We start from the raw sequence: 55,577 nt of genomic DNA, 5'->3' as shown, positions 1-55,577 counted from the left end.
GTACGGGCGCGTCCACCCCCGAGGTGAGGAACACCTCCGCGGCTGCCGTGAGCAGGGCGTCGGTGTTGCGCCGGACGTCGGCGCGCACCCGCTTGGGCGGGGGCTCTCCGGCGCCGGCGGCGGCTTCGGCTCCCCGGGTCGTGTCCTCGCGCACGGTGCTCCCCTTGCTATACGGAACACTGTTCCGTATTGTCGTTGCTGAACGCTGTTCCGTTTACGCAGCCTAATGCCCGCGCCGCCGTGGGCCAAGGGACGAGGAGTTCCTCATGCACTACCGCACACTGGGCCGGACCGGGATCAAGGTCAGTCCGTACTGCCTGGGCGCGATGATGTTCGGCGCCGCGGGGAATCCCGATCACGGCGAGTCCGTCAGGATCATCCACAAGGCCCTCGACGCCGGCGTCAACTTCGTCGACACCGCCGACTTCTACTCGCACGGCGAGTCCGAGGAGATCGTCGGGAAGGCGCTCAAGGGCCGCCGGGACGACGTCGTGCTGGCGACCAAGGCCCATCTGCCGATGGGGGAGGACCCCAACCGGCGCGGCAACTCGCGGCGTTGGCTGGTCCGCGCGCTGGAGGACTCGCTGCGCCGCCTGGGCACCGACCACGTCGATCTGTTCCAGGTCCACCGGCCCGATCCGGACACCGACGTGGAGGAGACGCTCTCCGCGCTCACCGACCTCGTGCGCGCCGGGAAGGTCCGGAACATCGGCGGCTCCACCTTCCCCGCCTCGGACATCGTCGAGGCGCAGTGGGTGTCCGAACGGCGGGGCCTGGAGCGGTTCCGCACCGAGCAGCCGCCGTACTCGATCCTGAACCGGGGCATCGAGCGCGAGGTGCTGCCCGCCTGCGAGCGGCATGGCATGGGCGCCCTGGTCTGGAGCCCGCTCGCGGGCGGCCTGCTCACCGGGCGCTACCGGAAGGGCGAGGCGGCGGTCACCCACCGGGCAGGCTTCGGCCACCAGCACCTCAGCGACGAGCGCCGGCTCGACGTGGTCGAGCGGCTGATCCCCGTCGCCCAGGACGCCAAGATGTCGCTGACGCACATGGCGACCGCCTTCGCGATCGCCCACCCCGCGGTCACCTCCGCGATCATCGGCCCGCGCACCATGGACCACCTCGACGACCTGCTGGCGGGCGCGGAGGCCACGCTGGACGACGAGACCCTCGACCGGATCGACGCCATCGTGCCCCCCGGCACCGACATCGGGAGGCTCGACATGGATTACGACCCTCCGGCCGTCCAGCAGGCCCGGCTGCGCCGCCGGCTGCCCGGCGAGCGCTCCGCCGCCTGACCCCTCAGCGGGGGAGGGGCTGTTTCCGTCCGGCCGCGGCCGTACTCCGCGAGTGCGTCGAAGGCCGCCTTCGGCTCCGAACAAGAACGCGATCCACCGCCGCCGGCCCGACCGTCCCCGCGGCGAGGCCACGCACCGGGCGCTGCGCCCCGGATCGCGTCCGCACCCGTGGCGCCGCTGCGCGACGAGTACCCGACGCGGGGGGTCCCGGCCGTGCCGGACACCGTCCTCGTCGAGATCGTCGACGAGGTGTTCCCGCCGCTGGTCCACGGCCGGGGTGCGGGCGGCGGCACCGGCTGACCCCGTGAGCCGGTCACCTACGCGGGTGCGCCTGGCAGAATCCGGCGTATGGCGGACATCATCTCGCGCGACGGCACGTGGAGTTTCGACGGGGACACGGTGCGCGTCGTCCCGGGCGGCAAGGTGCACCCGGTGCGGCAGGAACTCGGCGAGCTCGCCGTCCCGTTGCACGCGGTCGCGGGGGTCTCCTTCGAGCCGGACCGCAAGGGCGGCCGGCTGCGGCTGCGCCTGCGCACCGGCGCCTGCCCCGTCCTGCGGGCGGCGGACGGCCGGCTGAAGGACGCCGCCGACCCGTACCAGCTCGTGGTGGAGAAGGACCGTACGGGCGTGGCGGAGTACCTCGTCGACGAGATACGCAACGCCCTGCTCATCGAGCAGGTGCCCGACGGGCCGGTGGACCGCTTCCTGCTGCCGGGGCCGTCGGTGCCGGTGTCGGGTGGCGGCGGGGACGGCACGGCGTCCTTCGACGGGGAGACGGTCCGCCTCACCTGGAACTGGAAGGCCGAGGAGTCGAAGACCGCGGGCGGCGCGGTCACCCTTCCGCTGGCGGAGGTGACGGGGGTGCGCTGGATGCCCGCCATCGGTCTGGAGAACGGCTCCCTGCGCTTCGACCGGGGCGCCGTCTCGTCCTCGCCCGCCAAGTTCGACCCGTACTCCTTGGATCTGTGGGGGCTGTCCAAGCGGGAGTACACCGCGGTCCTGGTCGCCGCCGCCGTGCTCGTACGGATGCCGGTGCCCGCCGGGCCCGCCCTCCCGCTCGAAGCCGCACCGGCCCCCGGGCCCGCCCCGTCCGCCGACGACCACGACGTCCTGCTGCGGCGGCTCCGCGAGCTCGGTGAGCTGCACGGGGCGGGCATCCTGACCGACGACGAGTTCGCCGCTGCGAAACAGGCCGTGCTGAAGCGGCTCTGACACCCGGGCGGCCCCCGTTGCACATCCGTGCGAGCGCTCACCGGTCCTGGGGGACTGTGGGCGTGGCGGCGCGGCGCGGGACGCGTCGGGCGGGTCGTACCAGGACAATGGCGCACGCGCCATCCAGTGGCGCCCGCGCCCTCTCCGGCCCGCGCGACCGCTCGACGGCGGTCGTGGGCACCGGATGTGCGGCAGACCAAGGAGGACCCGTGGTGGATGTCCCGGTGGACCAAGTGACCGGTGCGGTCGACGGTGTGCGTACGCGGGCCCGTGGGCAGCTCCTCGACGCCGGCCTGGAGCTGTTCGGGGTGTACGGCTACGCGCAGACGTCGGAGTACGCCCTGTGCGCGACGGCCGGGGTGTCGGAGGAGGTTTTCCGGGAGGAGTTCGGCTCCCGGGAGGGCTTGTTGATGGCGCTGCACAACCAGATCACGACGGCCGGACTACGGGCGTCCGAAGTGGCCCTGCTCTCCGAGGGGATGGACGACTGCCCCCTGGAGCAGCGCTTCCGGCTGCTCTTCGACGCGTACGTGTCGGCGGTGACCCGGGACCTGCGTGAGGCGCGGGTGACGTTCGTCGAGGTGCTGGGCGTGAGCCCGGCCGTGGACGCGCACTGCAAGCGGTGGCGTGACCTGTGGACCGACTTCCTCACCGGTGAGGCCGAACGCGCCGCTGTGCGCGGTGAGGTGGAGGAGCGGGACCACCGGGTGGTGGTGATGGTGATGGTCGGCACGGTCCACGAGCTCATGGCGCACCACGCCCGCCGCCCGCGCAGGGCACGGCCCGACGAGGTGTCGGAGGAGCTGACCAAGCTGGGGCTCGCGATGCTCGGGATCGAGATGGCGAGCTGAGCCCGGACCGTCCCGGGGCACCTCTCAGAGCCGGATGTCCGCCGCTATGGGCAGGTGATCGCTGCCGGTGGCGGGCAGCGACCGGACGCGGGTGACCGTCGCGGACCGGGTGAGGACCTGGTCGATCCGGGCCACCGGGAGCGTCGCGGGCCAGCTGAACGCGAAGCCCGGTCCCGGAGTGCCCATCAGCGAGGTGACCGGCTCCAGACCCCGGTCGTCCAGCGTGCTGTTGAGGTCGCCGAGGAGGATCACCCGGTCCAGGGGCTCGGCGGCGATGGCCTCGCCCAGGAGAGCGGCGCTCTCGTCCCGCCGCCCGGAGGTGAGCCCGGTCGCGCCGATCCGGACGGAGGGCAGGTGTGCGACGTACACGGCGACCTCTCCCCGCGGTGTACGGGCGGTCGCGCGCAGGCCGCGGTCCCAGCCCGCGCCGACGTCCTTCGGCCTGATGTCCACCAGCCGTACGCCGGTGAGGGGGTGTTTCGACCAGAGGCCGACCGTGCCCTTCGTCGCACGGTGGGGGTAGTCCGCGGCCAGGGCCGCCTCGAACGCGGGCAGGGCCGGGGCCGTCAGCTCCTCCAGGGCGACGATGTCGGCGCCCGTCCCGGCCAACGCCCGCGCGGTGGCAGCCGGGTCGGGGTTCGCGTCGCTGACGTTGTGCTGGACCACGGTGAACGTGCCGTCCGGTGCCGGCCCCCCGGAGAACAGCAGCCCCCCGAAGAGCGCGGCCCAGGCGGCCGCGGGCAGCAGCAGCGCCGCCGACGCCAGGAGGGAGCGGCGCAGGAGCGCCGGGACCAGGAGGACGGGGACGGCCAGACCGAGCCAGGGGAGGAAGGTCTCCGTCAGGCTCCCTACGCGGCCCGGGGTGTTGGGGACCAGGCCGGGGAAGACCAGAAGGCCCGCCGTCAGAAGGCAGAGCAGGGCGGTCACGCGGCCCCGCTGCCAACTCCAGCCGGGCGCTCGCCCGTCCCGCTTCTTCTTCGTCACGCGTTCGTGCTCCGTGGTGGTCAGGGGGATCAGGCCGCCGCCAGCGCTCCCGCGTACGGGGCGCCCACGCCCCAGGCCTGGTGCATCGCGTCGGCGAAGGCTCCGGCGAGTTTGTGCTCGCCGGTGGGGCCGGGGTGGGTGCCGTCGTAGGTGTCCGTGTGGATGTCGTAGCCCGCGGGGTGCGAGGCCAGCAGGACCGGGGACGACGGGGTGTCCAGGTCGGCGACCGCCTTCGCGAGCAGGGTGTTGAAGCGGTCGCACTCGGCGGCGAAGGGGGCGTCGGACTCCGCCCGGATGTTCGGTATGACGGGGAGCAGAACCAGCCTGATCCGCGGGTTGGCGGTGCGGGCCGCGGCGATGAACTCCCGGGCGTTCGCGGCGGTCTGCGTGCTGTCCGTGTAGAAGCCGAGGTCTATCAGGCCGAGCGAGACCAGCAGGACGTCGGCGCGGGCCGCCGTGACCGTGTCCGCGATGGCCGGGGCCATGTGGAGCCAGCCCTCGCCCCAGCCGGCCAGGTGCCGGCGGGCGGGCGCGGGGAAGTCCGGGTCGGCATAGGCGTGGGACAGCGGGGCGTTCGCCCCGGGGTCGTACAGCTCCGTACGCGGGCCGGTGATCGCGTACCCGCCGTCGCCGAGGGTCGCCCGGAGGTGCTGCCACATGCGGTAGCGCCAGGTGAAGTCGCCGGCCTTGCCCACGGTCATGCTGTCGCCGACGAAGAGAAAACGCATGGCGACATCATGGCCGATCACCGCTCCGGCCTGCGACGTGACAGTGGACACTTGTGCCATGAGATCGCTGCTGACCGCCTCCGCCGCCGCCACCCTCCTGTTCCTGACGGGGACGGTGCCCGCCGTCGCGGACGACGGGGACGGGGCGGACCGCACCTTCACGATCGAGGACCCCCGCATCACCGAGTCCAGCGGTCTCGCCGCCAGCCGCGCCCACCCGGGGATCTACTGGACTCACAACGACAGCGATGACGGGCCCTACGTCTACGCCGTCGACTCCCGGACCGGGAAGACCGTGGCGACGATCACCATGAAGGGCGTGGGGGAGCCACGGGACGTGGAGGCGATCTCCGTCGGGCCCGACGGGAATCTTTACGTCGGTGACATCGGCGACAACCTCGACGGCTCCTGGGACCACGTCTGGATCTACCGCTTCCCGGAACCGAAGCGGCTCGCGGACGCCACGGTTCGGGCGACGCAGTTCGACGTGACGTACGCGGACGGGGCGCGCAACGCCGAGGCGATGATGGTCCACCCCACGACCGGGCGGGTCTACATCGCCTCCAAGAGAGAGGGCGGCGGCGGGCTCTACGAGGGCCCCGAGAAGCTGACCACCGGCGGGGGCAACGTCTTCCGGCGCGTCGGCGAGGTGCCGTGGGTGACGGACGGGGCGTTCTCGCCGGACGGCAAGGAGCTGGTGCTGCGCTCCTACTTCAGCGCCCGCCGCTACGCCTTCGCCGACGGCCGGCTCGGCGCCGACCACGCGGTGAGCGTGCCGCTCCAGGGACAGTCCGAGTCGGTGACGTACACGGCGGACGGCTCGGCGATGATGTTCGGCACCGAGGGCGGGCAGAGCGAGGTGATCCGCGTCGGTGTGGAGGGCGGGGGCGGCGACAAGGCCTCCCCGAACGGAGGGGGCGGCGGGACGTCATCCGACGACGGTGGCGAGGACGGCGTCTCCGGGAAGGGCACCGCGACGGGCGGCGCCGTGGCCGTCGTCGTCATCGTGCTGGCCCTGCTCGCGGCCAAGCGCCGCCGGGGGTAGGACTGTCCTCGGTGCGGCCCGTTCAGGCGTCGTCGGTGATGGGCCGCAGCTCGTAGTGGAGCGTGCGGTCGCGCTTCAGCCGGTGGGTCAGTGGGACGGCCACGCCCTGGAGCGCCGGGTACTTCCGGGAGAGCGTCCGGGCGGCGTGGGTGTTCTCCTTCGAGTCCTGCGGCAGGAGCCGGGCCCATGCCTTCACCGGCGGCCCTGTCGGCGCGCCCCGCACGGTGCACGGGGCGATCTCCACCACCGGATGGTTACGCATCCGGTCGACCTTCCAGGCCGAGGAGAACGTGCGGATGTAGGCGTGGTCCCCCTCGACGGCGATGCTGACGGGGGTCCTGGCCGCTGATCCGTCCGGCCGGCGGCTGCTGAGCAGGACGGTGTACTGCTTCACGAACGGCTCTAGCTCGCGGATCGTCTCCATATACCTATGGTGCATGAAAACGGGAGGATCCGGGCTTTCCGGTCACTGCTCCTCGCGCTGCCGGACCAGGGTCTCGAGGCCGTCGACGATGCGCCCGAGGCCGAAGGCGAAGTGGTCGAAGTCCGACCCGAAGGCGTCCGCCGACAGGGCGGCCATGCGCGGGTAGTCGCCACTCAGCATCGCCCGCTCCAGATAGGGGCGCTGGCCCTCCCAGAAGGCGGCGTCGTCCAGGCCCGTCTCCCGGGCGGCTTCCATGGCGTGGTTCTCGGTGCGGGCGAGACCCTCGACGAAGCTGTTGACCGTGATGATCACCCCGATCAGTTCCGGGTCGGTGAGTCCCATGCCCCGGAGGCCGGTGAGGGCCAGTTCGAGGCCGCGCAGGGCGCTCGGTCCGAGCACCGTGCGGGCCTGGTTGATCTTGAGGAGCCAGGGGTGGGCCCGGAGGGTGTCCCGGTAGGTGCGGGCCATCGCGTCGACGGCCACCCGCCAGTCCTCGGGCACCTCCGAGGCGTCCATGGCGAGCGGCTCGCCCTGGACGCGGTCGAGCATCAGGTCGAGCAGTTCGGCCTTGCCGGGGACGTATCGGTAGAGCGTCATCGTGCCGGTGCCGAGCTCCGTGGCGAGGGAGCGCATCGAGAGGACGTCGAGGCCCTCCGCGTCGGCGATCCCGATGGCCGCGGTGACGATCCGGTCGAGCGTGAGGCCCGGCTTGGGGCCGCGGCTGGGGCGCTCCCCGGTGCCCCAGAGGAGCTCCAGGCTCCGCCCGATGTCGCCGCTGCCGGTGGTCGTGCCGTCTGCCCGTCCGATCTTCGCCATGGCCTCAGGGTAAGCCCGCGAGCGAAAAACTGGGTACGGTGTACTCGTAATCGGGTACGGTGTACTCGGTTTCCCGGGGCCGGTCCCGGGAGTCGGAGAGGGGAGTGAGCCATGTCCGCATCCGGATATGCCGTGCTGGCCGAGCGGGTGGTGAAGAGGTACGGGGCGAAGAAGGGGGCGGCGGAGAAACACGCGCTCGACGGGTTCGACCTGGCGGTCCGCCCAGGGACCGTGCACGGGCTGCTCGGGCCGAACGGTGCGGGGAAGACCACCGCCGTACGGGCCCTCGCGACCCTGCTGCGGTTCGACGGCGGCCGGGCCGAGGTCGCGGGTCTGGACGTGGCGCGCGAACCGCGCCGCGTTCGGAGCCGGATCGGGCTCGCCGGACAGTACGCCGCCGTGGACGAGGTGCTCACCGGCAGGCAGAACCTGGAGATGTTCGGCCGCCTCTTCCACCTGGGCGGCGGCGGGGCCCGGCGGCGCGCCGGCGAACTGCTGGAGCAGTTCGACCTGGCCGACGTCGCGGGCAAGGGCGTCAAGGAGTACAGCGGAGGGATGCGGCGGCGGCTCGACCTGGCCGCCTCGATGATCCTGGCACCCACCGTCCTGTTCCTCGACGAGCCGACGACCGGGCTCGACCCCCGCGGCCGCGGCGAGGTCTGGGACGCCGTGCGGGCACTCGTGGCCGACGGTACGACGGTGCTGCTGACCACGCAGTATCTCGACGAGGCCGACAAGCTCGCCTCGCACATCACCGTCATCGACCGGGGGCGGGCCATCGCCGACGACAGTCCTGACGGGCTGAAGGACCGGGTCGGCGGTGACCGGATCGAGGTCGTCGCCGCCGAACCGGCCGACCTGCCCGCAGTGGCGAAGGCCGTGGACCGGGTGGCGGGCGGCGGGCTGGTGGTGACGGACGCGCCGGACCGCCGTGTGCACGCCCAGGTCGCCGACCGGGTGGCCGCGCTGACCGAGGTCGCGCGCGCCCTCCAGGACGAGGGGATCGCGGTGGAGGACATCGGGCTGCGCAGGCCGAGCCTGGACGACGTGTTCCTGCGCCTGACGGGACGCGGGGCGGAAGCCGCCGCGGGAATCGAGGTCGCGGCATGACCACCCTGGAACCGCACGCCATCACCGGCCGCGAGCGGAGCCGCGCGTACTGGGCGCTCGCCGACTGCTGGAACGTCACCCGCCGCAGCCTCACCCACTACCAGCGCCAGCCCCTCGCGATCGTCTGGCAGCTCGGCTTCCCGATCATCTCCGTGCTGCTGTACGGCTATGTCTTCGGCAGCGCGATGAAGGTCCCCGGGGGCGGCGACTACCGGGAGTTCTTGATGCCCGGCATGTTCGCCATGACGATGACCATGGGCTTCATGAACACCGCCATGGCTGTGGTCACCGATGCGGGCAAGGGGGTGATCGACCGCTTCCGGTCGATGCCGATGGCCCCGTCGGCCGTAGCCACCGGGCGCGGGACCGCGGACCTCGTGGTGGCCGGCGCCGAGCTGACGATCCTGGCGCTCACGGCACTCGCGATCGGCTGGCGGGCGGGCGGCAGCCCGCTGGAGGCCGTAGGGGCGTTCGGGCTGCTTCTGCTGCTGCGGTTCAGCCTGATCTGGGTGGGGGTGTGGCTGGGCCTGCTCGTCCCGAATCCGGAATCGGCGGGCGGTCTGTACGCCGTGGCGTTCCCCGTCACGATGATCTCCAGCGCCATGGTGGCCCCCTCGCTGATGCCCGGCTGGCTGGGCACGCTCGCCGCCTGGAACCCGGTCTCCTCCACGGTCACCGCCGCACGGCAGCTGTTCGGCAATCCGGTGGCGAGCGGCGGCACCTGGGTCGAGGAACACGCCCTGCTGATGGCCCTGGTGTGGCCCTTGGCGATCACGCTGGTGTTCCTGCCGCTCGCCGTACTCAGATTTCAGCGACTCAGCCGCTGATCCTCGGCGGGGCGCCGCGTAGGCTCCGCCCATGCAGGTCAACGGGGCCCCCGAGCCCTTCTCCACCTCCCGTCTCGACGCGCTCCCGCTCGACGTCGCACACGCGCAGGAGATGGCCGCGGTCCTCTTCGATCCCGCGCTTCACACCTACACGGGAGGCGCGCCGGAGGACGCCGACACCCTGCGCGCCCGCTACGAGCGCCAGGGCGCAGGCTCGCCCGATCCCGCCGAACGCTGGTGGAACTGGGTGCTCCGGGTGCGTGCCGACGGATGCCTGGCGGGTTACGTCCAGGCCACCGTGCGCGGGACGCGGGCGGAGGTCGCCTGGGTGGTCGGAGCCCGGTGGCAGGCCAAGGGGTACGCCAAGGAAGCCGCGGCCGGTCTGGTCCGGCACCTGCTGGACCAGGATTCCGTCCGTACCGTCGTCGCCCACATCCACCCCGGCCACGCGGCGTCCGCCGCCGTGGCCTCGGCCGCGGGGCTGCTGCCGACGGGCGAGCGGGAGGACGGTGAGGTGCGGTGGCGGCGGGACGTCTCCCAGGACACCGCGCCGGGAGAGCCGACGGGCTCCGACCCCGGCCTCTGATCACGACATGGCCTGAATTGTCTTATACCTTCGTAGAGCGTGGTGCGTGGAAACCGCCACGGTTGCCGAGGGATCGACGGAGGCCCCGGGATGGGCGAACTGGGGAGGCTGGAGGCGCTGCGGCTCGCCGGGCTCACCGCGGCGGCCGACCCGGGCATGGACCGGTTCGCGAGACTGGTCGCCCGGTTCCTCCACGTCCCCGTCTCCCTGGTCTCCCTGCTTGAGGCCGACCGGCAGGTCTTCCCCGGCATGGTCGGACTCGCCGAGCCCTGGGCGGGACGGCGCGAGACACCCCTGAGCCACTCCTTCTGCCAGCACGTCGTCCTCGACCGTCGTCCGCTGGTCATCGAGGACACACGGGCGCACTCGCGGACCTGCGCCAGTCTCGCGATCCCCGACCTCCAGGTGATCGGGTACGCCGGGATGCCGCTCACGGATGCCGACGGACACGTCCTGGGGTCGCTCTGCGCCATCGACCACAAGCCCCGGAAGTGGACCGAGGGCGAACTGCAGGACCTCGCGGACCTCACGGCCGCCTGCTCGGTGGAACTGCGCCTGCGGATCGCCTCCGAGCAGATCCGGCAGGATCGCGACCACGCCGGCCTGCTGCTGCGCGCCTCCGTCGAGCTGGGCCATTCCCACGACCTCACGGACCTCACCCGTCGCCTGCGCCACATGTTCGACGGCCCCTACGAGCCGTCCTTCGTGGGTCTGCTGCTCGCCGACCGCCAGGGGCTGTGGCGTGTGATCGACCCGGACGACGTGAAGCCCGTGGAGACAGCCATCGACCGCCTGGACATGGCCGCCGGGTTCCCCAGTACGCAGGCCATGCGCGAGCAGCGCACCGTCTTCGTCCCGGACCACGACGCACTCGTGGCCGGCTTCACCCCAGAGGCCGTGGCCGGGTACGACGCGCTGGGCATCCACTCCGTGCTGTGCGTACCGCTGCCGGGCCGCCGCGGCGTACTCATGTGGTGCTGGGCCCGGCCCCACGTCCTCGCGGTGACGGAGGAGGCGGCCCTCACCGCGGTGGCCGGGTACGCCGGCCAGGCGGTGGACCGCACCCTGTTCGTCGAGACCCGGCTCAGCACCGCCGAACGGCTCCAGGCCGCGATGCTGACCGACCTCCCCGAGGTGCCGGGCCTGGACATGTCCGCCCTGTACCTGCCGGCCACCGACCAGGACATGGTGGGCGGCGACTGGTACGACGCCTACCTGCTGCCGCCGCTGATGGACGCCCCGCACCGCGCCCTGATGCTGTCCGTCGGCGACATCATCGGACACGACGTCCAAGCCGCCGCCGTGATGGGGCAGATCCGCAGCATGCTGCGCATGGCCACCCTCGGACACCCCGCGCACTCGCCCGCCGCCGCGCTGGACGCGGTCGACAGGTCCTTCGACGCACTGCCGCTGGGCCCCGGCGCCACCGCGGTGCACGCCCGCCTCGACCCGGACGGCGGCCGGTGGCATCTGACCTGGTCCAACGCGGGCCACCCACCGCCACTGCTGCGGACGCCCGACGGCCGCGTCTCCGCCCTGGACGAGCACGACCTGCTCCTCCTCGGCGCCCCGGCCGGCCCCGCCCGCCACGACCACACGCAGGAACTCCCCCCGGGCAGCGTGCTCCTGCTGTACACCGACGGGCTGGTCGAGCGCCGGGACACCGACATCGACGCGAGCATCGGCCGGACGGCGTCCATCCTGGCGGCACACGGCGACGAGCCCCTGCCACAGCTCCTGGAGGCGCTCTCCCACGGACTGGCGGACGCTCCGCAACGGGACGACGTGGCGGTGCTCGTCGTCCGGGTCGGTGCCCCCGGGGCCCAAGAAGCGACGTGAGCTCCCGGTTGGCGGCACGGCCTCAGGCGCGGGGTCGGCCCGCCTTGACCAGCTCGGCGACGTCGAGGGTCAGCTCGGCGCCGATCGACGCGGGAAGCGCGGCCGACTGGCCCGGAGCGTAGACCTCGTGGCTGTCGTACGTGCAGCCGGTGGGCTCCGTCAGCACGTGGATGCGGCCACGGCGGCGGTCCAGGATCACGTACACCGGGATTTTCGCCTCGGCGTACGCGGCGACCTTGTTGCGCAGGTCGCTCTTGTAATTGCCGGAAGTGACCTCCAGCACGAGGCGGAAGACCGCCGGGTCGTAGCAGTTGTTCCCCATCAGGTGCTCGTCGAAGTCGGCGTCGACGATGGCCAGGTCCGGGATGGCGTAGTCCTCCGGTCCGCCCGGCAGCCACAGGCCGATCGCCTGCAGGACTTCGGTCTCCCCGTCGTCGAGCCCGGCCGCGATGAAGGGCCGCATGAGTTTGGTCAGAGCGCGCGCGTGCGGGCCGTCCGGGGGTGGGGCCACGGTGATGACGCCTCCGATGATCTCGACGCGATAACCCGGAAGCTGCTCCGTCAGGCGGTTCGCCGTGACGAGCATCGGTTCCGGCTCGTCGTCACAGGGGTGCTCGACTGCTGCTGCAGACATTGAGGGCCCTCCTGGAATGGCTCGTGTCGAGACCATCATCGTAGGGCGGGACGCCCCACTTCGTCCCGCAGGCGGTTCATCACCCGGCTGAGTGAAGCAGAAACGGCCCCGCACACCGAGGTGTACGGGGCCGTCCGGGACGGGTGACCGTCAGAGCTTGTCGATCACGTAGTCGATGCAGGCGGTGAGCGCCTGGACGTCCGCCGGGTCGATCGCCGGGAACATCGCCACACGCAGCTGGTTGCGGCCCAGCTTGCGGTACGGCTCCGTGTCGACGATGCCGTTGGCGCGGAGCACCTTGGCGACGGCCGCCGCGTCAATGCCGTCCTCGAAGTCGATCGTGCCGATGACCTGTGAGCGCTTCGCCGGGTCGGTGACGAACGGGGTGGCGTACTTCGACTCCTCGGCCCAGCTGTACAGGTGCTGCGAGGACGCCGCCGTGCGGCCGGTCGTGAAGTCCAGGCCGCCCTGGGTGTTCATCCACTTCAGCTGCTCGTTCAGCAGGAAGAGGGTGGCCAGCGCCGGGGTGTTGTACGTCTGGTTCTTCAGGGAGTTGTCGATCGCCGTGGGCAGCGAGAAGAACTCCGGTACGTGCCGGCCCGAGGCGTGGACGCGCGCGGCGCGGTCCAGGGCCGCCGGGGAGAACACGCCGATCCACAGGCCGCCGTCGGAGGCGAAGGACTTCTGCGGGGCGAAGTAGTAGACGTCCGTCTCGGTGATGTCGACCGGCAGGCCGCCCGCGCCGGAGGTGGCGTCCACCAGGACGAGGGAGCCCTCGTCGGTGCCCGCGACCCGCTTGACGGGGGCCGCGACACCGGTGGAGGTCTCGTTGTGCGTGAAGGCGTAGACGTCGACGCCCGCCTCGGCCTCCGGGTCCGGGTGGGTACCCGGGTCCGAGGCGATGACGGTCGGGTCGGACAGCCACGGGGCGAGCTTGGCGGCCTTGGCGAACTTCGAGGAGAACTCACCGAAGTTCAGGTGCTGGGACTTCGACTCGATGAGACCGTGCGTCGCGACGTCCCAGAAGGCGGTGGAGCCGCCGTTGCCCAGGATCACCTCGTATCCCTCGGGGAGGGAGAAGAGGCTGCGCACGCCGTCACGCACCTCGCCGACCAGGTTCTTGACCGGGGCCTGGCGGTGAGACGTACCGAGAAGGGAGGTGCCGGTCGCGGCCAGCGCGTCGACCGCCTCCGTCCGCACCTTGGAGGGCCCGGCGCCGAAACGTCCGTCGGCGGGCTTGAGGTCTGCGGGAATCTGGATGTCAGCCACGATCCGGAGCGTAGTCCCTCCCGGAAGCGGTCGAGGACCGTGTCCGTCCGATGAGACACACGCTCCGGATCGTGGGCGGCCGGCGCGGGCCCGGATCAGCCGAGGTCGACCGGGAGTTCGTACAGGTCGTTCTGGGTCACGATCGGCTTGTTCCGCAGCTCGGAGGCCGGCACCGCGAGGTCCAGCGCGGGGAAGCGCTCGTACAGCGCGGGCAGCGCGACCCCCGCCTCCAGCCGGGACAGCGCGGCACCGGGGCAGACGTGCGGGCCGTGGCCGAAGGCGATGTGGCGGTTGGGCGAGCGGGTGATGTCGAACTCACCGGCGGTCGGCCCGTACTGCTTCTCGTCGCGGCCCAGCGCGCCGAACGAGACGATGAGGGCCTCGCCCTTGGGCAGGACCTTGTCACCGACCTCGATGTCCTCGGTCGCGAAGCGGATCAGGACGTGCGAGGTCGGCGTGTTCCAGCGGAGCGTCTCCTCGATGACGTTCTCCCAGGGCACCTCGCCGCTCAGCACGCGCTTGCGCTGCTCGGGGTGGGTCTGGAGCGCCTCCACCACATTGACGACCAGGCTGATCGTCGTCTCGTGACCGGCCGCGATGATCAGTTGCAGCGTGTTGACGATCTCCTCGTCGGTGAGGTGGTCGCCCTCCTCGGAGGCCGCGATCAGGGCGCTGGTCAGGTCGTCGCCCGGGTTCGCCCGCTTGTCGTCGACGATCTTCGTGAAGAGGGCGCCGAGGTCCGCCATCATCTGCGGGACCTCCTCGGGCGGGGTCTGCGTCGAGAAGAACTTCTCGAACAGCTCCTTGAGCCGGGGGTGGTCGGCCGCGTCCACGCCCATCAGGTCGCTGATGACGTTCATCGGCAGCGGGTAGGCGAACTCCGCCTTCAGATCGACGGTCTCCCCCTCGGGCAGCGCCGCCAGCCGGTCCAGCGAGGCGTTCGTCAGCGCCTCGATGCCGGACCGCAGCCGTTCCACCCGCTTCACCGTGAGCGCCTGCGCGACCAGGCCGCGCAGCCTGCGGTGCTCGGTCCCGTCGACCGTCAGCATGGAGCGGCCCGGGTTGGCGAGGCCGATCAGCGGCCAGTCCATCGGGATCTCGCCGCGCTGCCAGGCGTTCCAGACGTTGATGTCCTTGACCACCCGGCTGTCGGTGAGCAGCTGGCGCGCCTCGGCGTGGTGCGTCACCGCGTAGCAGTGCACCCCGCCGGGGAGCTCCACCTCGGCCAGCGGCCCGGCGGCGCGCAGGGCGGCGCTCTCCGTGTCGAGGTCGGCGACGAGGGGATCGAGGGCGATCCGGGTCATTTCTGGCCTCCAAGTGCGGGGGTGGGCGTGAAGTGCACCGGCAGCTCCGTCAGCCCCCGCAGCCACGGGGACGGGCGCCGGGTCAGCTGGTCCTCGGGGACGGCGAGGTCCACGTCCGGGAGCCGGTCCAGGAGCACCTCGATCCCCGTACGGGCGATGACCTCCGCGGTCTCCTGGGCGGGGAACGGGCAGCGGTGCTCGCCGTGGCCGAAGGAGAGGAACGCGTTGTTGCCGCCGGTCAGGGCGGACCCGTCGGTGCGTACCTGCGGGTCGCCGTTCGCGGCGGCGATGCCGAGGAGCAGCATGTCGCCGGCGCGGATGTGGCGTCCGCCGAGGTGGGTGTCGCGGGACGCCCAGCGGCCCGCGACGTTCTGGGTGGGGGTGTCCTCCCAGAGCACCTCGTTCATGGCCTCGGCGACGCTGTGCCGGCCGCCGGAGAGCGAGGCGGCGAAGCGGTCGTCGGTGAGCATCAGCCGCAGCGAGTTGCCGATCCAGTCTGCGGTCGGCTGGTGGCCCGCCGCCATCATCACCATGAGGTCCTGGGCGACCTCCTCGTCCGTGAAGCCGCCCGGGTCCTGGAGCATCCGGCTCGCGACGTCGTCGCCGGGGGCGGCGTGCTTGTCGACGAGGAGCTGGTGCATGGCCGCGCCGAGGTGCTGCTGTCCGGCCAGGGCCCGCTCACGGCCGTCGATCATGTCGTTGAGCGCGCCGACGAGGGGCCCTCCGACCTCGTCGCTGAAGCCGTAGATCCTCGCGAGGACGCGGGCCGGGAGCAGCATCGCGTACTCGGCGATGATGTCGGTGCGGCCGGTGGAGCAGAAGCGGTCGACGAGCTCGTCGGCGAACTCCTCCGCGTACTGCTTGAGCGCGAACGGGTCCACGGACTCCAGGGCGTTGCTGATCATCGACGCCCGGACGGTGTGCCGCTCACCGACCGTGTAGAGGATCGACGGCTGCTTGCGGCCGATCATCGGCAGCAGCGGCCAGCCGTCCGGGATGTTCTCCCACTGGTTCCACAGGTCCGAGTCCCGGCTGAAGAGCACCGGGTCGTTGGTGACCTGGTGCAGCTCGCGGTAGCCGAGGATCAGCCACGCCGGTATGTCGCCGTCGAGTGCGACGGGGGCCACGGCGCCGTGGTCGCGGCGCATGTCCCGGTACAGCCGCACGGGGTCGGTCTGGAACCGCGGCCCGGACAGGGGCACGGAGCCGTGGGACACGGGGCACTTGGTCACGGGGTCCGCTCCGGGGTCATCGCCGCGGCGCCCGCCCCGCCCGCGAGGGCCGCTTCGGCGCCCTTCGCGTGGGCGAGGGAGAGCGCGTGGAGGTGCTCGACCAGCGTGATCAGGACGTACTTGCTGGAGGAGCGGTCCCGGGCGTCGCACTCGACGAGCGGGACGTCGGGGGAGAGGTCGAGGGCCTCACGGATCTGCTGCTCGGTGTGGAGCGGGCCGCCGAAGTCGTTGCACGCGACGATGAACGGAGTGCCGTGGTGTTCGAGCCGGTCGATCGCGTACCAGGAGTCGGCGAGCCGCCGGGTGTCGACGAGGACGACGGCCCCCAGGGTGCCGGAGAAGAGGCGGTCCCACAGGAACCAGAAGCGTTCCTGGCCGGGCGCGCCGAAGAGATAGAGGACCGACCGCGCGTCGAGCGTGATGCGGCCGAAGTCGAAGGCGACCGTGGTGGACGTCTTGGAGTGCACACCGCCGAGGTCGTCGACGGCCTCGCCCGCGCGGGTCATGGTCTCCTCCGTGTTGAGCGGACGGATCTCGCTCACGGATCGGACCATGGTGGTCTTGCCGACCCCGAAGCCGCCGACGACGACGATCTTCAGTCCGTTGTCGGCCGTCGCCTGCAGGGCGGCACGGTCAGAGGTTGCGGAGTCCAACGAGCACCTGTTCCAGGGTGTCGGTGTCGGGGAGCCGGTCCTCGACACGTGCAGTACGGGGGTGGCGGGCGCTGATCCGGCCGGTGTCGAGCAGGTCGCACAGCATGATGCGGACGATGCTGACGGGCAGGTTCAGGGTGGCCGAGATCTCGACGACCGCTGTGGGGCTGTGGCACATCCGCAGGATCGCGACGTGCTCCGACTGCATTCCGGGGGTCGGTTCGCACTCGGCGACGACGAGCGTCACCAGGTCGAACGCGGCCGAGTCGGACCGGCTGCGGCCACCCGTCAGGGTGTACAGCCGGTCCGGGTCGTCGTCGCGTCCGGGGCGGGGGCGCGGGACCGATGTCATACGTCCGCTTTTTCCGTGGCGGGGGCAGCCGCGTCACCGGTGGCGGGGTCGCGCGGCGGGGCGACGAGGTACTCGCCGAGCTGCTCGACGAGTTCGCTCATGTTGTGGCCGACGAGGCCGACGTCGGAGTCCTCGGCGGCCACGACCGCCAGGTGGGCGCCCGCGCCCGCTTCGACGATGAACAGCACGCCGCCGTAGAACTCGGTCATCGCGGACCGTACGCCGCCGGTGCCGTCGCCGAACTCCATGGACGCGCCGTGCGACAGGCTCTGGATGCCGGCGGAGATCGCGGCCAGCTGGTCGGCCTGGTCGACGGAGAGTTCGGGGGTGCGGCACAGCTTCAGGCCGTCCCGGGACAGGACGAGGGCGTGCCGGGCGCCGGGCGTGCGGTCGAGCAGCCCCTCCAGCAGCCAGTTCAGCTTCTCGTCGGTGGTCGCGCTCATCGGGTGTTGCCTTCCGGGTGCGGGGAGTTGGCTCGTACGGCCTTGCTGAAGGTGCTGAAGCGGGCAGCCTGCACCTTCGGGTCGGTGGTACGGGGCCTGGGGGTTTCGGCTCCGCCGGGGGCGGCATCGCCGGTACGGGCTTCGGCGGCGGCCAGGGTGCGGCCGCGGCGGCGCTTGGGCAGGCCGCTCTCTCCGAACTGGGGGACGGAACCGGTGGACTCGGACGCCGAGCCGGGCTTCCCGGTTGCCGCCACCGGGCGGGACGCGTCCTCGGGGGAGTCCGCCGAGGCCCGGCCTCCCCGGTTCTCCGCGTCCGGCGTCGCGTGGTCGGGCTCCGGCTCGGGACGCCGGGCGGACTCGGGGAGCGGGGCGGGGGCGGGCGTACGGGAGATGAGTTCCTGCGGCAGCATCATCAGCGCGCCCGTGCCGCCGCGCGCCGACGGCCGGAAGGAGACGGTGAGGCCGTGCTTCCTGGCCAGCCGGCCGACGACGGCGAGGCCGAGCCGGGTACCGGAGAGGCCGGTGAGGTCCTGGTTGGCGGCGGAGACGGCCCGTTCGGCGCGGCGCAGCTGCACATCGCTCATCACCAGACCGCTGTCCTCGACGGTGACGACGATGCCCGCCGGGACCTCCTCGACGTACACATGTACCTCGGCGGTGGGCGGCGAGAAGTTGGCAGCGTTGTCGAGAAGCTCCGCCAGGGCGTGCATGACACCCTCGGCGGCGTGCCCGGCGATCGCCACGTCGCTGGTCGAGTGGAGGCGGATGCGCTGATAGCCGCCGATACGGCCCATCGCGCCGCGCAGGATCGACTCCATCACGATCGGCTTGGCCCAGCGGCGCCCGGAACGCGCCCCGGTCAGCACGGCGATGGAGTCGGCGAGACGGCCCGCCTGGGCGGTGCGGTGGTCCAGGTGCAGCAGGTCGCCGAGCACGTCCTCGGCGGTGTGCCGGTGCTCCATCTCACGCAGGTCGGCCAGCATGCTGGTGGCCAGGGCCTGCATCCGGCCGGCGGCGTTGGCACACGCGGCGACCGCGGCGGAGCGCTCGGTCTCGCTGCGCCGGGCGCGGGCGGTGAGCCGCGCGGTCTCGGCGGTGAGCCGCTCGTGCTGCTCGGCCGCGTCGGCGGTGACCCGTGCGACACGCTCGTCCGCCTCGGCGGTGACCCGGGCCGCCTCGGCCGAGGCCGCCGCTCGGATCCGGGCGGTCTCGGCGGTGAAGCGCTGCGCCTCGGCGGCGGAGGTCGAGACGAGGCGGGAGGTCTCGGCGGTGAAGCGTTCGGAGTCGGCGGCCCGCAGGGCCCGCAGATGCCGGGCGGTGGCGAGCGTGTGGACCGTCACGGCCACCGCGACGCACAGCAGCGCGGCGGTGGCGCCCGACCCCCAGGCGAGGGGTGACCGTACCGAGGCGGGAGCGGCGGAGACCGCCCACAGGCACAGAGCGCCGGTTACGGCTGCCGAGATCAGCAGGGCGAGTGCGGTCGGCCGGATTGAAGGGCGCAATCGGAGTCCTCGGGGCGGACGGTGCGGCGGGAGGGACGGGTGCGACGGAGGGACATTCAGGACACATCGGTGTGGTGATGGTGAAAGAACCACAACTGGAGCTGATTGTTCCTGATCAAGTCACGGCAACTATAGGAGAATTGGCGACTTGTTTGGGGATTCCTTGTGGCCACTTCTGTATGAAATCTGGCTTGAACCGACCTCATTCGCCCCGGCGGGTGGGTGTTTCCCGTGTTGCGTGAGAGCGGGGACGGGCGAGTCGTGGTGAATATGGCGGTATGTCCCCTGTGTGATGCTTGATTTGTCACGATCGTCGCTACCGGGCCGGTGGCCAGCTAGTGTGAGCGCTCCGGTGCGTCCGACCTCCCAGGTCGGCACTGCCGTAAGAAACACCGCGCGCCTTGAAGGGGGAGGCGCCGCGTGGCCCCGACGGAGGACGCAGCAACCGTGGACGCGCAAGGCCGTGGGCGGGACGAGGGAATCGACCCCGCAGACCAGTGGGTACTCAACCCGGACACCGGTGATTACGAACTGCGACTGACTCCCTCCTCAGGGCGATCATCCGCGTCGGCCGGTACGCCGGACGCCAGAACGCCCGGACCGCGCCGCAGGCCGAGTCCGGAGACGGCGCCGCCCGGCGACCGGGCCACCGTGCCCGGCCAGCGCGGCGGCCGCCGGGGTTCCGGCGGCGGGCGCGGGGACCGGGACGTGACGCGGAAGCCGGGGGGGCGGGCGGCGGCGCCTGCCACCGGGCGCCGCAAGGCGAAGCCGAAGAAGTCCCGGAAGAAGAAGGCGCTGGTGTGGACCGGCGGTGTGCTCGCCTTCCTGCTGGTGGGCACCGGCACCGCGGGCTACCTCGTGTACCAGCACTTCAACGCGAACATCACCGCCGTCTCCACCGACGGGGCCGGCACCGGTGGCTTCAGCAAGGACCGGGCGATCAACGTCCTGGTGATCGGGACCGACAAGCGGACCGGCGAGGGCAACGAGGGCTACGGGGACGCGGGAAGCGTCGGCCACGCCGACACCAACATCCTCTTCCACGTCTCCAAGGACCGTACGAACGCGACCGCGCTGAGCATCCCCCGGGACCTGATAACCGACATCCCCAACTGCCCGACCACCCTGGAGAACGGGGAGAAGAAGGACATCCCCCCGACGGCGGGCGGCCGCTTCAACACCAGCCTCGGCCAGTCCGACCGCACCCCCAGCTGCACCATGCGGACGGTCACCGAGCTCACCGGCATCACACCCGACCACTTCATGGTGGCCGACTTCAACGCGGTCAAGTCCCTGACGACGGCCGTCGGGGGTGTGGACGTCTGCCTCGCCAAGGACATCGACGACGAGGACTCCCACCTCAAGCTGTCCCAGGGCGAGCACACCCTCCAGGGCGAGCAGGCCCTGGCCTTCCTGCGCACCCGGCACTCCGTCGGATTCGGCAGCGACCTGAGCCGCATCGAGATCCAGCAGCAGTTCCTGGGCTCACTGATGCGCAAGCTGAAGTCCAACGACACCCTGACCAGTCCCACCAAGATGTGGTCGCTCGCGGAGGCCGCCACCAAGGCGCTCACCGTCGACGACAAGATCGCCGACATAAACCAGCTCCGGAAGCTGGGCATGGAACTGGCGTCGGTCGACCCCAAGAACATCACCTTCACCACGGTCCCGGTGCTGGACAACCCGGACGACAAGGCCACCGTCATCCTCGACGAGTCCAAGGCGCCGCAGGTCTTCTCGATGATGCGTGAGGACGTCTCCTTCACCGCCGTGGAGAAGCAGGAGAAGGCGGCGGCGAAGGCGAAGAACGACGCCAAGCTGAAGGGCGCGAAGGCCGACCCGGCGGACGTGCGGGTCGACGTCTACAACGGCGGCGCCCCCGCAGGCTCCGCACAGGGCGCCCTGGACTGGCTGCAGAACGAGCAGGGCGTGCTGAAGTCCACCAACAAGGCGAACGCGCCCGAAGAGGTCAAGAAGACCCAGCTCGTCTACGCCCCCAACCAGGCGGACCAGGCCCGCAGTCTGGCCGCCATGATGGGTCTGTCGGCCTCGGCCCTCAAGCCGACGACGACGGACGCGGGCGAGATGGACCCGATGGTCCTGACCCTGGGCCCGGACTTCAAGAGGGCGGGCAGCCCGCTCTCGGCCCCCGGGAAGACACCGGACGGCGTCCAGCGCGTGGAGGCCGACAAGGCGGTCTGCGCCAAGTGACACCGCCGGCCCCGCGAGCCACCGCGGGGCCGGCCACGGACCGGCCGCCCCGTCTCAGAGCGTGGCGACGGCCGAGCTCACCGCCGCGGAGAGCCGCTCGTTCTCCGGGGCGGCACCGCCGGGAAGAGCGAAGCGACGCCGGGTGTAGCCGTAGGCCACGCCGTTGACCGGATCGGCGTACGCCTGCGACCCAGCGGCTCCCGAGTGCCCGAAGGCGCCCTCGCCCAGGGCCGGGTAGTGCCCCTGCTGCGCCTCGAAGCCCAGGGCGAAGGGGTCGGCCTGCGCGGTCACCACGTCGGTCCCCTTCCACCGCACCCGGCCGGCCTCGGCCACCGTCTCCGGGGTGAGCAGCGGCGGCAGGCCGTCCAGTCCTGAGACCGCCGCCGCGTACATCCCCGCGAGCCCCCGTGCCGAACCCACCCCGCCGACCGAGGCAGGACCGAGGGCGCGTACCGCGCGGGTGTTGGCGAAGGCGACCAGGTCGAGCGGCGGGTCCTCGGCGAAGCCGAACGCGAGCGCCGTCAGGCTGTCGGGGTCGAGCGGGTTCGCCGCGGCCTCCGCCTGCTGCTCCGGGGTGGCCACGGCGGGGCGGACGGCCACGTAACGGGGTTCGAGCTCCTCGGGCAGGCCCAGGTGGAAGCCGAGTCCGTACGGGGCGCGCACCCGCTCCTCGAACATCTCCTGGACCGACCGCCCGGTGACCCTGCGGACCACCTCGCCGGTGAGGGCGCCGATCACCAGCGCGTGGTAGCCGACCTCCGTGCCGGGCGTCCAGTAGGGCCGCTGCCCTGCCAGCCGCCCGGCGATGACGCGGTCGTCGGCCAGCTCCTCGACGGTGAATCCGCCGTCGGCCCAGATCAGCCCGGCGCGGTGGGACATCAGCTCGCGCACGGTCAGTCCGGCCTTGCCCTCGGCGGCGAACTCCGGCCAGTAGGACGCGACCGTACGGTCCGGATCGATGACCCCGTCCTGGACGAGGAGGGCGACGACGAGATGGGCGGCGCCCTTGGTCGAGGAGTACACGGCGGGCAGTGAGTCGCCGTCGATGCCCTCTCCGGCCCACAGGTCCACGACGAGCCGGCCGTGGTGGTACACGGCGAGCTGGCTGCCCGGCTCTGTGTGGTCCGCGGCGAGTACGGCGGCGAACTCCTCCCGTACGCCCTCGAAGCCCGCCGCGACCGTGCCGTGCACGCTGATAACGGTGTCGCCGGTGTCCGTCATGAGACGCCCCCTGGAGTGATCGACCTGATCGGTACAGGTCCCCAACTCCCCTACGTCACGGCTTCATTCCCCGTAGACCGACGGAATTCCCGGGCGGCGCGCCCTGTTCGCGCGCCACGATCTCCCGGGCGAGCGCCGCCAGTCGGGGCAGCGCGGGGTGGCCGGGGCCGTCCCGGCGGGCCAGCAGGACGGGCAGCGGCGGGGCGTCGTCCAGCGGCACGTAGACGACACCCGCGTACGCGTGCATCCGGGCGGTGGAGGTCCCCGAGACCCCGATGCCGCGCCCGGCCGCGATGGCGGTGAACCAGTCGTCGGTGTTGGCGACGGTGACGGTGGCGGCGGGGCGGGCGTCCGGAGGCCACAGGCCGAGCGTGGTGGTGCCCGAGACGGTGTTGAGGACGACCGGGTCGCCGGCCAGATCCGCCAGCGACACGGAGGCGCGGGCGGCCAGTGGGCCGTCGGCGGCCACGGCCGCCACCCGGGCCTCGGTGAACAGCACCTCGGTGACGAGCCCCGGGGTCTCCACGGGCCCGCGCAGCAGCGCGGCGTCCACCTCGCCGCGGGCGAGTCCGGCCGTACGGTCGTCGATGCGCAGCAGTTCCAGCGGGGTCCCGGGGTGGCGCCGCTGCCAGGCCCGCAGCAGCGGTGTGGTGTACGGGCCGAGTGCGGACCAGGCGTGCCCGATCCGCAGCGGCCGGTCGTGCGGCCCTCCCGGGCCGACGGCCTCATCGAAGGCGCCGACCGCGGCGGCCGCCTTGTCGCGGAAGGCGAGGCCCTCGGGGGTGAGGGCGAGGTGGTGGGTGGACCGGTCGACGAGCCGGACGCCCAGGTGCCGCTCCAGGGCGGCGAGCGTGCGGGAGACGACGGGCTGGGTGACGCCGAGCAGGGCGGCCGCGCGGGTGACGCTGCCCTCGTCGGCGACGGCGAGGAAGGCCCGGAGGTGCCGGACCTCGATGGAGCGGCCACCGGTGCCCATGCCCTGTCCAGTGCTCATGCCTGCGGAGCATAACGGGAGCCCAATCGGCATTTCACGGGAGGCGCGCGGGTCCCTACGGTGAGGACGTGAACGGCGCGCCCTCGGTGCCGTACCGTAGACCCCCTGGTGCACTCCAATGGACCCTGATGGACTGAAGGAAAGGTTTCCGGTGAACGACCCGCGCGCCGCCGCAGAGCCCGCCGCTGCTGTTGCCGTACCCGAGGCGGTCTCCGCGCTCGACGAGCCGGGTCACGGCCGGCCGGGGCGCCCCGGCGCCCGGAGGGCCGCACTCGGCCCGGTCGCTCTGGTGGTGGCGGGCGGGCTCTCCGTGCAGTTCGGCGCGGCGGTCGCCGTCCTGCTCATGCCGAAGGCGGGCGCGCTGGGCGTCGTCACCCTGCGTCTCGCCGCCGCCGCTGTCGTCCTGCTGGTGATCTGCAGGCCGAAGCTGCGGGGGCACTCGCGCGCCGACTGGGGCACCGTGGTCGCCTTCGGAGTCGCCATGGGCGGCATGAACATGCTCTTCTATCAGGCCGTCGACCGCATCCCGCTGGGAGTGGCCGTCACCCTGGAGGTGCTGGGCCCCCTGGTCCTGTCCGTCGTCGCCTCCCGCCGGCTGATCAGCCTCGTCTGGGCGGCTCTGGCCCTCGGTGGTGTCGTCCTGCTCAGCGGCGGCGGGTTCGACCGCCTGGACCCCGTCGGGGCGGCGTTCGCCCTGGGCGCGGGCGTCATGTGGGCGGTGTACATCCTCTTCAGCGCCCGCACCGGCCGCCGCTTCCCGCAGGCGGACGGACTGGCCCTGGCCATGGTGGTGGCGGCGGTCCTCTCGCTGCCCCTCGGCATCATGGAATCGGGCTCGAAGCTCGTCGTCCCGACGACGCTGGCCCTGGGTGTCGCCGTGGCGCTGCTGAGCTCGGTCCTCCCGTACACCCTCGAACTCATGGCCCTGCGCAGGCTGCCCGCGCCCACCTTCGCGGTCCTGATGAGCCTGGAACCGGCCATCGCGGCCACGGCGGGCTTCCTCCTCCTCGACCAGGCCCTCTCGACCACCGACGCCCTCGCCATCGCCCTGGTCATCGGGGCGAGCATGGGCGCGGTGCGCAGCCAGACGCGGGGCGCACGGAAGCGGTGAGCCCGTCGCGCCAAAAGGACCCTTTCGTTCCGCCTGCGGGGCCAGGCGTCCACTTCTAGTGTGGTCGCGAAACAGCCGACCTGGAGGAACACATGCCGGAACGCGACGATCTGCTCGCGCTCGTGACCGATCAGCGCACCAACTTTCTCTACACCGTCGCGGAACTCGACGACGCCGGGGCCCGGGCCCGGACGACGGTCAGCGAGCTGACCCTCGGCGGACTCCTGAAGCACCTCGGGGTCGTGCAGCGCGACTGGCTCGACGTCGTCGAGGGCACCGCCCCCGCCACGGTCGACTGGGCGGACCTCGACCCCGACGGCAACCGGATGACCGACGCCGAGACGGTGCCCGGGCTGCTGGAGGCATTCCACGCGGCGGCGGCCGCGTTCGACCGTACGGTGCGCGAGGAGGCCGACCTCGACCGCGAGGTCACGCTGCCCTCGTACCCCTGGTCGCCCCCGGAGCCGGTCGTCTGGACCGTCCGGCACGTCCTGTGGCACATCTTCCGGGAGATCACCCACCACAGCGGCCACGCCGACATCATCCGCGAGGCGCTGGACGGCGCCAGTACCACGGCGAAGATGGCCGAGGCGGCGTCGAAGGGGCAGTGACTCCGCGGCGGGGCCGCGGCACGGGCGCGCGCCGGCCGCGGCCACCGCGCCGGGAGCGGGCGGGGGAGGCACGATGGAGGGGACCGGAGGAAGGAGGCCCGCACATGGGATCCGCCAAGGGAACCGATGAGTACGACGGGCTGTACTCGCACACACCCTCGCAGGCCGAGGGCGAACGCGACGAGCCGCCCGCACGCGGCAGGGCCCCCGAGCCCCACCCCGACGTCCCCCGCACCGAACCCTCCCAGGCCGAGGGCGACCGCACGGACTGACCCGGCCGGGTCGGTCGTTGGTAAGTTACGGACAGGATCCCACCCGGAATGTCCGGTATAGGTGTCCGTAACTTCCCAGCGATGAGGGGTTGATGAGCGGCGACGGTGTGTACGTGGGCCATGCGGACGAGGACGCGGCGCTGGACCGGGGTTGGTTGCTGGGGCACTTCAAGGAGCCCTCGGACCCCCGCCACAGCGAGGCCCTGGAGATCAAGTGGGGCGTTCATCCGCAGGGTGACGCGCGGCCGGAGTGGGTCCGGGGCGAGGAGCGCACCGCTCTGCTCGTGCTCATCAGCGGCCGCTTCCGCATGCGGTTCCCCCAGCGTGACGTCCTGCTGGCGCGCCAGGGCGACTACGTCGTCCGGGGCCGAGGCGTCGACCACTCCTGGTGCGCGGAGGACGCGTCCGTCGTGCTGACCGTGCGCTGGCCCTCGGTGCCGGGCTACCGGGCCGGCTGAGCGCGCTCCGCCTGTCGTCGGTGGGGCTGAATAAATCATGCAAGCGTGCTTGCTTGTTTTGCGGGGCGCTGGCATGCTCCGGGGCACACCGCCACGCCCCGAGGGGAGCGCACCGTGCCCGACGCATCGGCCGTGACCGCCGCCGTGCTCGACGACATGCGTGAGGAGAGCGACGAACTCGACCTGCTGGTAGCGGGTCTGAGCGCGCACGAGTGGGCCGCGCCGACCCCCGCCGAGGGGTGGACCGTCGCCCATCAGATCGCCCACCTCAACTGGACCGACGAGGTGGCCCTGACCGCCGCCACCGAGCCCGACGCCTTCGCCGCCGAGGTCGAGAAGGCGCTGGCCGCCCCTGAGACGTTCGTCGGCGACGCGGCCGAGGAGGCCGTCATCGCCCTGACGCCGGAGGCGCTGCTCGTGGAGTGGCGGGAGGGCAGGGCCCGGCTCCGGAAGGCACTGCGCGCGGCGCCCGCAGGGACGAAAGTGCCCTGGTACGGGCCGCCGATGAGTATCGCCTCCATGGCGACGGCGCGGCTCATGGAGACCTGGGCGCACGGCCAGGACATCGCCGACGCGCTCGGCGTGACCAGGAAACCGACAGCGCGGCTGCGGCACGTCGCCAGGATCGGCGTACGGGCACGGGACTACGCCTACGTCGTACGGGGTCTGCGACCGCCCGCCGGGCAGTTCCGTGTCGAACTTCGGGCCGAGGACGGCGGGTTGACGGTGTACGGGCCCGAGGACGCCGACCAGCGGATCACCGGCCCGCTCCTCGACTTCTGCCTGCTCGTCACCCAGCGGGCCCACCGGGACGACCTCGCCGTCGAGGCGGTGGGCGCGGACGCCGGGCAGTGGCTGGACATCGCGCAGGCCTTCGCCGGCCCCGCCGGCCCCGGGCGGCCCCGGAAGACGGACCGATGACCCGGCCGGTGAACCGGCCCCTGCGCATCGGTAACGCGTCCGGCTTCTACGGCGACCGCTTCGACGCCCTGCGCGAGATGCTCACCGGCGGGCCGCTGGACGTCCTCACCGGGGACTACCTCGCCGAGCTCACCATGCTGATCCTCGGCCGGAGCCGCGTCGAGGACCCGAAGCGCGGCTACGCCTCCACCTTCCTGCGGCAGCTGGAGGAGGGGATCGGGCTCGCCCACGAGCGGGGAGTCAAGATCGTCGCCAACGCCGGCGGGCTGAATCCGGCCGGACTCGCCGACGCCGTACGGGAGCTGGCGGAACGGACCGGTGTGCCCGTGCGGGTCGCGCACGTCGAGGGCGACAGCCGGCCCGTGCCCGACGGTTGTCTCACGGCCAACGCCTACCTCGGCGGCGGCGGCATCGCGGCCTGCCTGCGCGCCGGGGCCGACATCGTCGTCACCGGCCGGGTCACCGACGCGGCCCTCGTCACCGGGCCCGCCGCCGCCCACTTCGGCTGGGGCCCGGAGGACCGCGACGCCCTCGCCGGGGCCGTCGTCGCGGGGCACGTCCTGGAGTGCGGGACCCAGGCCACCGGCGGCAACTACGCCTTCTTCGGCGAGCACGACGTCCGCCGGCCGGGGTTCCCGCTCGCCGAGGTCCATGAGGACGGCAGCAGCGTCATCACCAAGCACGACGGGACGGGCGGTGTCGTCGACATCGGTACCGTCACCGCGCAACTGCTGTACGAGACCGGCGGTGCGCGCTACGCCGGCCCCGACGTCACCGCCCGGCTCGACACCGTCACGCTCACGCAGGACGGGCCCGACCGGGTGCGGATCAGCGGAGTGCGCGGCGAGGCCCCGCCCCCGACGCTCAAGGTGGGGCTCAACCGGCTGGGCGGATGGCGCAACGAGGTCGTCTTCGTGCTGACCGGGCTCGACATCGAGGCCAAGGCCCGGCTGGTGCGGGAGCAGTTGGCCGATGCCCTGGACCGCGCCGGTTCGAAACCCGCCGAGGTGCGGTGGGAGCTCGCCCGCACCGACCGGGCCGACGCCGCGACGGAGGAGACCGCGAGCGCGCTGCTCCGCCTCGTCGTGCGCGACCCGGACGCGGGGGCCGTCGGCCGTGCCGTGTCCGGGGCGGCCGTGGAGCTGGCGCTCGGCAGCTACCCGGGCTTCCATGTGACCGCCCCGCCCGGGAAGGGAGCGCCGTACGGGGTGTTCGAGGCGGCGTACGTACCGGCGGGCGACGTCGAGCACGTCGCCGTACTGCCCGACGGGACCCGGGAGGCCGTCCCGGCGGCCGGCCCGTACCGCCGGCTGGAAGACGTCGAGGAGCCGGGCCTGCCCGAACCGCTGCCCGCCGGGCCCGCCCGCACCGCCCCCCTCGGGCGGGTCGCGGGCGCCCGCAGCGGTGACAAGGGTGGTGACGCCAACGTCGGCGTGTGGGTCCGTGACGACGACGCCTGGCGGTGGCTCGCCCACGAGCTGACCGTCGCGCGGTTCCGGGAACTGCTGCCGGAGACCGCCGGGCTCACCGTCGTACGCCATGTCCTGCCCCGGCTGCGGGCGCTCAACTTCGTCGTCCACGGCCTCCTCGGTGAGGGCGTCGCCGCGCAGGCGCGCTTCGACCCGCAGGCCAAGGCGGTGGGGGAGTGGCTGCGGTCCCGGCACGTCGCCGTGCCCGTACGGCTGCTCGACCGACCGGAGGTGCACGCATGACCGTCCTGCCCACCGCGCTCGACACCACGGGGCCCGAATACGCCGCCCACCGCGAGGCCATGCTCGCGAAACTCGCCGAGCTGGAGACCGAGCACGCCAAGGCCCTCGCGGGCGGCGGCGAGAAGTACGTGGCCCGCCACCGGGGGCGCGGAAAGCTCCTCGCCCGGGAGCGCGTCGAACTGCTCCTCGACCCGGACACCCCCTTCCTGGAGCTGTCACCGCTGGCCGCCTGGGGCAGTGACTACGCGGTCGGCGCCTCCCTCGTCACCGGGATCGGCATCGTCGAGGGCGTCGAGTGCCTGATCACCGCCAACGACCCGACCGTGCGCGGTGGCGCCTCCAACCCGTGGACCCTGAAGAAGGCGCTGCGCGCCAACGAGATCGCCTTCGCCAACCGGCTCCCCTGTATCTCGCTGGTGGAGTCCGGGGGCGCCGACCTGCCCTCGCAGAAGGAGATCTTCATCCCCGGGGGCGCCCTGTTCCGTGACCTCACCCGGCTGTCCGCCGCCGGGATCCCCACCGTCGCGGTGGTGTTCGGGAACTCCACGGCCGGCGGGGCGTACGTCCCCGGCATGTCCGACCACACCGTGATGATCAAGGAGCGGTCCAAGGTCTTCCTCGGCGGCCCGCCCCTGGTGAAGATGGCGACCGGGGAGGAGAGCGACGACGAATCGCTCGGCGGCGCCGGGATGCACGCCCGCACCTCCGGCCTCGCCGACCACTACGCCGTCGACGAGCACGACGCGCTGCGGCAGGCCCGCCGGATCGTCGCCCGGTTCAACTGGCGCAAGGCGCACCCGGATCCGGGGCCGGCGGAGCCGCCGAAGTACGACGAGGACGAGCTGATCGGGATCGTGCCCGGCGACCTCAAGGTCCCCTTCGACCCCCGTGAGGTCATCGCCCGCCTCGTCGACGGCTCCGACTTCGACGCCTTCAAGCCGCTCTACGGGACCAGCCTGGTCACCGGCTGGGCCCGACTGCACGGCTATCCCGTGGGTATCCTCGCCAACGCGCAGGGCGTGCTGTTCAGCGAGGAGTCGCAGAAGGCCGCACAGTTCATCCAGCTCGCCAACCAGCGCGACATCCCGCTCGTCTTCCTGCACAACACCACCGGCTACATGGTCGGCAAGGAGTACGAACAGGGCGGCATCATCAAGCACGGCGCGATGATGATCAACGCGGTGTCGAACTCCAAGGTGCCCCACCTCTCGGTGCTGATGGGCGCCTCCTACGGCGCCGGGCACTACGGCATGTGCGGCAGGGCCTACGACCCCCGCTTCCTCTTCGCCTGGCCCGGAAGCAAGTCCGCTGTCATGGGCCCCCAGCAGCTCGCGGGCGTCCTCTCGATCGTCGCCCGCGCCTCCTCCGCGGCGAAGGGGCTCCCCTACGACGACGAGGCCGACGCCGGGCTGCGCGCCATGGTGGAGCAGCAGATCGAGTCCGAGTCGCTCCCGGTGTTCCTCTCGGGGCGGCTGTACGACGACGGGGTCATCGACCCGCGCGACACCAGGACCGTCCTCGGGATGTGCCTGTCCGCGATCCATACGGCACCGGTCGAAGGCGCGCGCGGCTTCGGCGTCTTCCGGATGTGAGGCAGAGGATGATCACCGCACTGCTTGTCGCCAACCGGGGCGAGATCGCCTGCCGGATCTTCCGCACCTGCCGTGAGCTGGGCATCTCCACCGTCGCCGTGTACTCCGACGCGGACGCCGGTGCCCTGCACGTACGGGAGGCCGACACCGCCGTACGCCTGCCGGGTGCCGCGCCCGCCGAGACGTATCTGCGGGGCGACCTCGTCGTCGCCGCCGCGCTCGCCGCGGGTGCCGACGCCGTGCACCCGGGGTACGGCTTCCTCTCGGAGAACGCCGGGTTCGCCCGCGCCGTGCTGGACGCCGGCCTCGTCTGGGTGGGGCCGCCGGTCAAGGCCATCGAGCTGATGGCGTCCAAGACACGCGCGAAGGAGCTGATGGGCGCCGCCGGGGTGCCGCTCCTGGCCCCCGTGGACCCGGGGAGTGCCACCGCCGCCGATCTTCCCCTGCTGCTGAAGGCGGCTGCGGGCGGGGGCGGGCGGGGGATGCGCGTCGTGCGCGAACTGCCGGCTCTGAGCGGCGAGCTGACCGCCGCCTCCGCCGAGGCCGCATCCGCCTTCGGGGACGGCGAGGTCTTCGCCGAGCCGTACGTCGAGCGCGGCCGGCACGTCGAGGTCCAGGTCATGGCGGACGGGCAGGGCACGGTCTGGGCGCTCGGCACCCGCGACTGCTCGCTCCAGCGCCGCCACCAGAAGGTCATCGAGGAGGCCCCGGCCCCGGGCCTCGACGACGGACTGCGGCAGCGGCTGCACGACGCGGCCGTCGCCGCCGCCCAGGCGGTGGGCTACCGGGGCGCCGGGACGGTCGAGTTCCTCGTGTCGGCCGAAGGGCGCCCGTACTTCCTGGAGATGAACACCCGGCTCCAGGTCGAACACCCCGTCACCGAAGCCGTGTTCGGCCTCGACCTCGTCGCCCTGCAACTGCGCGTCGCGGAGGGCGAGACGCTCCCGGCGGCTACCCCGCCCGGGTCCGCCGGACACGCCGTCGAGGCCCGGCTCTACGCCGAGGACCCGGCACGGGACTGGCAGCCGCAGACCGGAGCACTGCTCACACTCGACGTGCCCGGCGAACCCGGCATCCGCCTCGACACCGGCTACACCGGCGGCGACACGATCGGCGTGCACTACGACCCGATGCTCGCCAAGGTCATCGCCCACGCCCCCACCCGCAACGGTGCGGTCCGGCTCCTCGCCCGCGCGCTCGAACGCGCCCGTATCCACGGCCCGGTCACCAACCGGGAGCTCCTCGTGCGCTCCCTGCGCCACCCGGACTTCGTCGCGGGGCGCCTCGACACCGGCTTCTACGACCGGCACCTGGCGGCCCTGACCCACGGCGCCGACGAGGCGGACCAGCGGCTCGCCGCCACCGCCGCCGCCGTCGCCACTGCGGCCCGTAACGCCACTTCCACCACCGCGGGCGGGTTCACCCGCTTCGGCGCCTGGCGCAACCTCCCCTCGCAGCCCCAGGTCAGGTGCTACCGCGGTGAACCGGACGGCCGTGAGCACCGGATCACCTACCACCGCACCCGCGACGGTGTGGCCGTCGACGCGGAGGGCGTACGCGTGGTCTCCGCCGGCCGTGCCCGCGTCACCCTCGAAAGCGCGGACCTCGTCACACGGCACTTCGGCATCCTCGTCCGCGACGACCGGGTGTACGTGGACACCGCCACCGGCTCGTACACCTTCACCGCCCTGCCCCGCTTCACCGACCCCGCCGAGCGCACCGAACCCGGCTCCCTGCTCGCACCGATGCCCGGCACCGTCGTACGCCTCGCCGACGGGCTCGCGCCCGGCGCCGGAGTCGAGGCCGGGCAGCCGCTGATCTGGCTGGAGGCGATGAAGATGGAGCACCGCATCCTCGCCCCCGCCTCCGGCACCCTCACCGCGCTCCACGCCGCCCCCGGCCTCCAGGTCGAGGTCGGCGCACTGCTCGCCGTCGTACAGGACGCCACGGAAGCCCCCGCGCACCAGGAGGAGACGACCCCATGAGCACCGTCCTCGAAGCCGAAGAGCACAAGGCCCTCCGCGCCGCCGTCGCCGCACTCGGCAAGCGCTTCGGCCGCGACTACAGCACCGGACTCGCCCGCAAGGGCGAGCACCCCCGCGAGCTCTGGGAAGAGGCCGGCAAGCTCGGCTACCTCGGCGTCAACCTCCCCGAGGAGTACGGCGGCGGGGGCGGCGGCATGGCCGAGCTGTCCATCGTCCTGGAGGAGCTCGGCGCCGCCGGGAGCCCTCTCCTGATGATGGTGGTCTCCCCGGCGATCTGCGGCACGGTCATCGCCCGCTTCGGCACGGAGGAACAGAAGCGGACGTGGCTCCCCGGTCTGTCCGACGGCACGCTGACCATGTCGTTCGGCATCACCGAACCCGACGCCGGCTCCAACTCGCACCGCATCACCACCACCGCCCGCCGGGACGGTGGGGACTGGATACTCAACGGCCGCAAGGTCTTCATCTCCGGTGTCGACATCTCCGACGCCACCCTGATCGTCGGCCGCACCGAGGACGCCCGCTCCGGCAGCCTCAAGCCCTGCCTCTTCATCGTCCCCCGTGACACCCCGGGCTTCTCCCGCACCCGGATCGACATGGAACTCCAGGCGGCCGAGAAACAGTTCGAGCTCGTCCTCGACGACGTACGGCTCCCCGCCGACGCGCTGGTCGGCGAGGAGGACGCCGGCATCCTCCAGCTCTTCGCCGGTCTGAACCCGGAACGCATCATGGGCGCCGCCTTCTCCATCGGCATGGGCCGCTACGCCGTCGAACGGGCCGTGGAGTACGCGAAGACCCGCACCGTCTGGAAGGACGCGCCCATCGGTGCCCACCAGGCCATCGCCCACCCGCTCGCCCAGGCGCACATCGAGCTGGAGCTCGCCCGGCTGATGATGCAGAAGGCCGCCAGGCTCTGTGACGCCGGCGACGACACCGGAGCCGGTGAGGCCGCCAACATGGCGAAGTACGCCGCCGCCGAAGCCTGCGTCAGGGCCGTCGACCAGGCCGTCCACACCCTCGGGGGCAACGGGCTCACCCGCGAGTACGGGCTCGCCTCCCTCATCACGGCGGCGCGTGTCTCCCGTATCGCCCCGGTCAGCCGGGAAATGATCCTCAACTACGTCTCCCACCAGACCCTGGGCCTGCCGAAGTCGTACTGAATCCTCCGGTCGCTCCCGGGTCTCCCCATCCGCCCCCGCAGGGGCGATTCCGGCTCTCCACCCGCGTCGAAGGGGACCGCCATGGTGTTCCACAGCGAGTACGCAGACGTCCCGCCCCTCGAAAGACCCATCCACGAAGCCGTCCTCGGCAACGCCCAGGACTTCGGTGACATCCCCGCCCTGATCGACGGGACCAGCGGGATGACCGTCACGTACTCCCAGCTCGACACCTTCCACCGGCGCATCGCCGCCCACCTCGCCGCGGCGGGCCTGCGCAAGGGCGACGTCCTCGCCCTGCACAGCCCCAACACGATCGCCTACCCGCCCGTCTTCTACGGGGCGACCCGGGCCGGCGCCACCGTCACGACCATCCACCCGCTGGCCACCCCCGAGGAGTTCGCCAAACAGCTGGGGGACTCGGGCGCCCGCTGGATCGTCACCGTCTCCCCGCTCCTCGACGTCGCCCGCCGGGCCGCCGCGCTCGCTGGCGGCATCGAGGAGATCTACGTCTGCGACCAGGCCGAGGGCCACACCTCCGTGCTCGACATGCTGGGGTCCACCGCCCCCGAGCCCGACATCGCCTTCGACCCGGCCGAGGACATCGCCGTACTCCCGTACTCCTCCGGCACCACGGGCACCCCCAAGGGGGTCATGCTCACCCACCGCTCCATCGCCACCAACCTGGAGCAGCTGCGGCCCCTCGTCCCCCTCGGCGAACGCGAACGCATCCTGGCGGTGCTGCCCTTCTTCCACATCTACGGGCTGACCGCCCTCATGAACGGGCCGCTGCGCTACGGTGCCACGGTCGTCGTCCTGCCCCGCTTCGACCTCGCCCAGTTCCTGGAGACGATCCAGACCCACCGCATCACCGGTCTGTACGTCGCCCCGCCCATCGTCCTGGCCCTCGCCAAGCACCCGCTCGTCGGCGACTACGACCTCTCCTCGCTGGAGTACATCGTCAGCGCCGCCGCCCCGCTGGACGCCCGGCTGGCCACCGCCTGCTCCACCAGGCTCGGCGTGCCCGCCGTGCGGCAGGCGTACGGGATGACGGAGCTCTCGCCCGGCACCCATGTCGTGCCCCTGGACGCGGAGAACCCGCCGCCGGGCACGGTCGGCAAGCTGCTGCCCGGCACCGAGATGCGGATCGTCTCGCTCACCGACCCCTGCGCCGACGTCCGCGACGGGACCGACGGCGAGATCCTCATCCGCGGTCCCCAGGTGATGAAGGGCTACCTCGGCCGCCCCGACGCCACCGCCGCCATGATCGACGAGGAGGGCTGGCTGCACACCGGGGACGTCGGCCGCGTCGACGCGGAGGGCTGGCTGTACGTCGTCGACCGGGTCAAGGAACTCATCAAGTACAAGGGCTACCAGGTCGCCCCCGCCGACCTGGAGGCGCTCCTGCTGACCCACCCCTCGATCGCCGACGCCGCCGTCATCGGTGTCCCCGACACCGACGGAAACGAGATCCCCAAGGCCTACCTGGTGCGCCGGCCGGACGCGGGGGACCTCACGGAGGACGACGTCATCGCCTACGTCGCCGAGCGCGTCTCCCCGTACAAGAAGGTCAGACGGGCCGAGTTCATCGAGGCGGTGCCCCGCGCGGTGTCCGGCAAGATCCTGCGGCGCGAGCTGCGCGACCGGGAGAAGGCGCGATGACCCTGGCACCCCCGGCCCACGACCGAGGAATCACCACCCTCACCCTCGACTCCCCGGCCAACCGCAACGCGCTCTCGGCCCGGCTCGTCGGCGAGCTCACCGAGGCGCTGGCCGGCTGCGCGGCCGACGACACCGTCCGCGCCGTCGTCCTCACCCACACCGGCAACACGTTCTGCGCGGGCGCCGACCTCACCGCGCCGCCCGATCCGCACGAACTCGTCACCCTCATGCGGCGCGTCGTCGCCCTGCCCAAGCCCGTCGTCGCCCGGGTCACCGGCCACGTCCGGGCCGGCGGCCTCGGGCTGCTCGGGGCGTGCGACATCTCCGTCGCGGGCCCCGAGTCCTCCTTCGCCCTCACCGAGTCGCGCCTGGGCCTCGCCCCCGCCGTGATCTCCCTGCCGCTGCTGCCCCGCCTCGACCCGCGCGCCGCCGCCCGCTACTACCTCACCGGGGAACGCTTCGACGCGGAGGAAGCCGCGCGGATCGGCCTCGTGAGCGTCGCCGCCGACGACGTGGACAAGTCGCTCGAACCGGTACTGGACGGACTGCGCAGAGCGTCACCGCAGGGGCTGGCCGCATCGAAGGAGCTGGTCACGGCTACTGTGCTGCGGAGTTTCGACAGTCACGCCGAAGACCTCATCGCCCGCTCGGCAGCGCTCTTCGCCTCCGACGAAGCACGGGAGGGGATGACGGCCTTCCTGGAACGACGGGATCCCGCATGGGTGCTGTGACGCCCCCGAAGCAGGACAGGAGCCGCGCCACCCGGCAGCGGCTCCTGGCCTCGGCGGTCGCCTGCCTCGCCGAACGCGGCTGGGCGGGCTCCACCGTATCCGTCGTCGCCGAACACGCCGGGGTCTCGCGCGGCGCCGCCCAGCACCACTTCCCCACCAGGGAGGACCTGTTCACCGGCGCCGTCGAGTACGTCGCCGAGGAACGCTCCGCCGCCCTGCGCGCACTGCCCGTCCAGGGCCGCACGGAGGTCGTCGCCGCGCTCGTCGACCTGTACACCGGGCCGCTCTTCCGCGCCGCGCTCCAGCTCTGGGTCGCCGCGTCCAACGAGGACCAGCTCCGGCCCCGCGTCACCGAACTCGAAGCACGGGTGGGCCGCGAGACCCACCGCATCGCCGTCGAACTCCTCGGCGCCGACGAGACCCGCCCCGGGGTACGCGAGACGATCCAGGGCCTCCTGGACATGGCCCGGGGCCTGGGCCTGGCCAACGTCCTGACGGACGACAGGTTGCGCAGAGGCCGCGTCGTCGCGCAGTGGGCGGCTCTGATCGACGACGTGCTGGGCCGTCCCCGACGGCCGGACCCGCAACCGAACGGTTGCTCCTGACTCTCGCACGTGCAACCCTGTAGTTGCACACACCTGATGGCGGAAGCAGAGGAGCCTGTCGTGAGTGAGGACCGGATCGAGCGCGAGACCCTGATCGCGGCATCCCTGGAACGGGTCTGGTCACTGGTGACCCAGCCCGGCTTCTGGGTGGCCGAGGAAGCGAGCCTGCCCGGCACGGTGGCGAAGGAGGGTGTGACGACCGTGGTGAAGAACGCCGAGTACGGCGAGTTCCCGGTGTACGTGGAGAAGGTCGAGCCCCTGACGTACGTGGCCTACCGCTGGGCAAGCGCCTTCCCCGGCGAAGGGCTGGGCGAGGGCAACAGCACCCTCGTGGAGTTCAGCCTCACGCCGGAGGGGGACTCCACCAGGCTCCGCGTGGTGGAGAGCGGATTCGCCGCCCTGACCGGGTCCGAGGAGCTCCGGGCCAAGGCCTACGAGGACAACACCGGCGGCTGGCCGCAGGTGCTGGACGCGTTGAAGGCGCGGGCCGAACGGCAGGCGGCGTGACCGGAGGGCCCGGCGAAGCCGCCGAGGACGTCGAAGGCGTCCTCGGCGCGCTGGCGGACCCCATGCGACGCCGCATACTCGACCTGCTCGCCGCGCAGGGGGAGGCCACCGCCACGGCCCTCGCGGAAGCGCTGCCCGTCTCACGCCAGGCGGTGGTCAAGCACCTCACCGTCCTGGACGCCGTGGGACTGGCCGCCGGCCGCCGGGCCGGACGCGAGGTCCGCTACACCGTGCGGCCCACCGCGCTGGACGCGACGGCCCGCTGGATGTCCGCCCTGGCCGGCGAGTGGGACAGGCGGCTCGACCGCGTCAAGCGGCTCGCCGAGCAGACGGAGCGGGACGCGCCCTGAGGTGCGTCCCGCGGTCCGTCGCCCCGTCAGTTCCCCAGGTCCGCCAGCTGGTCGAACCCCTGGATCGAGCGGGGGTCGCGGGTGCCCGGGCCGACGTACGTCGCCGAAGGGCGCACCAGGCGGCCGGTCCGCTTCTGCTCCAGGATGTGCGCCGACCAGCCCGCCGTACGGGCGCAGCTGAACATCGACGTGAACATGTGCGCCGGGACCTCCGCGAAGTCCAGCACGATGGCCGCCCAGAACTCCACGTTCGTCGCCAGGACCCGGTCGGGGCGGCGGGCGTGCAGCTCCTCCAGGGCGGCCTTCTCCAGGGCCTCCGCCACCTCGAAGCGCGGTGCGGCCAGCTCGCGGGCGGTGCGGCGCAGGACCCGGGCGCGGGGGTCCTCGGCGCGGTAGACGCGGTGGCCGAAGCCCATCAGGCGCTCACCCCTGTCCAGCGCCTGCTTCACATAGGCCCTGGCGTCACCCGTCCGCTCGATCTCCTCGATCATCCCGAGGACCCGGGACGGAGCCCCGCCGTGCAGGGGGCCCGACATGGCGCCCACCGCCCCGGACAGCGCCGCCGAGACGTCCGCGCCGGTCGAAGCGATGACGCGGGCGGTGAAGGTGGAGGCGTTCATCCCGTGCTCGGCGGCCGACGTCCAGTAGGCGTCGACGGCCTTGACGTGCTTCGGGTCCGGCTCACCGCGCCAGCGGATCATGAACCGCTCCACCACGGACTCCGCCTTGTCGATCTCGCTCTGCGGAACCATCGGCAGCCCCTGGCCACGGGCCGACTGGGCGACGTACGACAGGGCCATCACGGCGGCCCGTGCCAGGTCGTCGCGGGCGGTCTCCTCGTCGATGTCGAGCAGCGGCTTCAGGCCCCACACCGGCGCCAGCATGGCGAGCGCGGACTGCACGTCGACGCGGATGTCGCCGGAGTGGACCGGGATCGGGAAGGGCTCGGCGGGCGGCAGGCCGGGGTTGAACGCCCCGTCCACCAGCAGACCCCAGACGTTGCCGAACGACACATGGCCGACGAGGTCCTCGATGTCGACGCCGCGATAACGGAGCGATCCGCCTTCCTTGTCGGGCTCGGCGATCTCCGTCTCGAACGCGACGACTCCTTCAAGTCCGGGTACGAAGTCGGACATCGGGCGGCTCCCTCGACTCGGCGGCTGTATGACGGCCACAAAGGCCGGTCCAGGCATACTGGCGGGTTACCACGACGCGGGGAAGGGTGACGTCCGGCACAGCCTCCCGGCTCGCGGACCGGCGATCCCGCCCCTCCCCGCGGGAATTGCGGCCCGCTGCGGCAGGATGGGCGCGTGACCGCAGCAGATGCCACTCCGTCCTCCGCTTCCGCCTCCTCTCGCGTTCCGTCATCCGATTGCACCACCGATCCGGCCGCGATGCGCGAGCAGTACCGCTCGGAGGACTTCGTCGAGAAGGACCTCGCCGCCGACCCCATGGACCAGTTCGCCCACTGGTTCCGCCAGGTCGCCGGGGGCGGCGCGCTCCACGAGCCGAACGCGATGGTGGTCTCCACGGCCGACTCGCAAGGCCGGCCGTCCTCCCGGACCGTGCTGCTGAAGCACTACGACGACCGCGGTTTCGTCTTCTTCACCAACTACGGCTCCCGCAAGGGCCGCGAACTGACGGCGAACCCGTACGTCTCGCTGCTCTTCCCGTGGCACCCGCTCGCCCGCCAGGTCATCGTCACGGGCACCGCGTCCCGCGTCGGGCGGGAGGAGACGGTCGCGTACTTCCGCACCCGCCCGCACGGCTCCCAGCTGGGCGCCTGGGCCAGCGAGCAGTCGACGGTGGTCGGCTCCCGCCAGGAGCTGACCGACCGCTACGAGGAGCTCGCCGCCCGCTACCCGGAGGGCGAGAAGGTCCCCGCGCCGCCGCAGTGGGGCGGATTCCGCGTCGTGCCGGACGCGATCGAATTCTGGCAGGGCCGCGAGAACCGGCTGCACGACCGGTTGCGCTACGTCCGGGAGAGCCCGGCCGCCGAGTGGCGTGTGGAGCGCCTCTGCCCGTGAGCCGGTGTCCACCCGGCCCGGATACGCAGAAACCCGCAGGCTCTGGTCCCTCCTTGCGGAGGAGCCGGCCGGACTTACCGGCGAGCCTGCGGGTCGGTGACTGCTTGGGATTGGCCGACAACCGGCCTGCACTGAAAGAGCGCGACAACGGGCGTCAGCCCGCAGTCACCTCACGAGTCCGAGAAGAAATCACTTCCGGAACACCTCCTTTCTTCGCTGACAGCAGCCTAAGAACTCCCCCCGGCACCACACAAGCGAATTAACGGGTCCATCGATGGACAACGGATTTCGTGGAAGTGGCTGTGTGGTGGCTCACGTTCGAGTTCAATGGGTCTGACGTGCGGCAATGCGGAATCCGCGGCGGAATATGCCATGCAGGGGGTACGGAGTGAGTGCTTCCAGGAGCACCGGGACCACCGACGAGATCGGCCCGGACGAGGACCCCGGGCGGGAGCCCCCGGCGGTGGCGATACCCGGGTCCCGGCTCCTCGCCGCGCTGCTCGACGGCATGGACGCCGCGCTCTGCGCGTTCGACGCCCACGGCACCATCACCCACTGGAACCGCGAGGCCGAGCGGATCCTCGGCTGGAGCGCCGACGAGGCTGTCGGACGGCGCGGCTTCGCGGGGTGGGCCGTGCGGAGCGCGGACGCGGAGGACGTGCACGGGCGGCTGCTGGCGGTCATGGACGCGCCGGGGCGGCAGGTCCACGAGTTCGCGCTGCTGCGCAAGGACGGCGGGCGCGTCCTCGTGCGGACCCAGTCGTCGGGGGTGCGGGGCGAGGACGGGAAGCCCGCCGGGGTGTACTGCGCGTTCAGCGAGGTGCACGCGCAGATCGATCTGGAGCGGTCCATCGCGATCGGCGAGGCCCTGTTCGAGGACGCGTCCTGGGGGGTCGTCGCCGTGGACGTCGACCTGCGGCCGACCGTGGTCAACGCCTACGCGGCCCGGGCACTGGGCGGCGGGCGTACGACGCTGCTGGGGCGTCCGCTGGGTGAGCTGATCGTGCAGGGCGTCGAGGAACTGGAGGGGGCGCTGCAGCATGTGCTCGCCGAGGGTGCGCCGTCCGCACCGGCCGAGCTGTGGGTGACCCTGCGGACCGCCGAGGGCGAGCGGCGGCGCTGCTGGCGCAGCGGGTTCCTGCGTCTCGCCTCGCCGCTGGCGGAAGAGCCCGTCCCGCTGGGGGTCGGCTGGCTGTTCCGGGACGTCACGGCGGCGAAGCTCGCGGAGCAGGAAGCGGACCGGGTGCGTTTCCGGGCCAACCAGCTGCACCGGGCGGCGCGCCAGGCGGCGGAGTGCGAGGACCCCATGGAGGCGGCGACGACGTCGCTGGACTACGCGCTGGCGGGGTTCGCCGACCATGTGGTGGTCGACCTGCTGGCTGACCTGACGGCGGGGGAGAAGCTCGTACGGGCCGCGTCCACGCCTCACGACGCGCCGGGCCCGTGTCTGCCGGTCTCCGGCGGTTCGCTCCCGGTGCGGTACGGACCGGGGCACCCCGCGTGCCAGGCCGTGGAGCGTACGGGTTCCGTGCGGGCGGTGGCGCCGGCGGGGGCGGGCGAGGCGTGGGCGGTGGAGCACCAGTGGCCGGGGGACTCGGCGCACGCCCTGTGCGCGGTGCTCCGGAGCCGGGGGCGGACGCTGGGTGTGGTGACCTTCCTGCGCGCGGCGAACCGGGGCGCCTTCGAGCGGCCCGACGTGATGTACGCGGAGAGTGTGGCGGTCCGGGTCGCCTCGGCGGTCGACCTGGCCCGGCTGACGGCCGGGCCCGAGCCGGTCTGAGCGGACGCGCCCGCCTCCTGCCCGTCCCCCGGCCCCGTGCCGGAGCGCTCAGTGCCGGTAGAAGATGCGGTCGCCGTACTCCCGCATCACGCGCCCGTTCCACTCGTGGCCGCCGTCGACGTTGCCCGAGCGCAGCAGCGGCGGTTCGATGCCGCGGGCGACGAGCTCCTCCGCGGCGGTGGCCATCATGGCCTGCATCAGGGCGCTGGTGACGACGGTCGACGCGGGGGCGAACGGAGCCTCGACGCCCTCCGCGCTCAGCTCCGCGTCACCGATCGCGATCTTGCTGTCGAGCACGATGTCGCAGTGGTCCCGGAGGAATCCGCCCGAGACGTGCCGGGACCTGGTGCCCGTCGTGTACGCGACCGAGGTGACGCCGACCACCGTCAGGCCGAGCGCCCGGGCGTTCTGCGCCATCTCCACGGGCAGGGCGTTCCGCCCCGACAGGGAGATGATCACGAGGAGATCGCCGGCCCGGGCCGGGCTGGAGTCGAGCACGGCGCTCGCGAGGCCGTCCACCCGCTCCAGCGCGGAGCCGAGCGTGGCCGGCATGACGTCGACGCCGACGGTGCCGGGCACGGCGAGCAGGTTCATCAGGGCCAGTCCGCCCGCACGGTAGACGACGTCCTGCGCGGCGAGCGAGGAGTGCCCGGCACCGAAGGCGAAGAGCCGCCCGCCCGCGGCGACGGTGTCGGCGATCGCGGCACCCGCGGCGGCGACCGCTGCGGACTCCTCGTCGCGCACCCGCTCCAGCAGGCCGATCGCTGCGTCGAAGAACTGACCGGCGAGCTTGCTGTCGCTCATCGAGGAGGCCTTTCCTGCGGGGGTGGGGGGTCCGTGCGGTGCCCGTGTCGCGGATCACGTTGCGGTCTGGACCAGTGGACTGTCAATAGCGCTCCGGACCGGCCGTCGGCACGGAGTCACGACGGCGGGGCACGGTTGTCGGTGCCATGCGTCAGAATTGGTGGAGGGCCATCGCACGACGACTTCATGTCACAGCATCGAGGGGCACGTATGTCCGGACTGATCGATACCACGGAGATGTACCTCCGCACCATCCTCGAGCTCGAAGAGGAAGGCGTGGTCCCCATGCGCGCCCGCATCGCCGAACGGCTGGACCAGAGCGGTCCGACGGTCAGCCAGACGGTGGCGCGCATGGAGCGGGACGGCCTGGTCCAGGTCGCGGGGGACCGCCATCTGGAGCTGACCGAGGAGGGGCGCCGCCTGGCGACGCGGGTGATGCGCAAGCACCGGCTCGCCGAGTGTCTGCTCGTCGACGTCATCGGCCTGGAGTGGGAGCAGGTCCACGCCGAGGCCTGCCGCTGGGAGCACGTGATGAGCGAGGCCGTGGAGCGCCGGGTCCTGGAGCTGCTGCGGCACCCGACGGAGTCTCCGTACGGGAACCCGATCCCGGGCCTGGAGGAGCTGGGCGAGAAGGCGGAGGCCGATCCGTTCCTGGACGAGGGCATGGTCAGCCTGGCCGAGCTCGACCCGGGCCCGGAGGGCAAGACCGTGGTGGTGCGCCGGATCGGTGAGCCGATCCAGACCGACGCACAGCTGATGTATTCGCTGCGGCGGGCGGGGGTGCAGCCCGGTTCGGTCGTCAGCGTGACCGAGTCGGCCGGCGGGGTGCTGGTCGGATCCAGCGGTGAGGCGGCCGAACTGGACGCCGAGGTCGCCTCGCACGTCTTCGTAGCCAAGCGCTGAGCAGGGCTTTTCCATGCACCGGTGCCCTGCCCGCGAGTGCAGGCGCCGGTGCGGATGCACGTGCAGATGTGAACCGGTAAGCCCGGTTTCTGTTTTCCGCCCGGAATCGCAGCGCCCGGGCGAAACGCGTGCCAGGCTGTGGCCAGGCCTATGACCTGAGGGTGCCGGCGGAGTCTGCCGGACGGCCGGGGAGGGAGCGGGGAATGCGCCCGTCGCGCTGGCACATGCACCGTGGGGTGACTGCCGGGCCTTCCGGCGTCCGTGCGCCGGGCGCCCGCACGCGTCCCGGGTCCGGGGTGCATACCCGCACGCGTCCCGGGTCCGGGGTGCATACCCGCACGCGTCCCGGGGCGCATACCCGCCCACGTCCCCATGACTTCACGCCGCACCCCGCTGCCACGCCCCCCGGTGCGGCCACGGCCGTGCCGGGTGTTCGAATCGCGCCGGTGGGCCTCCGCACCGCCCGGGCGGTCGGCGGGACGGTCCCGGCGGTCCGCCGGGAGCGCGGATCCGTCCGTAACGGAAGAGGGGACGGCCCCGACGCCCGAAGGCGCCGGGGCCGGTCCTCCCCTGCGCTGACCTGGAGCCCCGAGCTCTTCAGGTCAGTCCCCGCGGACCCCTGTCCCCGAGCGGTCCGCTTCCCGGAGAAGGTCTCCCCTGGGGAGGCGTCGTCAATCCTGAACCACTGTCACTCAAACGTGGGATGTTGCGAGCCAGAAGCAGGTTTTCGAATAAAGGTTCGATAGTCTGGCACGCGCGAACACATGGTGATCGAGGACCAGAAGGGGGTGCCAGAACCTATGGTGCGGCGCATCGATGTGACCGGATCGGACGGCCTACGCCTCGCGGCCTGGGAGTTCGCCGATCCTCCCAAAGGGCGCGCGGAAGCCGGACGAGCCCCCGGGATCTTAATGCTCCACGGGCTGATGGGCCGGGCCACGCACTGGGCCTCCACCGCCCGCTGGCTCTCCGAGCGCCACCGCCCGGTCGGCCTCGACCAGCGCGGTCACGGGCGCAGCGAGAAGCCGGCCGACGGGCCGTACACCCGCGATGCCTACGTCGCGGACGCCGAGGCCGCGATCGAACAGCTCGACCTCGGGCCGGTCACCCTGATCGGGCACTCGATGGGTGCGCTCACCGCCTGGCAGCTCGCCGCGAAACGCCCCGACCTCGTCAAGGCGCTGATCATCTGCGACATGCGGGCCTCCGCGCTCGGGGCGGCGTCCCAGCGGGAATGGGCGGACTGGTTCACCACCTGGCCGCTCCCCTTCGCGACGCTCGCCGACGTACGGAAGTGGTTCGGCGAGGACGACCCCTGGGTGGAGCGGCCCAACCCCTCCCGCGGTGAGTTCTTCGCCGAGGTCATGGCCGAGAGCGCCGACGGCTGGCGGCCCGTCTTCTCCCAGGAGCAGATGCTGACGTCCCGGGCCACCTGGGTCTACGACGCCCACTGGGAGGAGCTGGCGCAGGTGCGCTGCCCCACCCTGGTCCTGCGCGGGATCGAGGGGGAGCTGGGCAGGGCCGAGGCCCAGGAGATGGTCCGCGTGCTGCCGCGCGGGCAGTACGCCGAGGTGGAGGACGCCGGCCACCTCGTCCACTACGACCGGCCGGAGGGCTGGCGCCGGGCGGTGGAGCCCTTCCTGGAGCGCCTCTCCGACGGCTTCCGGGACGACCGGGAGGCCGTCAGCCCCTGATGCCGGGACGACCGGGACGACCGGCAGGCCGTGAGCCTCTGATCACCGGAGGCCGACCCGGGCGCCCCGCCCGGTGAGCCGGCCCCTCAGCCCTTGCTGACCGCGGCCAGGATCTCCGGGAGCCGGTCCGCCGTGCGCGGCGCCGCCAGCCGCACGCCCACCCAACCGATGAGCGCACCGTAGACCGCCCCCACCGGCAGCAGCAGCCACAACTGGTCCTGATGGTCCGCGACGTGCAGCCAGATCGTCAGTCCGATCACCGGCCCGCTGAGCACCGCCGCGGCGACCATGCCGCCGAGGATGGAGATCCAGGCGAGCCCGGCCTGCCCCGGAACGACGTTCTTGAACGCCCCGTCCTGAGGGATCGAGTACGGGAAGAGGGCCGAGGCCAGGGCGCCCGTCGCCAGCATGGCGCCCAGCAGGGCGAACGACAGCCCCATGACCCCCGGCAGCGCCGCCCAGTCGCCGAGCACCGCCGCGGTCACCACCGTCACCACGACCGTGTACGGCAAAGTGATCAGCAGCAACGCCAGCGCACGTGCCCGGAGTTCCACATAGGCGTCCCGGGTCGAGGAGACGGACAGGGCCACCATCCAGAAGGCGGACGTGTCCTGCCCGAACTGGTTGTACATCTGCATGCCGAGCATCCCGGCCGCGAAGCACGCGAAGTAGACCGACCCGGACCCCTGCACCGCGTTGAGCACGGGAACGATCAGGCCGATCGCCAGGGCGCTCACCCAGGACGCCTTGGTCTTCGGGTCGCGTACGACATACCTCAGGCTCCGCTCCATCACGGTGCCCGTGCGCCCCTCGGGCAGCAGCGAGAAGAGCCCGGAGCGCTCGGTGCCCGACCGGCGTGCCGAGGGCTCGGCGGCGGCGAGCGTGGAGCCGTCCGGTGACGTCATCAGCTTCACCAGGCTCCGCTGCCACAGCCACATCAGGCCGCCCAGCGCGAGCACCGAGATCAGCAGCTGACCGAGCGCCGCGCCGTACGAACCCTCGGAAGCGGACTCCACGGCGCCGAGAGCGGAGGCCGGCGGCAGCCAGCGCACCACGTCCGCGACCGGTTCGAGCGAGGACAGCCCGCTCCCCTGGCCCAGGCGCTGCACGCCGAAGTTGACGAACTGGATGCCCACCGCGATGACCAGCCCGCTGAGCACCGCGAGGTCGCGGCCCTTGCGTGAGGTCAGCAACCGGATGTTGGCCGTCGCGACGGACCGCGCCAGCGCCACACAGACCAGCAGCGTCAGCGGCACGGCGACCACCCCGAACACCACCGCCGCGGCGCCGTGCGCCACCGCGATCACCGAGCCGAAGACCAGGGCGAGCGTGAAGAGCGGGCCGATGCCGATCAGCGAGGCCACCAGCAGCGCCCCGATCAGGGGGCGGGGCCGCAGCGGCAGCATCACCAGCCGGCTCGGGTCCAGGGTCTCGTCACCGCTCGGGAAGAACAGCGGCATCACCGCCCAGCCCACCGCCACCACCGCGGTCAGCAGCACCACCAGGGTGCCCGCCTGGGCATGCCCCCGGAGCGCGACCAGGCCGATCACCTGGGCCACCGCGAACAGCAGGGAGACGACGAGCGACGCGACATAGGCGGCCCGGCGCCCGGACGACTGGCGCAGCCCGTTGCGCAGCAGCGTCAGCTTGAGCCGTACGAAGACGGGGACGATGCCCTGGCCGGGCACGGCGGGGACGGCGGAACCCGCGGGGGCGTCCAGCACCGTCATCGTGCACCGCCCAGCCAGTCCAGGGAGTCCCCGGTGTCCCGGGCGCCCGCGCCGACCAGTTCCAGGAAGGCGTCCTGGAGGGAGGCCGCGTCGCCGCGCACCTCGTCCAGCGTGCCCCGGGCGCGGATCCGACCCGCCGCCATGACGGCCACCCAGTCGCAGAGGGACTCGACGAGCTCCATCACATGGCTGGAGAAGACCACGGTCGCGCCGGAGCGGGTGTAGCGCTCCAGCACCCCGCGGATGGTCTGCGCCGACACCGGGTCGACGCCCTCGAACGGCTCGTCGAGGAACAGCACTTCGGGGTTGTGCAGCAGCGCGGACGCCAGCCCGATCTTCTTCCGCATCCCGGTCGAGTAGTCGACGACCAGCTTGTGCTGCGCCCCCGCGAGATCCAGCACGTCGAGCAGCTGGGTGGCCCGCTTGTCGACCTCGGCGCCCGGAAGCCCGCGCAGACGCCCGGTGTAGCCGAGGAGTTCACGCCCGGAGAGGCGCTCGAAGAGCCGCAGCCCCTCCGGCAGCACCCCGATCCGGGCCTTCACCTCGACCGGGTCACGCCACACGTCGTGGCCGGCGACCTCGATCCGCCCCATGTCGGGCCTGAGCAGCCCGGTCACCATCGAGAGGGTGGTCGTCTTCCCCGCACCGTTCGGGCCGACCAGGCCGATGAACTTGCCGGCCGGCAGCTCCAGATCGATCCCGCCGACCGCGACCTGCTCCCCGAACCGCTTCCACAGCCCCTCGACCCGCACGGCGGGCGGTGGCGCCACGGTCCCGCCCGCGATGTCCGTCCTGCCCGTGCTGTCCGCCTGGTCCGGCATGGCACTGCCTTTCGATATCCCCACGTGTGGGGACCACCCTACGAAAGACGTGTCCGGGCGTCGGCCGCCTCCCGGGCGCAGGCGTACGCGAGCGGGCTGATCAGCTCCTCCGCGTCGGGCAGCCAGAGATCGGCGCGGGCGGGCCTGCGGGCCCACTGCACGGCGCCGCGTCCGGCCACCCGGGTCGGCGGCGCGGCCACGTAGTGCCCCTCGCCGGCTCCCGTCAGGCCGATCGTCCCGGCGTCCCAGCCCAGTTGCCCTACGAGTACGGGTGCCTTGGCGGCCGCGCCCGGCAGGGCGAAGAACAGCATCCGGCGGTCCGGGGTCCGGGTCACCGGGCCGAGCGTGAGGCCCATGCGCTCCATCCTGGCGAGGGCCAGGAAGCCGGCGGACTCCGGTACGTCCAGGGCGTCGAAGGTCCGGCCCGCGGGCAGCAGGACCGACGACCCGGGCTGCCTGGCCCACATCCTGCGGGCCGCGGCGGCGCTGCCGGTCGCCTGGCCCGCCCAGTCGGGCCGGGTGGGATGAGCTCCGGGGGCGGCGCAACCGGTGTCACCGCACGAGCAGCGCTCCGTCCCCCCGGCGGCGTCGAGCCAGGTGCCGGGAAACACGTCCCAGTGCCGTTCCTGGGCGTACCAGGCCGCGGCCTCGAGCAGCTGGTCACTCCGCTGCCGGGGGATCCGGGCGGCTTCCGTCACTCCGATGGGCTCTTCCACGCCCCGCTCAACTCCCGCCGCCACCAGGGGTTACGGGCGCGTGTGTGCCCTTCGAGAGGGATCGATCCTGCATGCGGGGCGCACGGATGCACGGCCGGGGGCGCGTGGGAGGAAACGCACCGGTGTGCGGGTAACCAGGTGCAGGACTGCGCCAACTCACCACGACTCGTACCCGATACAGATGAATATGCGCATTTCTTGTGCCGTGCCGGGCAGTGATTCCAGCACCGAACCACTGCGGTCCCAGGGGGAAATATGGCAGCCAGACCTCTCGTCGCCCGTCAGCCGAACGAACGGCTCCAGACGCTCATCCAGGAGGCGGCGTGTTCCAACGCCGGTCTCGCACGCCGGGTGAACATGGTCGGGGCGGAGCGGGGTCTCGATCTCCGTTACGACAAGACGTCGGTGGCCCGCTGGCTGCGCGGACAGCAGCCGCGCGGCAGGGCGCCGGGGATCATCGCCGAGGCGATCGGGCGCAAGCTCGGCCGCACGGTCACGATCGACGAGATCGGCATGGCCAACGGCAAGAGCCTGGCCTCCGGCGTCGGCCTGCAGTTCGCGCCCACCGTGCTCGGCGCCGTCGAGCAGGTCTGTGAGCTCTGGCGCAGCGACGTCGGCCGCCGCGACCTGCTGTCCGGATCGGCGGTGGCCGCCTCCGCCCTGGTCGAGCCCAGCCGCGACTGGCTGATCACGGGCGCCGACCCGCAGGTGGCGAGGACCTCCGGGAACCGGGTGGGCATGCCGGACGTGGAGGCCGTGCGGGCGATGACGGCCGCGCTCGTCGACCTCGACCACCGCTTCGGCAGCGGACATGTGCGACCCGTCCTGGTGCACTACCTCAACAGCGTGGTGTCCGGGCTCCTTTCGGGGGCGTACCGCGAATCGGTCGGCCGGGAGCTGTTCGGCGCGGTCGCCCGACTCACGGAGCTCGCCGGTTACATGGCCGTGGACACCGGCCAGCCCGGGCTGGCCCAGCGGTACTACATCCAGGCGCTGCGACTGGCCCAGGCCGCGGGCGACCGGGCCTACGGGGGCTATGTGCTGGCCGCCTCGATGAGCCATCTCGCGGCGCAGCTCGGCAATCCGCGCGAGATCGCCCAGCTGGCGCGGGCCGCGCAGGAGGGCGCCCGGGGACGCGTGACCCCGCGGGCGGAGGCGATGTTCCACGCGGCGGAGGCCCGGGGCCACGCGCTGATGGGCGACGCCCGCGCCTGCCAGGCCGCGGCGGGCCGGGCGATGGCCGCCCTGGAGCAGGCCGAGCCGGAGAAGGGCGACGACCCGGTCTGGATCTCCCACTTCGACGCGGGCTACCTCGCCGACGAACTGGCGCACTGCCACCGGGACCTGGGGCAGGCCGAGCCGGCCGCCCGCCGGGCGAAGGAGGCGCTTGCGGCCCTCCCCGAGTCCCGGACCCGGCGCCGGGGCATCGGCCTGGTGCTGCTGGCCTCCGCGCAGGTGCAGCAGCGTGAGGTGGAGCAGGCGTGCCACACGGGGTTGCGGGCGATGGAGCTGCTGGGGACGGTGCGCTCCAGCCGGGGTGCCGAATATCTCGATGATCTCCAGCAGCGGTTCGAGCCGTACGCGGACGAGCCGGCGGTCCGCGAGTTCGGCGCCAGGCTGGAGCTCCAGGCCGCCTGACCGGCGTCCTGGGCGAGTTGACCATGAACAGCGCCGTGGGGGCCCAAGGTGTTACCCCCTGTGTGAAGGGGTGGTGAGGCTCTTGGGCGCTTGGCGCGGGGCTCCGGACACCCGGTAGCGTGAGCCGACGTTCCATAGGTTCACACGTTTCACACGTAGGAGTCCCGGTGACGCAGAGCGGACAGGGTGACGAGCCGCAGCTTCCCGCTGTACGGCACGCCCACGAAGGTGTCGTGCTGCCCCCGGAGGGCGGTGCCCCCTGGAACGCGGGGGGCCCGGCGGGCGGACAGCCGGACCAGGCCGTCCCCGCCGGCGGGCAGCCGTGGGGCCGGCCCTGGGGGCCACAGGCCGCGCACCAGGACGGCCCGCCACCGGGGCAGCTGCCGCCGGAGCAGCACCAGCAGGGCGGTTACCAGCAGCCGCAGCACGGGCAGTACCAGCAGCCGCAGCAGTACGCGCCCCAGCAGGGCCGGTACCAGCAGCACCAGCAGCAGCCGTACGCCCAGCCCCTGCCGCCCGAGGCCCCAGGGCACGGCACGGCGCAGGGCGGGGACGCGGACGCCACGCAGTACATCGCACCCGTGCCCGGCGGCCCCCTCCCCGGGGGGCTGCCGCCCGAGCGCCCGGCGGAGTCCACCCGTTACCTGGGGCAGGCGTCCGCCCCCGCTCAGCCGTCCGACGCCGACGCGACCCAGTACATACCCCCGGTTCCCGGCGGCGCCCCGTACGGGATCCGGCCGGGGACCCCGGGTGACCGGCAGCCGCCCGCGGAGTTCGACAGCCTCTTCCGCAGCGACGAGCCCGCGGGCGCCACGCAGCAGATGCCCCGCTTCGACGGGCCGCCCCAGCAGCCGTACCAGCCCCACCCGGGTGACCGGCAGCCGCCGCAGGGCGCCCAGCCCCTCCAGCCGGGTCCCCAGGGCTTCCACGGCGGGCACGGGGGGAACGGCCCGGAGGAGCCGGCGCAGGGCGGTCAGGCGCCGCGCAGACGGTCCGCGCACATCCCGCTGATCGCCGCGGTCGTCGTCGGCTGCGCCGTCATCGGGCTCGGCGCGGGCGCGCTGATGAGCGGGGGCGACGAGAGTCCCTCGGACGACAAGCAGACGGTGGCCTCGCAGAGTTCGCCCGCGTCCGATCCCTCCGAAAAGGCGGCGGACGACCCCGCGCAGCCGCAGGCCGTGGAGCTCGACAAGCTGCTCGCGGACAGCAACAACAGCCGCTCGGCGGTGATCGGCGCGGTGGAGAAGATCAAGGAGTGCAAGGCCCTCGACCAGGCGGTCACCGACCTGAAGGGCGCCGCCGCGCAGCGCCGGGATCTCGTGACCCGGCTCGAGGCGCTGAGCGTCGACCAGCTCCCCTCCCACGAACAGCTGAAGACCTCCCTGACGAAGGCGTGGCAGGCGTCGGCGGAGGCCGACGACCACTACGCGACGTGGGCGAGCCAGGCCAAGAACAACAAGAAGAAGGTCTGCAAGGGCGGCAGGGCCGGATCGACCGACGCGACCGCCAAGGCCGCCGCGTCGAGCAGCGACGCCACCGTCCAGAAGCGCACGGCATCGAGCCTGTGGAACAAGATCGCGCAGAAGTACGGGCTGACCGAGCACGCCCCCACGCAACTCTGACGCCTCCTCCTCCGCCCCCGGCGCCCACCTGGAGGCGGAGGAGAGGCCGTCAGGCCCCGGAGCGAGGCCGGTGGGCGGCCGTCAGCCGCCGGACCGGGCGTTCACGAGGGTGTCCGTCACATCCACGAAGCCCTTCTTCGCGGCGGTGAGACGCCCGTCGCGGACCACCTGGAACGTCACCCGTCCGTTGACGATGCGCCCGTAGGCCGCCGTGCCGACCATGTCCTGGAAGCGCCAGCGAAGGACCGGGGTGAGGCCCCCGGTGTCCACCTCGGTGCCGCGGTTGAGGCTGACGGAGATCCCGCCCGCCGTGATGTCGGACCGGTCCATCGCCTCGACGACCGCCTTGAGCGCGGTGTACGCGATCCAGGTCGTCTGCACGCCCGTGTCCTCGGGATCGATGCGGTCGTCCCCGAAGGCGTACTCCGTGATCACGTCGCGCATCTCCTTCCAGCGGGCGTCGCCGGACGCCGGGTACCAGCCGGTGACGAGGGCCCCCTCGAAGGGGCTGTCCGCGCCGCCCGACCGGTTGATGAGGCCCTGGCCGACGCTGCCGAGCACGGACGAGATCCGCACCTCGCTGCCTTCGGGTTCGAGCCGGCGGAAGGAGTCGAAGAACGTCCCGGTGCCCTTGCCGAGCACTGCGGTCACACAGCCGTCGCCGGCCTGGGCGAGGGCCTTGGAGGCCTCGGATTCGTACGACGTGGCCTCCTCGGCCGCGCTGATGTCGTAGGAGGCGGGGCGGTGGCTCCGGCTGAGGCTCGTGTCGAGGAGTCCGGGCATGGAGTCACCGACCAGGGTGTCGGGCCGCACGAGCGACACCCGCTCACAACTGGCCGCGAGCTGCTCCCCGTTGCCCGCGACGAGGGCCGGCTGGCCGCCGTTGACCGGGTAGGAGAGATAGCTGGTGAACTCGTCCGCGGAGGCGCCGTATCCGCCGATGTACGGGATACCGGCGGCCTCCAGCGGCGCCAGGAACGCCCGCCCGTACCTGCTGTACGAGCCGACGACCGCCGCCACGTCCTCGTCGGCCGCCCGCCGGGCGCACTTCGACGCGCCGGCCGCGGTGTCCTGCTCGTTGCAGGTGAGGACCCGCAGCTCGTGGCCGTCGATCCCGCCCTTCTCGTTGATCCAGCGGGCGTAGGTCCTGGCCATGGCCGGCATGCCCGCCATGTTCACGGTGTCGGCTCCGGTGGTGTCGGGTGCCCACGTCATCACGGTGACGGGCTCCCTGGAGTCCCCCGGGCCCCCAGGGAGCACACCGCAGCCGGATATCAGCAGTGCCCCGGCCGCCACCGATGTGAGGAGCCTGTAGGGGCGGGGGGAGGTGAGGCGTCGCCATCCGGTCATGGGCATGAACTTTTGCGGTTCGCGGGTAACGCCACAGCGTGCTCCGGTCAACACAGGGTGACGTGGAGGTGAATTACGGGGGGCCGCACACGGCCCCGGCGAGGGAACGTACGATCGGCAACCGTGCAGCAAGGTTCGGAGAACACTTCCCGTCGCGGCCGTCGCTCCTCCACCATGGGCGGCATGCCGCTCAACGACATGCCGTGGTGGCGCTGGCGCAGCAACGTGCGCTCGGCGCTGCACATGCTCTCCGACCCCGTCTTCCACCACGAGTGCTGGCTCGCCGGCCGGGAAGGGTACGGCGACGTCACCGACGCCGTGTACCGCCTGGTCGAGGACACCTGGCTGGACAACTGGTCCGCCGAGAAGTACGTGGGAACGATCTTCCGCGACTCCGCCGAGGCCGCCCTCGTCGACGTCGCCGCCCTGCGGGTGCTGCGCATCATGCACCAGATAGGCGCCGACGCCCCCGTCTCCGCCTATCTGGAGCACCCGGGCTGGCAGGAGGCCGTGGTGGCCGCCCGCGAGGCCCATGTGATGCTCGCCACCAACGACGGCGAGGACCCCGACACCCCGCCGCGCTCCCTGGACGTGCTCCGCATCATGACCAGATCGGCGTGACCTGCGAAGGGTGTGGCACCCTACGGGAATGACCGCGCCGCAGCCCGCCGAATCCGTACCCGCTGCCTCGGACACCGCCGCCGAGCAGTACGTCCTCACGCTCTCCTGCCCCGACAGGCAGGGCATCGTGCACGCCGTGTCGAGTTACCTCTTCATGACCGGCTGCAACATCGAGGACAGCCAGCAGTTCGGCGACCACGACACCGGTCTCTTCTTCATGCGCGTCCACTTCTCGGCGGACGCCACGGTCACCGTGGACAAGCTGCGCGCCAGCTTCGCCGCGATCGGGGACTCCTTCCGGATGGAGTGGCAGATCCACCGGGCGAGCGACCGGATGCGGATCGTGCTCATGGTCAGCAAGTTCGGCCACTGCCTCAACGACCTGCTGTTCCGCTCCCGCACCGGCGCGCTGCCGGTCGAGATCGTGGCGGTCGTCTCCAACCACACGGACTTCGCCGAGCTCGTCGCCTCGTACGGCGTCCCCTTCCGGCACATCCCCGTGAACAGGGAGAACAAGCCGGAGGCCGAGGCCCAGCTGCTGGAGCTGGTCCGTGGGGAGAACGTCGAACTCGTCGTCTTGGCGCGTTACATGCAGGTGCTCTCGGACGATCTCTGCAAGCAGCTCAGCGGCCGGATCATCAACATCCACCACTCCTTCCTGCCGAGCTTCAAGGGCGCCAAGCCGTACCACCAGGCCCATGCGCGCGGGGTGAAGCTGATCGGCGCGACGGCGCACTACGTGACCGCCGACCTCGACGAGGGGCCGATCATCGAGCAGGAGGTCGAGCGCGTCGGGCACGGCGTCACGCCGGACCAGCTCGTCGCCGTCGGGCGCGACGTGGAGTGCCAGGCGCTGGCCCGCGCCGTCCAGTGGCACGCGGAGCGGCGCATCCTGCTCAACGGCCGCCGTACGGTCGTCTTCCCGTAAGGAATCAGAGCCGGCTGAGGGACGCCGCGGCGCCCAGCACGTCCCGGATCGCCTCGCGGTCGCCCTCCTGGCCCGCCGCGGCTTCCACCGGCAGCACATGACCGGCGACCAGCCGGCAGAACTCAACCCCGTCGAGCGCGACCTGCGCGACCGTGAGGTCGGGGGAGCCGAGGGCCGCCGGAGAGTCCAGCGCGATGTACCAGTCGCCGCCACCGCGGCCCTCGACCTCCAGGTGGAGGGAGCGGCCCGGTGAGCCGGCGGTGACCAGGTGGCGGGCCGGAGCGGCCAGCCCGGCGCGGCGGCGCGCGGCCAGGGTGGCGGGCAGCAGCCGGGCGGCGAGGTCGATCATCCGGTGGAGATGGGCGGCGGCGGGCGGCTCGTAGGGGTAGTCCACCGCGTGCGCGATGTCACCGCCGTGCACCCAGCACTCGAAGGCCCGCTCCAGGAGGGAGTCCTGCAGCGGGAGGGCGAAGCCGCCGTACGGGACGGAGAGCTCCGAGACGCCGCGGCCGGCGAACGACACCGTACGGACGAGGGAGTGGCTCTGGTCACGCCAGGGCTCCCGCACGGTCCGGGTGGGCGGCCTGCGGGCCGCCGACCAGTACGCCTCGGTGCGCGTGGTCGGCGGCAGGGGCTGGTCGCCCTTCCCGAGCGGGTCGTCCAGACCGAGTGCCTTCGAGACCAGGCCGTCGACCGCCATGAGATGGCCGATCACCCCGGCGACCGTGGTCTTGCGGTTCACCTGCCGGTCGTCCTCGAACCACTTCAGCCGGACCGGCGCGTGCCACTCCGAGTCACCGATGTCCCGCAGCAGCGCGTCGAGCCGTGCGGTCTCCGCGTCGTACGGCGCGGCCCACGCCGGCACGGGGATGCGCGCGGGGCGGCGGCCCAGGCAGCCCTCCAGGACCCGGGACCGGAGCATCGGGTTCAGGTCCAGGGTGCCGTCGCTGTGCAGCAGACCCACCGCGTCGCGCAGCCGCAGCGCCTCGTCGGCACAGGGCGCGCACGAGGTGAGGTGCTCCTCGACGGCTGCCGTCTCCTCGGCGGAGCAGGCAGCCAGGGCCCAGGCGCCGAGGAGGGACGTGAGGACCTTGTGGGGCAGCTGCGGAACGGGTGGTTCCGGGGGACCGGGCGGCTTTGGAGGTTCCGGTGGCTCCTGCGGCGCCGAGCCGCCGGGCCGGACCGGCGGCAGCCTCTCCCGGTCGTCCGCGGCAGCCCTCGGCCCCGGTATGCGCCGCTCGACCGGCTGCTCCCCGTCGCGGCCGTCGCCGCCGTGACCGACGCTCATGGCGTCGGCCCGTATCCGGGCGGCGCCGAGCCGGGCGGGGGCGGGGTGTTCGCGGTGGCGAGGAGCTGGAGGCCGAGCCGCAGCCGGCGCCTGGCCTCGTCCCCGGTGACGCCGAGGTCCGCGGCGGCCTGCCGGTAGTCCCGGCGCTGGACGTACGCGAGCTCCAGGGCGGCGCGCAGCGGCGCGGGCATGGAGGCGACGATGTAGTCGGCCCGGGCCGCCGCTGTGGCCTTGAGCACCCGGTGCTCCAGCTCGTCCGCCCGCGCGTCCGCGTCGTGACCCCCGGCCTCGCCGTGGGCGCCGCGGATGCGCTGCACGGACCGGCGGTGCGTGAGCCGCGCCACCCAGGAGCGCATGGAGCCGTGCCTGGGGTCGTACGCGTCGGGGTTCTCCCAGACGTAGCCGAAGACCTCGCGCGTCACCTGGTCCGCGGCGTCCTCGTCGTCCAG

The 55,577-nt window shown here is 72.4% G+C and carries 55 protein-coding genes (2 of these 55 cut by a window edge); 32 read left to right on the top strand and 23 right to left on the bottom strand.

Going from position 1 to position 55,577, the window contains the following annotated elements; translation table 11 throughout:
* Positions 1-154, bottom strand: partial view of a TetR/AcrR family transcriptional regulator gene (locus tag ACZ32T_RS09410; RefSeq protein WP_467270205.1) — the start only. 470 nt of this gene lie to the left of the window's left edge; 154 of the gene's 624 nt are visible here — the first part of the coding sequence; the start codon lies at positions 152-154; its stop codon lies off the left edge, out of view.
* 112 nt (positions 155-266) lie between these two features.
* Here ACZ32T_RS09410 and ACZ32T_RS09405 point away from each other — a divergent pair, with 112 nt between their 5' ends.
* From ACZ32T_RS09405 to ACZ32T_RS09390, 4 genes are all read left to right on the top strand, one after another.
* The gene (locus tag ACZ32T_RS09405) at positions 267-1,295 is read left to right on the top strand and encodes an aldo/keto reductase (protein ID WP_467270207.1); all 1,029 of its coding nucleotides are present in this window, start codon (positions 267-269) and stop codon (positions 1,293-1,295) included.
* A gap of 168 nt (positions 1,296-1,463) precedes the next feature.
* Positions 1,464-1,595 carry a hypothetical protein gene (locus ACZ32T_RS09400; RefSeq protein ID WP_467270209.1) on the top strand — a complete coding sequence of 44 codons (132 nt, stop codon included), beginning with the start codon at positions 1,464-1,466 and terminating at the stop codon, positions 1,593-1,595.
* Positions 1,596-1,643: 48 nt separating this feature from the next.
* Entirely contained in the window at positions 1,644-2,507 is an 864-nt protein-coding gene (locus ACZ32T_RS09395; protein WP_467270211.1) for a DUF4429 domain-containing protein, read from the top strand.
* Positions 2,508-2,716: 209 nt separating this feature from the next.
* Positions 2,717-3,358: a TetR/AcrR family transcriptional regulator gene (locus ACZ32T_RS09390; protein ID WP_467270212.1), complete on the top strand. Its 642-nt coding sequence runs from the start codon at positions 2,717-2,719 to the stop codon at positions 3,356-3,358.
* 24 nt (positions 3,359-3,382) lie between these two features.
* Here ACZ32T_RS09390 and ACZ32T_RS09385 read toward each other — a convergent pair whose 3' ends face one another.
* Positions 3,383-4,342: an endonuclease/exonuclease/phosphatase family protein gene (locus ACZ32T_RS09385; protein ID WP_467270213.1), complete on the bottom strand. Its 960-nt coding sequence runs from the start codon at positions 4,340-4,342 to the stop codon at positions 3,383-3,385.
* Positions 4,343-4,371: 29 nt separating this feature from the next.
* Positions 4,372-5,130 carry a GDSL-type esterase/lipase family protein gene (locus tag ACZ32T_RS09380; protein ID WP_467270215.1) on the bottom strand — a complete coding sequence of 253 codons (759 nt, stop codon included), beginning with the start codon at positions 5,128-5,130 and terminating at the stop codon, positions 4,372-4,374.
* Between ACZ32T_RS09380 and ACZ32T_RS09375 the strand changes: the two genes are divergently transcribed.
* Positions 5,129-6,115 (top strand): YncE family protein, encoded by a 987-nt coding sequence (locus ACZ32T_RS09375; RefSeq protein ID WP_467270217.1) that lies wholly within the window; start codon positions 5,129-5,131, stop codon positions 6,113-6,115. The genes ACZ32T_RS09380 and ACZ32T_RS09375 overlap by 2 nt on opposite strands.
* Positions 6,116-6,137: 22 nt before the next feature.
* On the opposite strand, the gene ACZ32T_RS09370 is transcribed toward ACZ32T_RS09375, so the two are convergent.
* A complete protein-coding gene (locus tag ACZ32T_RS09370; protein ID WP_467270219.1) occupies positions 6,138-6,539 on the bottom strand; it encodes a PPOX class F420-dependent oxidoreductase in 402 nt (133 codons plus the stop codon).
* 42 nt (positions 6,540-6,581) lie between these two features.
* Positions 6,582-7,355 carry a TetR/AcrR family transcriptional regulator gene (locus ACZ32T_RS09365; RefSeq protein WP_467366096.1) on the bottom strand — a complete coding sequence of 258 codons (774 nt, stop codon included), beginning with the start codon at positions 7,353-7,355 and terminating at the stop codon, positions 6,582-6,584.
* Positions 7,356-7,466: 111 nt separating this feature from the next.
* On the opposite strand from ACZ32T_RS09365, the gene ACZ32T_RS09360 reads away from it, so the two are divergent.
* The 4 genes from ACZ32T_RS09360 (at position 7,467) to ACZ32T_RS09345 (ending at position 11,717) form a co-directional block, all read left to right on the top strand.
* The gene (locus ACZ32T_RS09360) at positions 7,467-8,465 is read left to right on the top strand and encodes an ATP-binding cassette domain-containing protein (RefSeq protein ID WP_467366094.1); all 999 of its coding nucleotides are present in this window, start codon (positions 7,467-7,469) and stop codon (positions 8,463-8,465) included.
* Complete coding sequence (locus tag ACZ32T_RS09355; RefSeq protein WP_467270225.1) at positions 8,462-9,292, top strand: ABC transporter permease; 831 nt, start codon at positions 8,462-8,464, stop codon at positions 9,290-9,292. The genes ACZ32T_RS09360 and ACZ32T_RS09355 overlap by 4 nt, the downstream gene beginning before the upstream one ends.
* A 31-nt stretch (positions 9,293-9,323) precedes the next feature.
* Positions 9,324-9,878: a GNAT family N-acetyltransferase gene (locus tag ACZ32T_RS09350; RefSeq protein WP_467270227.1), complete on the top strand. Its 555-nt coding sequence runs from the start codon at positions 9,324-9,326 to the stop codon at positions 9,876-9,878.
* A 90-nt stretch (positions 9,879-9,968) separates the two neighbouring features.
* Positions 9,969-11,717: a GAF domain-containing SpoIIE family protein phosphatase gene (locus ACZ32T_RS09345; protein ID WP_467366092.1), complete on the top strand. Its 1,749-nt coding sequence runs from the start codon at positions 9,969-9,971 to the stop codon at positions 11,715-11,717.
* Positions 11,718-11,739: 22 nt separating this feature from the next.
* Here ACZ32T_RS09345 and ACZ32T_RS09340 read toward each other — a convergent pair whose 3' ends face one another.
* The 8 genes from ACZ32T_RS09340 to ACZ32T_RS09305 form a co-directional block, all read right to left on the bottom strand.
* Positions 11,740-12,351 carry a Uma2 family endonuclease gene (locus ACZ32T_RS09340; protein ID WP_467366090.1) on the bottom strand — a complete coding sequence of 204 codons (612 nt, stop codon included), beginning with the start codon at positions 12,349-12,351 and terminating at the stop codon, positions 11,740-11,742.
* 150 nt (positions 12,352-12,501) lie between these two features.
* On the bottom strand, positions 12,502-13,620 hold the full coding sequence (serC, locus tag ACZ32T_RS09335) for a phosphoserine transaminase (RefSeq protein WP_467366088.1): 1,119 nt from the start codon (positions 13,618-13,620) through the stop codon (positions 12,502-12,504).
* A 95-nt stretch (positions 13,621-13,715) separates the two neighbouring features.
* Positions 13,716-14,924 carry a cytochrome P450 family protein gene (locus tag ACZ32T_RS09330; RefSeq protein WP_467270232.1) on the bottom strand — a complete coding sequence of 403 codons (1,209 nt, stop codon included), beginning with the start codon at positions 14,922-14,924 and terminating at the stop codon, positions 13,716-13,718.
* A complete protein-coding gene (locus tag ACZ32T_RS09325) occupies positions 14,921-16,156 on the bottom strand; it encodes a cytochrome P450 (RefSeq protein ID WP_467270233.1) in 1,236 nt (411 codons plus the stop codon). The genes ACZ32T_RS09330 and ACZ32T_RS09325 overlap by 4 nt, the downstream gene beginning before the upstream one ends.
* Complete coding sequence (locus ACZ32T_RS09320; RefSeq protein ID WP_467270235.1) at positions 16,153-16,809, bottom strand: GTP-binding protein; 657 nt, start codon at positions 16,807-16,809, stop codon at positions 16,153-16,155. Before ACZ32T_RS09320 ends, ACZ32T_RS09325 begins: the two co-directional genes overlap by 4 nt.
* A complete protein-coding gene (locus tag ACZ32T_RS09315) occupies positions 16,790-17,161 on the bottom strand; it encodes a DUF742 domain-containing protein (protein ID WP_362939621.1) in 372 nt (123 codons plus the stop codon). Before ACZ32T_RS09315 ends, ACZ32T_RS09320 begins: the two co-directional genes overlap by 20 nt.
* Entirely contained in the window at positions 17,158-17,604 is a 447-nt protein-coding gene (locus ACZ32T_RS09310; protein WP_467270238.1) for a roadblock/LC7 domain-containing protein, read from the bottom strand. The genes ACZ32T_RS09315 and ACZ32T_RS09310 overlap by 4 nt, the downstream gene beginning before the upstream one ends.
* Complete coding sequence (locus ACZ32T_RS09305; protein ID WP_467366085.1) at positions 17,601-19,106, bottom strand: sensor histidine kinase; 1,506 nt, start codon at positions 19,104-19,106, stop codon at positions 17,601-17,603. Before ACZ32T_RS09305 ends, ACZ32T_RS09310 begins: the two co-directional genes overlap by 4 nt.
* A 447-nt stretch (positions 19,107-19,553) precedes the next feature.
* Between ACZ32T_RS09305 and ACZ32T_RS09300 the strand changes: the two genes are divergently transcribed.
* On the top strand, positions 19,554-21,317 hold the full coding sequence (locus tag ACZ32T_RS09300) for an LCP family protein (RefSeq protein ID WP_467366298.1): 1,764 nt from the start codon (positions 19,554-19,556) through the stop codon (positions 21,315-21,317).
* A gap of 54 nt (positions 21,318-21,371) precedes the next feature.
* Here ACZ32T_RS09300 and ACZ32T_RS09295 read toward each other — a convergent pair whose 3' ends face one another.
* Together ACZ32T_RS09295 and ACZ32T_RS09290 are read right to left on the bottom strand one after the other, a co-directional pair.
* Positions 21,372-22,538, bottom strand: a complete 1,167-nt coding sequence (locus ACZ32T_RS09295; RefSeq protein WP_467270242.1) for a serine hydrolase domain-containing protein — start codon at positions 22,536-22,538, stop codon at positions 21,372-21,374.
* A 55-nt stretch (positions 22,539-22,593) separates the two neighbouring features.
* Complete coding sequence (locus ACZ32T_RS09290) at positions 22,594-23,532, bottom strand: LysR family transcriptional regulator (RefSeq protein ID WP_467366083.1); 939 nt, start codon at positions 23,530-23,532, stop codon at positions 22,594-22,596.
* 151 nt (positions 23,533-23,683) lie between these two features.
* On the opposite strand from ACZ32T_RS09290, the gene ACZ32T_RS09285 reads away from it, so the two are divergent.
* From ACZ32T_RS09285 to ACZ32T_RS09220, 14 genes are all read left to right on the top strand, one after another.
* A complete protein-coding gene (locus ACZ32T_RS09285) occupies positions 23,684-24,643 on the top strand; it encodes an EamA family transporter (RefSeq protein WP_467270244.1) in 960 nt (319 codons plus the stop codon).
* A gap of 92 nt (positions 24,644-24,735) precedes the next feature.
* Entirely contained in the window at positions 24,736-25,254 is a 519-nt protein-coding gene (locus tag ACZ32T_RS09280; RefSeq protein WP_467270246.1) for a DinB family protein, read from the top strand.
* 104 nt (positions 25,255-25,358) lie between these two features.
* Entirely contained in the window at positions 25,359-25,526 is a 168-nt protein-coding gene (locus ACZ32T_RS09275) for a hypothetical protein (protein WP_467270247.1), read from the top strand.
* Positions 25,527-25,618: 92 nt separating this feature from the next.
* Positions 25,619-25,984 (top strand): cupin domain-containing protein, encoded by a 366-nt coding sequence (locus ACZ32T_RS09270; protein ID WP_467366081.1) that lies wholly within the window; start codon positions 25,619-25,621, stop codon positions 25,982-25,984.
* Between the two features lie 114 nt (positions 25,985-26,098).
* Positions 26,099-26,905 carry a TIGR03084 family metal-binding protein gene (locus ACZ32T_RS09265; protein WP_467366079.1) on the top strand — a complete coding sequence of 269 codons (807 nt, stop codon included), beginning with the start codon at positions 26,099-26,101 and terminating at the stop codon, positions 26,903-26,905.
* The gene (locus ACZ32T_RS09260) at positions 26,902-28,617 is read left to right on the top strand and encodes an acyclic terpene utilization AtuA family protein (RefSeq protein WP_467366076.1); all 1,716 of its coding nucleotides are present in this window, start codon (positions 26,902-26,904) and stop codon (positions 28,615-28,617) included. Before ACZ32T_RS09265 ends, ACZ32T_RS09260 begins: the two co-directional genes overlap by 4 nt.
* Entirely contained in the window at positions 28,614-30,209 is a 1,596-nt protein-coding gene (locus tag ACZ32T_RS09255) for an acyl-CoA carboxylase subunit beta (RefSeq protein ID WP_467270253.1), read from the top strand. The genes ACZ32T_RS09260 and ACZ32T_RS09255 overlap by 4 nt, the downstream gene beginning before the upstream one ends.
* An 8-nt stretch (positions 30,210-30,217) precedes the next feature.
* Positions 30,218-32,194 carry an ATP-binding protein gene (locus ACZ32T_RS09250; protein ID WP_467366074.1) on the top strand — a complete coding sequence of 659 codons (1,977 nt, stop codon included), beginning with the start codon at positions 30,218-30,220 and terminating at the stop codon, positions 32,192-32,194.
* Entirely contained in the window at positions 32,191-33,354 is a 1,164-nt protein-coding gene (locus ACZ32T_RS09245; protein WP_467270257.1) for an acyl-CoA dehydrogenase family protein, read from the top strand. Before ACZ32T_RS09250 ends, ACZ32T_RS09245 begins: the two co-directional genes overlap by 4 nt.
* Before the next feature lie 81 nt (positions 33,355-33,435).
* Complete coding sequence (locus tag ACZ32T_RS09240) at positions 33,436-35,013, top strand: 4-coumarate--CoA ligase family protein (RefSeq protein WP_467366072.1); 1,578 nt, start codon at positions 33,436-33,438, stop codon at positions 35,011-35,013.
* On the top strand, positions 35,010-35,744 hold the full coding sequence (locus tag ACZ32T_RS09235) for an enoyl-CoA hydratase family protein (protein ID WP_467366070.1): 735 nt from the start codon (positions 35,010-35,012) through the stop codon (positions 35,742-35,744). Before ACZ32T_RS09240 ends, ACZ32T_RS09235 begins: the two co-directional genes overlap by 4 nt.
* The gene (locus ACZ32T_RS09230; protein ID WP_467270263.1) at positions 35,732-36,349 is read left to right on the top strand and encodes a TetR/AcrR family transcriptional regulator; all 618 of its coding nucleotides are present in this window, start codon (positions 35,732-35,734) and stop codon (positions 36,347-36,349) included. The genes ACZ32T_RS09235 and ACZ32T_RS09230 overlap by 13 nt, the downstream gene beginning before the upstream one ends.
* A gap of 60 nt (positions 36,350-36,409) precedes the next feature.
* Positions 36,410-36,856, top strand: a complete 447-nt coding sequence (locus ACZ32T_RS09225; protein WP_467270264.1) for an SRPBCC domain-containing protein — start codon at positions 36,410-36,412, stop codon at positions 36,854-36,856.
* Positions 36,853-37,206 (top strand): ArsR/SmtB family transcription factor, encoded by a 354-nt coding sequence (locus tag ACZ32T_RS09220; protein ID WP_467366068.1) that lies wholly within the window; start codon positions 36,853-36,855, stop codon positions 37,204-37,206. The genes ACZ32T_RS09225 and ACZ32T_RS09220 overlap by 4 nt, the downstream gene beginning before the upstream one ends.
* A 26-nt stretch (positions 37,207-37,232) precedes the next feature.
* Here the strand turns inward: ACZ32T_RS09220 and ACZ32T_RS09215 are convergent, their stop codons facing one another.
* The gene (locus ACZ32T_RS09215) at positions 37,233-38,342 is read right to left on the bottom strand and encodes a citrate synthase 2 (protein ID WP_467270267.1); all 1,110 of its coding nucleotides are present in this window, start codon (positions 38,340-38,342) and stop codon (positions 37,233-37,235) included.
* 258 nt (positions 38,343-38,600) lie between these two features.
* Between ACZ32T_RS09215 and pdxH the strand changes: the two genes are divergently transcribed.
* Together pdxH and ACZ32T_RS09205 are read left to right on the top strand one after the other, a co-directional pair.
* Entirely contained in the window at positions 38,601-39,233 is a 633-nt protein-coding gene (pdxH, locus tag ACZ32T_RS09210; RefSeq protein WP_467270322.1) for a pyridoxamine 5'-phosphate oxidase, read from the top strand.
* Between the two features lie 388 nt (positions 39,234-39,621).
* The gene (locus ACZ32T_RS09205) at positions 39,622-41,013 is read left to right on the top strand and encodes a PAS domain-containing protein (RefSeq protein WP_467270269.1); all 1,392 of its coding nucleotides are present in this window, start codon (positions 39,622-39,624) and stop codon (positions 41,011-41,013) included.
* 48 nt (positions 41,014-41,061) lie between these two features.
* Here ACZ32T_RS09205 and ACZ32T_RS09200 read toward each other — a convergent pair whose 3' ends face one another.
* Positions 41,062-41,817 carry an SIS domain-containing protein gene (locus tag ACZ32T_RS09200; RefSeq protein ID WP_467366066.1) on the bottom strand — a complete coding sequence of 252 codons (756 nt, stop codon included), beginning with the start codon at positions 41,815-41,817 and terminating at the stop codon, positions 41,062-41,064.
* A 210-nt stretch (positions 41,818-42,027) separates the two neighbouring features.
* On the opposite strand from ACZ32T_RS09200, the gene ACZ32T_RS09195 reads away from it, so the two are divergent.
* Both ACZ32T_RS09195 and ACZ32T_RS09190 read left to right on the top strand, forming a co-directional pair.
* Complete coding sequence (locus ACZ32T_RS09195) at positions 42,028-42,720, top strand: metal-dependent transcriptional regulator (protein ID WP_401512769.1); 693 nt, start codon at positions 42,028-42,030, stop codon at positions 42,718-42,720.
* Between the two features lie 800 nt (positions 42,721-43,520).
* A complete protein-coding gene (locus ACZ32T_RS09190; protein WP_467270273.1) occupies positions 43,521-44,414 on the top strand; it encodes an alpha/beta fold hydrolase in 894 nt (297 codons plus the stop codon).
* Positions 44,415-44,500: 86 nt separating this feature from the next.
* Here ACZ32T_RS09190 and ACZ32T_RS09185 read toward each other — a convergent pair whose 3' ends face one another.
* Genes ACZ32T_RS09185 through ACZ32T_RS09175 form a run of 3 tightly spaced genes read right to left on the bottom strand, consistent with a single transcriptional unit; the run spans position 44,501 to position 47,681 of the window.
* Positions 44,501-46,144 carry a transporter gene (locus tag ACZ32T_RS09185; protein WP_467366064.1) on the bottom strand — a complete coding sequence of 548 codons (1,644 nt, stop codon included), beginning with the start codon at positions 46,142-46,144 and terminating at the stop codon, positions 44,501-44,503.
* Entirely contained in the window at positions 46,141-46,965 is an 825-nt protein-coding gene (locus ACZ32T_RS09180; protein ID WP_467270276.1) for an ABC transporter ATP-binding protein, read from the bottom strand. Before ACZ32T_RS09180 ends, ACZ32T_RS09185 begins: the two co-directional genes overlap by 4 nt.
* A gap of 38 nt (positions 46,966-47,003) precedes the next feature.
* Positions 47,004-47,681, bottom strand: a complete 678-nt coding sequence (locus ACZ32T_RS09175) for a bifunctional DNA primase/polymerase (protein ID WP_467366062.1) — start codon at positions 47,679-47,681, stop codon at positions 47,004-47,006.
* 255 nt (positions 47,682-47,936) lie between these two features.
* On the opposite strand from ACZ32T_RS09175, the gene ACZ32T_RS09170 reads away from it, so the two are divergent.
* Positions 47,937-49,319, top strand: a complete 1,383-nt coding sequence (locus ACZ32T_RS09170; RefSeq protein WP_467270279.1) for a transcriptional regulator — start codon at positions 47,937-47,939, stop codon at positions 49,317-49,319.
* Between the two features lie 167 nt (positions 49,320-49,486).
* Entirely contained in the window at positions 49,487-50,941 is a 1,455-nt protein-coding gene (locus ACZ32T_RS09165; RefSeq protein ID WP_467366060.1) for a hypothetical protein, read from the top strand.
* A gap of 81 nt (positions 50,942-51,022) precedes the next feature.
* Here the strand turns inward: ACZ32T_RS09165 and ACZ32T_RS09160 are convergent, their stop codons facing one another.
* Entirely contained in the window at positions 51,023-52,291 is a 1,269-nt protein-coding gene (locus ACZ32T_RS09160; RefSeq protein ID WP_467366058.1) for an ABC transporter substrate-binding protein, read from the bottom strand.
* A 174-nt stretch (positions 52,292-52,465) separates the two neighbouring features.
* Between ACZ32T_RS09160 and ACZ32T_RS09155 the strand changes: the two genes are divergently transcribed.
* Both ACZ32T_RS09155 and purU read left to right on the top strand, forming a co-directional pair.
* A complete protein-coding gene (locus ACZ32T_RS09155; protein ID WP_104788089.1) occupies positions 52,466-52,912 on the top strand; it encodes an SCO4402 family protein in 447 nt (148 codons plus the stop codon).
* 28 nt (positions 52,913-52,940) lie between these two features.
* Positions 52,941-53,840 carry a formyltetrahydrofolate deformylase gene (gene purU / locus ACZ32T_RS09150; RefSeq protein ID WP_467366056.1) on the top strand — a complete coding sequence of 300 codons (900 nt, stop codon included), beginning with the start codon at positions 52,941-52,943 and terminating at the stop codon, positions 53,838-53,840.
* 4 nt (positions 53,841-53,844) lie between these two features.
* Here the strand turns inward: purU and ACZ32T_RS09145 are convergent, their stop codons facing one another.
* Together ACZ32T_RS09145 and ACZ32T_RS09140 are read right to left on the bottom strand one after the other, a co-directional pair.
* Entirely contained in the window at positions 53,845-55,128 is a 1,284-nt protein-coding gene (locus ACZ32T_RS09145) for a maleylpyruvate isomerase N-terminal domain-containing protein (RefSeq protein WP_467366054.1), read from the bottom strand.
* Positions 55,125-55,577, bottom strand: the 3' portion of a protein-coding gene (locus ACZ32T_RS09140) for a sigma factor (protein ID WP_467366051.1). It continues 129 nt past the right edge of the window; only the last 453 of its 582 coding nucleotides appear in the window; its start codon lies off the right edge, out of view; it ends in the stop codon at positions 55,125-55,127. Before ACZ32T_RS09140 ends, ACZ32T_RS09145 begins: the two co-directional genes overlap by 4 nt.

It is taken from the genome of Streptomyces sp. NPDC023573 (assembly GCF_055559735.1).
Note: the sequence above shows the minus strand (reverse complement) of the source record. Positions and strands in the feature narration are given on the sequence as shown.

Bases quoted from the DNA above. Each gene is read 5' to 3' on its own strand.
- ACZ32T_RS09405 (WP_467270207.1), top strand. From the start codon at position 267: ATGCACTACCGCACACTGGGCCGGACCGGGATCAAGGTCAGTCCGTAC.
- ACZ32T_RS09395 (WP_467270211.1), top strand. From the start codon at position 1,644: ATGGCGGACATCATCTCGCGCGACGGCACGTGGAGTTTCGACGGGGAC.
- ACZ32T_RS09375 (WP_467270217.1), top strand. From the start codon at position 5,129: ATGAGATCGCTGCTGACCGCCTCCGCCGCCGCCACCCTCCTGTTCCTG.
- ACZ32T_RS09380 (WP_467270215.1), bottom strand. From the start codon at position 5,130: ATGGCACAAGTGTCCACTGTCACGTCGCAGGCCGGAGCGGTGATCGGC.
- ACZ32T_RS09370 (WP_467270219.1), bottom strand. From the start codon at position 6,539: ATGGAGACGATCCGCGAGCTAGAGCCGTTCGTGAAGCAGTACACCGTC.
- ACZ32T_RS09365 (WP_467366096.1), bottom strand. From the start codon at position 7,355: ATGGCGAAGATCGGACGGGCAGACGGCACGACCACCGGCAGCGGCGAC.
- ACZ32T_RS09360 (WP_467366094.1), top strand. From the start codon at position 7,467: ATGTCCGCATCCGGATATGCCGTGCTGGCCGAGCGGGTGGTGAAGAGG.
- ACZ32T_RS09355 (WP_467270225.1), top strand. From the start codon at position 8,462: ATGACCACCCTGGAACCGCACGCCATCACCGGCCGCGAGCGGAGCCGC.
- ACZ32T_RS09350 (WP_467270227.1), top strand. From the start codon at position 9,324: ATGCAGGTCAACGGGGCCCCCGAGCCCTTCTCCACCTCCCGTCTCGAC.
- ACZ32T_RS09345 (WP_467366092.1), top strand. From the start codon at position 9,969: ATGGGCGAACTGGGGAGGCTGGAGGCGCTGCGGCTCGCCGGGCTCACC.
- ACZ32T_RS09340 (WP_467366090.1), bottom strand. From the start codon at position 12,351: ATGTCTGCAGCAGCAGTCGAGCACCCCTGTGACGACGAGCCGGAACCG.
- ACZ32T_RS09330 (WP_467270232.1), bottom strand. From the start codon at position 14,924: ATGACCCGGATCGCCCTCGATCCCCTCGTCGCCGACCTCGACACGGAG.
- ACZ32T_RS09315 (WP_362939621.1), bottom strand. From the start codon at position 17,161: ATGACATCGGTCCCGCGCCCCCGCCCCGGACGCGACGACGACCCGGAC.
- ACZ32T_RS09310 (WP_467270238.1), bottom strand. From the start codon at position 17,604: ATGAGCGCGACCACCGACGAGAAGCTGAACTGGCTGCTGGAGGGGCTG.
- ACZ32T_RS09295 (WP_467270242.1), bottom strand. From the start codon at position 22,538: ATGACGGACACCGGCGACACCGTTATCAGCGTGCACGGCACGGTCGCG.
- ACZ32T_RS09290 (WP_467366083.1), bottom strand. From the start codon at position 23,532: ATGAGCACTGGACAGGGCATGGGCACCGGTGGCCGCTCCATCGAGGTC.
- ACZ32T_RS09280 (WP_467270246.1), top strand. From the start codon at position 24,736: ATGCCGGAACGCGACGATCTGCTCGCGCTCGTGACCGATCAGCGCACC.
- ACZ32T_RS09275 (WP_467270247.1), top strand. From the start codon at position 25,359: ATGGGATCCGCCAAGGGAACCGATGAGTACGACGGGCTGTACTCGCAC.
- ACZ32T_RS09270 (WP_467366081.1), top strand. From the start codon at position 25,619: ATGAGCGGCGACGGTGTGTACGTGGGCCATGCGGACGAGGACGCGGCG.
- ACZ32T_RS09260 (WP_467366076.1), top strand. From the start codon at position 26,902: ATGACCCGGCCGGTGAACCGGCCCCTGCGCATCGGTAACGCGTCCGGC.
- ACZ32T_RS09255 (WP_467270253.1), top strand. From the start codon at position 28,614: ATGACCGTCCTGCCCACCGCGCTCGACACCACGGGGCCCGAATACGCC.
- ACZ32T_RS09250 (WP_467366074.1), top strand. From the start codon at position 30,218: ATGATCACCGCACTGCTTGTCGCCAACCGGGGCGAGATCGCCTGCCGG.
- ACZ32T_RS09245 (WP_467270257.1), top strand. From the start codon at position 32,191: ATGAGCACCGTCCTCGAAGCCGAAGAGCACAAGGCCCTCCGCGCCGCC.
- ACZ32T_RS09240 (WP_467366072.1), top strand. From the start codon at position 33,436: ATGGTGTTCCACAGCGAGTACGCAGACGTCCCGCCCCTCGAAAGACCC.
- ACZ32T_RS09235 (WP_467366070.1), top strand. From the start codon at position 35,010: ATGACCCTGGCACCCCCGGCCCACGACCGAGGAATCACCACCCTCACC.
- ACZ32T_RS09230 (WP_467270263.1), top strand. From the start codon at position 35,732: ATGGGTGCTGTGACGCCCCCGAAGCAGGACAGGAGCCGCGCCACCCGG.
- ACZ32T_RS09215 (WP_467270267.1), bottom strand. From the start codon at position 38,342: ATGTCCGACTTCGTACCCGGACTTGAAGGAGTCGTCGCGTTCGAGACG.
- pdxH (WP_467270322.1), top strand. From the start codon at position 38,601: ATGCGCGAGCAGTACCGCTCGGAGGACTTCGTCGAGAAGGACCTCGCC.
- ACZ32T_RS09200 (WP_467366066.1), bottom strand. From the start codon at position 41,817: ATGAGCGACAGCAAGCTCGCCGGTCAGTTCTTCGACGCAGCGATCGGC.
- ACZ32T_RS09195 (WP_401512769.1), top strand. From the start codon at position 42,028: ATGTCCGGACTGATCGATACCACGGAGATGTACCTCCGCACCATCCTC.
- ACZ32T_RS09190 (WP_467270273.1), top strand. From the start codon at position 43,521: ATGGTGCGGCGCATCGATGTGACCGGATCGGACGGCCTACGCCTCGCG.
- ACZ32T_RS09185 (WP_467366064.1), bottom strand. From the start codon at position 46,144: ATGACGGTGCTGGACGCCCCCGCGGGTTCCGCCGTCCCCGCCGTGCCC.
- ACZ32T_RS09180 (WP_467270276.1), bottom strand. From the start codon at position 46,965: ATGCCGGACCAGGCGGACAGCACGGGCAGGACGGACATCGCGGGCGGG.
- ACZ32T_RS09170 (WP_467270279.1), top strand. From the start codon at position 47,937: ATGGCAGCCAGACCTCTCGTCGCCCGTCAGCCGAACGAACGGCTCCAG.
- ACZ32T_RS09160 (WP_467366058.1), bottom strand. From the start codon at position 52,291: ATGACCGGATGGCGACGCCTCACCTCCCCCCGCCCCTACAGGCTCCTC.
- ACZ32T_RS09155 (WP_104788089.1), top strand. From the start codon at position 52,466: ATGGGCGGCATGCCGCTCAACGACATGCCGTGGTGGCGCTGGCGCAGC.
- purU (WP_467366056.1), top strand. From the start codon at position 52,941: ATGACCGCGCCGCAGCCCGCCGAATCCGTACCCGCTGCCTCGGACACC.
- ACZ32T_RS09145 (WP_467366054.1), bottom strand. From the start codon at position 55,128: ATGAGCGTCGGTCACGGCGGCGACGGCCGCGACGGGGAGCAGCCGGTC.